The following is a 57,671-nucleotide window of genomic DNA, read 5'->3' as shown; positions in this document are numbered from 1 at the left end:
CGCAGGCCAGCGGATTCCCGCCGTAGGTCGAACCGTGAGATCCTACATGGAATGCCGACGCGATCTCCTGCGTCGTCAGCACGGCGCTGACCGGGAAGCCGCCGCCGAGCGCTTTGGCGCTGGTCAGAATGTCCGGCGTCACGCCGTAATGCATGTAAGCAAACAGATCGCCGGTACGCCCCATTCCGCTCTGCACTTCATCAAACACCAGCAGCGCCTGATGTTCGTCGCACAGTTCACGCAGGCCTTTCAGGAACTCTGGCGTCGCCGCCATTACACCGCCTTCGCCCTGAATCGGCTCAACCACAATCGCGCAGGTGTGGTCGTCCATTACCGCTTTTACGGCGTGGAGATCGTTAAACGGCACATGGATGATGTCGGCAGGTTTTGGGCCAAATCCATCGGAATACTTCGGCTGTCCGCCGACGGAAACCGTAAACAGCGAGCGGCCGTGGAAGGCGTTATGGAAAGCAATAATTTTGGTTTTGTACGGGCTATGACGCGTAGACGCGTAGTAACGCGCCAGCTTGAACGCAGTTTCGTTAGCTTCGGTACCTGAGTTCATGAAAAGAACGCGCTCGGCAAACGTGGCGTCGATAATTTTGCGCCCCAGACGCAGCGCGGGTTCATTAGTGAACACGTTGCTGGTGTGCCACAGGGTTTCGCCCTGCGTTTTTAACGCCTCGACCAGAGCAGGATGGCAATGCCCCAGCGCCGTCACCGCAATACCACCCGCAAAATCAACGTACTCTTTGCCCTGCTGATCCCACACGCGGCTGCCTTTCCCTTTTACCGGGATAAACTCAGCCGGTGCATAAATCGGCAGGATAACTTCATCGAAAGTTGCGCGTGTAATTGCAGATTGTTCAGTTGCCATGTCATGCCCATCCATTTTATGTCACATTAACAGTGAAAATATAATCACAAAATATGCATAAAAAATCACAACAAAGCAATAACCAATCAACGATGGAGGAAATTAGCCAGCAGTTGATGGCCCTGTTCGCTCAGGATGCTTTCCGGATGGAACTGCACGCCTTCGAGATCCCATTCGCGGTGACGAATGCCCATGATCTCCTGGGTGTCGCTCCAGGCGGTCACGTCAAAGCAATCGGGTAGCGTGGGCGGGTCAATTATCAGCGAATGATAGCGCGTCACCGTGAGGGGATTGTTCAGACCGCGAAATACGCCGGTTCCGGTATGCGTCACCGGAGAGGTTTTGCCGTGCATCACTTTTGCGGCACGAACGATTGTCGCGCCAAAGACCTGGCCGATCGCCTGATGCCCCAAGCAGACGCCCAGAATTGGCAGTTTGCCAGCAAAATCGCGGATAACATCGAGCGAAATACCCGATTCAGACGGGGTACAAGGCCCTGGCGAAATGACAATTTTCTGCGGTGCCAGCGCGTTGATATCTGCCAGCGTCACCTCATCATTACGTCGGACCACCACCTCAGCACCCAGTTCACAAAAGTACTGGTACAGGTTCCAGGTAAATGAATCGTAATTATCAATCAGCAGAATCATGGCGGCTCCAAAAATTAGCCGCCCTATTCTACTCAGTTTCCCGCGCTTCGCTCACTACTTTGGCAAAGATGGTCGTCAGGTCGGTTAAATCGCCCATGGCCCCGCTCTGATTAGCTGCAGACCAGAAATCGGGTTCGATGTCTTTCCAGCTCAGCTGATACCCCGCGTGGATGGCCAGTTGCTCGAAAAAGACACGTTGCGCGATCCCGTTACCAATCCGGAACGGATGCAGGACGTTGATCTCGCAATAGTAATGGCTGAGACGGGCGATAAACTCCCTTTTCTCAAGTCCGACAAGATAGCCCTCTTCCTCAAGATCTTGCATCAGACCATTGCCTTCTTTTTCGATATACGCGAAATGACAGAATCGCGTATCACCCTGATAAATATCGACTTCACGGATATCACCCGCCCAGTCGAAAATATCCTGATAAAGATGGCGATGAATGGCGCACAGGTGCGGCAAACCGGGTGCGGGCGGCCCAAGGGGTAGAGTTGCGGCGCGTAAGGCCGTGAGTTCATACGAGGCCTGCGCAAGGCGCTCCGCCTGACGGATATTGAGCTTATTGCGCATCACGTTCAGGCCGGGATAGAGGTACGGATCGCGATCGTCACCGATTTTATCGCTCATAGTGCCTCCTGAGTTCCTCAAGACGGCTTTGAGCGTCTGCTGCATTTAGCGTGACGAGCGGGCTATCGACACCTTCCAGACGCCGACTGGCCTGAAAGTTTACGTTGCGCTGCTGTTCCCAGAGACGGGATTTTTGCCTGTCGGTGAGTTTTTTCACTTAACGCCTCCCTGATATGTCCGTTTGCCACAAGTATAAGCAGCAAAACGCGCTTTCGCAGGGAGACGCAAAATGATGCGGGCGAGAACCGCCCGCAGAGAAAAGGGTTACGGCAGAACTTTTGCGGACAGAATAACGACCGGTTTTGTCGGTACATTCTGGTAAGGACCGACGTCGTGCGTCTGGACCTGAGAGATTTTATCGGCCACATCCATGCCTTTTACCACTTTACCGAATACCGCATAACCGAAGTCGCGCTGGCCGTGATCGAGGAAAGCGTTGTCCGCAACGTTCAGGAAGAACTGGCTGGTGGCGCTGTCTTTGTCCGCAGTACGGGCCATCGAAATGGTGCCACGCGTGTTACGCAGACCATTGTCGGCTTCGTTTTTGATTGGCGCATTCGGCTGCTTTTGCTGCATCTGCTCGTTAAATCCGCCACCCTGGAGCATGAACCCCGGGATCACACGGTGAAACGTGGTGTTGTTATAGAAACCATTGTTCACGTAATCGAGGAAGTTTTTCACCGATACAGGAGCTTTCTGGCTATTCAGTTCCAGCTCAATATTCCCGGCAGACGTTGTCAGCAAAACATGGGGGTCGCCTTTCGCTGCCAGAACAGCAGGAGAAACAGCAGAGAGGGCAAACACAGCCGCGACAGCCGCCAGAGTTGATTTGAGCATGAGAATTCCTTAACAAAGCGCAGTAAAAAAGGCAAGTGGCTTGATTCTAAAGAGCAGTATGGATGGAGGCCAGCCTTTTACCTAATTTTACGAATTTGAAACAGTTGTAACCGTAAAAAGAGTGGAAACCGGCTTACATCAAAGTGACTCAGATCACATTGACAGTTGCAATGCAGATCTTAATTTTCATAAAACATTTGTATGGATCACTTTAATGATTAAAATCCCTGCGCACACGGCGCGGTCAACGCGTTTTACTTTTCATTACCTGCATTAATTCGTGTCGCAGGCAGGCGGAAAACGCCTCTGCAGCGTGAAGTACCCGGGTAAATTCACAGGCCAGACATGACTAACAGCAATCGCATTAAGCTCACATGGATTAGCTTCTTCTCGTACGCCCTGACCGGCGCACTGGTGATCGTCACCGGAATGGTGATGGGTGATATCGCCAACTATTTCCAGCTCCCTGTTTCCAGCATGAGTAACACCTTTACCTTCCTCAATGCCGGTATCCTGATCTCCATTTTCCTGAATGCCTGGCTGATGGAAATCGTGCCGCTGAAAACCCAGCTGCGTTTCGGCTTTGTCCTGATGGTCGCTGCCGTGGCGGGACTGATGGTCAGCCACAGTATCGCGCTGTTCTCCGCCTCAATGTTTGTGTTGGGCCTGGTCAGCGGGATCACTATGTCCATCGGTACGTTCCTGATTACCCACATGTATGAAGGCCGTCAGCGCGGCGCACGCCTGCTATTCACCGACTCCTTCTTCAGTATGGCGGGGATGATTTTCCCCATGGTGGCCGCCGTTCTGCTGGCGCGCAGCATCGAGTGGTACTGGGTTTACGCCTGTATCGGGCTGGTCTACGTGGCTATTTTTGTGCTGACCTTCGGCTGTGAATTCCCGGTCCTGGGTAAAAAGGCGGAGCAGAGCACGCAGCCTGTCGCAAAAGAGAAATGGGGGATCGGCGTTCTGTTCCTGTCCGTTACGGCGCTGTGCTATATCCTCGGCCAGCTGGGCTTTATCTCCTGGGTTCCGGAATACGCAAAAGGCCTGGGCATGAGCCTGAACGACGCGGGCAAACTGGTGAGCGATTTCTGGATGTCATACATGTTCGGCATGTGGGCGTTTAGCTTCATCCTGCGCTTCTTCGATTTGCAGCGCATTTTGACCGTGCTGGCGGGTCTGGCAACCGTGCTGATGTATCTGTTTATCAACGGTGCGCCTGAGCATATGGCGTGGTTTATTCTGACGCTCGGTTTCTTCTCCAGCGCGATTTATACCTCAATCATCACCCTCGGCTCTCTGCAAACCAAAGTGGCCTCACCTAAACTTGTGAACTTTGTGCTGACCTGCGGGACCATCGGCACCATGCTGACCTTCGTGGTGACTGGCCCGATTGTGGCGCACAGCGGCCCGCTGGCGGCGCTGCAAACCTCTAATGGTCTGTATGCCGTGGTGTTTGTCATGTGTCTGATTCTGGGCTTTGTGACCCGCCACCGCCAGCACAACACGGTAGCGGCTTCGCACTAACCCTTACGCCCCTTTGCGCTCAGCGAAGGGGCTGTTTTTGACTAAAACTCACCTCTTCTCCCCCGCTATCCGTCTGAATCCAGGTTTGCGCCAGCTGCGTCGTCGCAATCACTCTCCCCTGACGAATCGACCAGCGCACCGGCACCTGGCAGCGCACCGCGTCAAAACCACTTTCCGCAGGTAATATGATCAGATTCGCCGGGTTGCCGGTTTTGATACCGTAATCCGTCAGCCCAAACGTGCGCGCGCTGTTGTGGGTAATTAAATTCAGTCCGCTGTCGATCTGCTGATAACCCATCATCTGACAGACGTGTAGCCCCATGTGCAGCACTTGCAGCATGTTACCCGTCCCCAGCGGATACCACGGGTCGAAAACATCGTCATGACCGAAGCAGACGTTGATACCCGCTTCCTGTAACTCTTTCACGCGCGTAATCCCACGGCGTTTCGGGTAATCGTCAAAACGCCCCTGCAAATGAATGTTCACCAGTGGGTTAGCGACAAAGTTGATGCCGGACATTTTCAGCAAGCGGAACAGCCGCGAGGTGTATGCCCCATTGTAGGAGTGCATCGCGGTGGTGTGGCTGGCGGTGACGCGCGATCCAATCCCTGCCTCGTAGGCCAGCGTGGCAACTGTTTCGACAAATCGTGACTGCTCATCGTCAATTTCGTCGCAGTGAATATCCAGCGGGCGATCATATTTTTTCGCCAGTTCAAACGCGATGTGCAGCGACTGCACGCCGTATTCGCGGGTGAATTCAAAATGCGGGATGGCGCCGACCACGTCTGCGCCGAGCTGTAACGCTTCTTCAAGCAGCGCCGCACCGTTGGGATAGGAAAGAATCCCCTCCTGCGGGAAAGCAACGATTTGCAGCGTTATCCACGGTGCCACCTCCTGCTTCACTTCCAGCATCGCTTTTAGCGCCGTCAGCGTAGGGTCAGAAACGTCAACGTGAGTGCGAACAAACTGAATGCCGTTGGCCATTTGCCATTTCAACGTCTTCCACGCACGCGCTTTGACATCGTCATGGCTGAGCAACGCTTTACGTTCCGCCCAGCGTTCGATGCCCTCAAAAAGGGTTCCAGACTGGTTCCAGTTCGGCTCACCGGCCGTCTGAGTGGTATCGAGATGAATATGCGGTTCAATAAACGGTGGAATCGCCAGGCCGCCACGGGCGTTGAGGACTTCGTGGCTCTCATCGGGCGCATCACCCATCGGGGTTATTTCGCCAAAACGGCCATTCTCAATGGCGATTTGCCATAACCCATCTTGCTGCGGTAACCGAACGTTCTGAACCAGCCAAAGCGGTGATGTAGACATACCTTTCCCCTGAAAAACACTTCTGAAATTTGGGAGTACGAACTTTTGCAGATTAACCTCAAATTTTGTACACAAATTCAGCGCTTATTAAAAGCGAGTTATTTCCGCCACTTAGAAAAATCCTGACAAATCAGCGATCTACTCACTAAGGAGTAGTTGAAGGCGTATTTGATTTGCATCAATAAGCGCCTTTGCTGAATCGTTAAGGTAGGCAGTAATAGAAAAGAAATCGAGGCAAAAATGAGCAAAGTCAGACTCGCTATCATTGGTAACGGCATGGTCGGCCATCGCTTTATTGAGGATCTTCTCGATAAAGCGGACGCGACCCAGTTTGATATTACCGTCTTCTGTGAAGAACCCCGTAAGGCGTACGATCGTGTGCACCTGTCCTCCTACTTCTCCCACCACACTGCTGAAGAACTTTCTCTGGTCCGTGAAGGTTTCTACGAGAAGCATGGCGTTAACGTGTTGGTCGGCGAACGCGCCATCACCATTAACCGTCAGGAAAAAGTGATCCACTCCAGTGCCGGACGCACGGTTTTTTACGACAAGCTGATTATGGCGACTGGCTCATACCCATGGATCCCGCCGATCAAAGGCTCGGAAACACAGGATTGCTTCGTATATCGTACCATCGAAGACCTGAAAGCGATCGAATCCTGCGCGCGCCGCAGTAAACGTGGTGCGGTAGTCGGTGGCGGTCTGCTCGGCCTCGAAGCGGCAGGCGCACTGAAAAACTTAGGCGTCGAAACCCACGTCATCGAATTTGCCCCGATGCTGATGGCTGAACAACTCGACCACATGGGTGGCGACCAGCTCCGCCGTAAAATCGAAAGCATGGGTGTGAAAGTTCACACCAGCAAAAACACCAAAGAGATCGTTCAGGAAGGCACCGAAGCGCGCAAAACCATGCGCTTTGCCGATGGCAGCGAGCTGGAAGTGGACTTTATCGTCTTCTCTACCGGTATTCGCCCGCGCGATAAAATGGCGACCCAGTGCGGTCTGGCCGTGGCGCAGCGCGGCGGCATCATGATTAACGATGCGTGCCAGACGTCCGATCCGGATATCTACGCGATCGGCGAATGTGCAAGCTGGAACAACCGCGTGTACGGTCTGGTCGCCCCTGGCTACAAAATGGCGCAGGTCGCCGTTGACCATATCCTGGGTAACGAAAACGCCTTCGTCGGCGCAGACATGAGCGCCAAGCTGAAACTGCTCGGCGTGGACGTGGGCGGTATCGGCGACGCGCATGGCCGCACCCCGAACTCCCGCAGCTACGTTTATCTCGATGAAAGCAAAGAAGTCTACAAACGTCTGATCGTCAGCCCGGATAATAAAACCCTGCTGGGTGCGGTGCTGGTGGGCGACACCACCGATTTCGGCAATCTGCTGCAACTGGTTCTGAACGCCATCGAGCTGCCAGAAAACCCGGATGCGCTGATTCTGCCTGCGCATGCCTCCAACGGTAAGCCGTCAATCGGCGTGGATAAACTGCCGGACAGCGCGCAAATTTGTTCCTGCTTCGACGTCACCAAAGGCATGCTGATCTCCGCGATCAACAAAGGCTGCCACACCGTTGCGGCGCTGAAAGCCGAAACCAAAGCCGGTACCGGCTGCGGCGGTTGTATTCCGCTGGTCACTCAGGTGCTGAATGCCGAACTGGCGAAACAGGGCATCGAAGTGAACAACAACCTGTGTGAACACTTCTCGTATTCACGTCAGGAGATTTACCATCTCATCCGCGTTGAAGGCATTAAGACCTTTGACGAACTGCTGGAAAAACACGGTCAGGGTTATGGCTGTGAAGTATGTAAACCGACCGTCGGTTCGCTGCTGGCGTCTTGCTGGAACGAATATGTTCTGAAACCAGAACATACGCCGCTGCAGGATACCAACGACAACTTCCTGGCCAACATCCAGAAAGACGGCACCTACTCCGTGATCCCGCGTTCTGCCGGGGGGGAAATTACGCCGGAAGGACTGGTGGCTGTTGGCCGCGTGGCGCGTGAATTCAACCTGTACACCAAAATCACCGGTTCCCAGCGTATCGGCCTGTTTGGTGCGCAGAAAGATGACCTGCCGGAAATCTGGCGTCAACTTATCGAAGCGGGCTTCGAAACCGGTCACGCGTACGCCAAAGCGTTACGTATGGCGAAAACCTGCGTGGGCAGCACCTGGTGCCGCTACGGTGTTGGCGACAGCGTGGGCTTCGGCGTTGAGCTGGAAAACCGCTACAAAGGCATCCGTACGCCGCACAAAATGAAGTTTGGCGTCTCCGGCTGTACCCGTGAATGTGCGGAAGCCCAGGGCAAAGACGTCGGCATCATCGCGACCGAGAAAGGCTGGAACCTGTACGTTTGCGGTAACGGCGGGATGAAACCTCGTCACGCAGACCTGCTGGCAGCGGATCTGGATCGCGAAACCCTGCTGAACTACCTCGACCGCTTCATGATGTTCTACATCCGCACCGCCGATAAGCTGACGCGCACAGCGTCCTGGCTGGACAATCTGGAAGGCGGCATTGAGTACCTGAAATCGGTCATTATCGACGACAAACTGGGTCTGAACGATGCGCTGGAAGCCGAAATGGCCCGTCTGCGCGACGCCGTGATTTGCGAGTGGACTGAGACCGTGAATTCCCCGGCGGCGCAGGTGCGCTTCAAACACTTTATCAACAGCGCCCAGCGCGATCCGAACGTACAGATTGTTCCTGAGCGTGAGCAGCATCGTCCGGCGACACCATACGAGCGCATTCCGGTGACTCTGGTGGAGGAAAACGTATGAGCCAGTGGGTAAACATCTGCAAAGTTAACGACATCATCCCAGCGACCGGCGTTTGTGCCCTGCTGGGGACGGAACAGGTCGCCATTTTCCGCCCTCGTCATGACGAACAGGTCTTTGCGATCAGCAATATCGACCCGTTCTTTCAGGCAAGCGTACTGTCGCGCGGTTTGATCGCGGAGCATCAGGGCGAACTGTGGGTGGCGAGTCCACTGAAAAAACAGCGTTTCCGTTTAAGCGACGGACACTGCATGGAAGATGAAAGCCACTCTGTGAAGCACTATGACGTCCGCGTGAAAGACGGCAACGTACAGCTGAGGGGCTGATTGTTATCGGGGGCGCAATGCCCCCTTTTTTGTACTTTTCTCCCGTTCGGGAGCTTTTCAACTTTTTTGCACTAGCCCTTCGAGTTGCCTCTAGTTGGCAGCGCAGCGGGTGACGTGTACAAGGATAATCACATGTTTGCAGACACCATTAATAAGTGTGCGGCTAACGCTGCGCGCATTGCCCGCCTCAATCAAAATAACCCCATCGGCTTCTGGATCAGTTCCGCCATGGCAGGGGCCTATGTCGGCCTCGGTATTATTCTTATCTTCACGCTGGGGAATTTACTTGAGCCGTCTATTCGCCCATTAGTGATGGGCGCAACGTTTGGCATCGCGTTGACCCTGGTGATTATCGCCGGTTCAGAACTGTTCACCGGCCATACCATGTTCCTGGCGCTGGGCGTCAAAGCCGGCACCATCAGTCAGGGACAAATGTGGGCGATTCTGCCACAAACCTGGGTCGGCAACCTGCTGGGTTCCGTCTTCGTGGCGTTGCTGTACAGCTGGGGCGGCGGAAGCCTGCTGCCAGTAGATACCAGCATTGTGCATACCGTTGCACTCGCCAAAACCACACAGCCGGCCATGACGCTGTTCTTTAAGGGCGTGCTGTGTAACTGGTTGGTGTGCCTGGCAATCTGGATGGCAATCCGCACGGAAGGTGCCGCGAAATTCATCGCGATCTGGTGGTGTCTGCTGGCATTTATTGCCTCCGGCTACGAGCACTCCGTGGCAAACATGACGCTCTTCGCGCTCTCCTGGTTTGGCCATCACAGCGAGGCTTACACCCTTTCGGGCATCGGTCATAACCTGTTGTGGGTAACTCTGGGCAATACCCTTTCGGGTGCAGTGTTTATGGGCTTAGGATACTGGTATGCTACTCCTAAAGCGGAGCGTCCGACTCCCGTCACCATCGCAACTGCACAGGCGAAAGCCAATTCCTAAGAGGTAATGTCGTGGATCACCTGCCGATTTTCTGTCAATTACGTCATCGCGACTGCCTGTTAGTGGGCGGTGGCGATGTCGCTGAGCGTAAAGCGCGTTTGCTGTTAGAAGCAGGTGCACGACTTACCGTGAATGCTTTGGCCTTCGATCCGCAATTTAACGTATGGGCGCAGGAAGGCATGCTGACGCTGGTACAGGGCGAGTTTGACGAGTCCTTGCTCGATACGTGCTGGCTAACGATCGCCGCTACCGACGACGACGACGTGAACCAGCGCGTCAGCGATGCCTGCGAAATCCGTCGTATATTCTGCAACGTGGTCGATGCGCCAAAAGAAGCCAGCTTTATTATGCCGTCGATCATTGACCGTTCCCCGCTGATGGTCGCGGTCTCCTCGGGCGGCACGTCACCGGTGCTGGCGCGTTTATTGCGCGAAAAACTCGAAGCGATTTTACCCCAGCATTTGGGACAGGTAGCGCGCTATGCGGGCCAGCTTCGCGCCCGGGTGAAAACGACGTTTGCAACCATCGGCGAGCGCCGCCGTTTCTGGGAAAAATTCTTCGTCAATGACCGCCTGGCACAGTCGCTGGCGAATCAGGATCAACAGGCCGTAGAAGAGACGACCGAGCGCCTGCTGACTGAGCCGCTGAATCATCGCGGCGAAGTGGTGCTGGTGGGTGCAGGGCCAGGAGATGCCGGTCTTTTAACGCTGAAAGGATTACAGCAGATCCAGCAGGCGGATATCGTGGTGTATGACCGTCTGGTGTCTGATGACATCATGAATCTGGTCCGTCGTGACGCAGACCGCGTATTCGTGGGCAAACGCGCGGGTTATCACTGCGTTCCGCAGGAAGAAATTAACCAGATCCTGCTGCGTGAAGCGCTCAAAGGCAAACGCGTGGTGCGCCTGAAGGGCGGCGATCCGTTTATCTTTGGTCGCGGCGGTGAAGAGCTGGAAACGCTTTGCAACGCGGGTGTGCCGTTCTCAGTGGTGCCAGGAATCACTGCAGCTTCTGGCTGTTCTGCCTATTCCGGTATCCCCCTTACCCATCGTGATTATGCCCAAAGCGTGCGCCTGGTGACGGGTCATCTCAAAACGGGAAGTGAGCTGGACTGGCACAACCTGGCCGCTGAAAAGCAGACGCTGGTGTTCTACATGGGGCTGAATCAGGCGGCGACCATTCAGGAAAAACTGCTGGAACACGGTATGCAGCACGATATGCCGGTGGCGCTGGTCGAGAATGGCACGGCGATTACCCAGCGCGTCGTGAGCGGCGTGCTCACGCAGCTCGGCGAGCTGGCGAAGCAGGTTGAAAGCCCGGCGCTGATCGTCGTGGGTCGCGTGGTTGAGCTACGTGAAAAACTGAACTGGTTCTCAAATCACTAAACCCTGTCGCTACGATGACTAAGAGTCGCGGTGGTTATGATGCGGCAGCGGATCAGAAAGCGTTAATGCAGATATAAAAAAACCGGGAATTTCCCGGTTTTTTGTTTTTGGGTGAGTGCAGCTGGATGCCCTCGCCCACTGGAGAGGGTACAGGCGGTTACCGCTTTGCTTTTATCTATGGTTTTGCCACAAAGCCAATCGCCTGGTATACCGCTTTCAGCGTTTCAGCGGCACGCGCGCTGGCTTTGTCCGCGCCGTCTCGCATGACCTGATTCAGCAGCGCTTCGTCGTTGCGGAAACGGTTATAACGCTCCTGCAGTTCAGTCAGCATGCCGGAAACCGCATCCGCCACTTCGCCTTTGAGATGGCCATACATTTTGCCTTCAAAGTGCTGTTCAAGCTCAGGAATACTCTGCCCGGTGACGCCAGAGAGAATATCCAGCAGGTTTGAAACGCCCGCTTTGTTCTGCACATCGTAACGCACAACAGGCGGCTCGTCGGAATCTGTCACCGCGCGTTTCAGCTTTTTCACCACTGCTTTCGGATCTTCCAGCAGGCCGATAACGTTGTTGCGGTTATCGTCAGACTTGGACATCTTTTTGGTCGGCTCAAGCAGCGACATCACACGTGCGCCCGATTTCGGGATAAACGGCTCCGGCACTTTAAAGACATCGCCGTAGATCGCATTGAAGCGCTGCGCGATATCACGACTCAGTTCGAGGTGCTGTTTCTGGTCTTCGCCAACCGGTACCTGGTTGGTTTGATACAGCAGAATGTCAGCGGCCATCAGCACGGGATAGTCAAACAAACCGGCGTTGATGTTCTCGGAGTAGCGTGCGGATTTGTCTTTGAACTGGGTCATGCGGCTCAGTTCGCCGAAATAGGTGTAGCAGTTCAGCGCCCAACCTAGCTGTGCGTGCTCTGGAACGTGCGATTGGACGAAGATGGTGCTTTTTTCCGGATCGATACCGCATGCCAGATACAGTGCCAGCGTATCCAGCGTGGCTTTACGCAGTTTCTCAGGATCCTGGCGCGCGGTGATCGCATGCAAATCCACGATGCAGTAAATGCAGTGGTAATCATCCTGCATGCCGACCCACTGACGCAATGCACCCATGTAGTTGCCAATGGTCAATTCGCCTGAAGGCTGCGCGCCACTAAATACGATGGGCTTAGTCATTTTTCGATTCCTGATGTTCACTGTGCGAAAGCCCGAGTGCGGGCAGTAAATCTTTGAAGTGATCGAACACGGCGTCCGGTTCACTCAGCGTGATGGATTCACCGTAGTTATAGCCGTAGGTTAATCCCACAGACGGCGAACCTGCGGCTTTGGCGGCCAGAATATCATTACGCGAATCGCCGACAAAAAGCAGTTGTTCAGGCGTTAAGGATAATTTCCCTGCCACCAGCAATATCGGTTCCGGATGCGGCTTTTTATTCTGTACGTCATCACCGCCAACAATTACCGAGAAATATTTTGCGATGTCGAGGGCTTCCAGCAACGGAGCCACAAACGGCGTTGGCTTGTTGGTGACCAGCGCCAGCGGCATGCCATGGGCATGCAACGCGCTCAGCGTATCGACAACGTCCGGGAACAGAAAACTGCCCTCTTCCACGGTTTCTTCATAAAAACGGTTAAACAGTTTACGCAGAACGCGCAGTTGCTCATCCTGCGGGATATCAGCATGGTCAACGCCAGGTTTACCCTGTGCCGAACGCTGAATGGCACGCTCCTGACGGGACCACGTCAACGCACGTTCCATCAGCACATCAGCACCGTTTCCAATCCAGGTTATCACACGATCTTCACCCGCAACGGGCAACTCAAGCGCATACAGCGCCTGATCGACGGCGCTGGTTAAACCCGGCGCGCTATCGACCAGCGTGCCATCAAGGTCAAACGCGACGCCGCGTATTGCCTGTAATTTATTCATGACTTACCTTTGCCAGTTCACTGCGCATCTCATCAATGACTTTTTTGTAATCCGGTTGGTCAAAAATGGCAGAGCCTGCCACGAACATATCGGCACCCGCCGCTGCGATTTCGCCAATGTTATTGACCTTCACGCCGCCATCCACTTCAAGGCGAATGTCATAGCCAGACTCGTCGATGCGACGGCGCACTTCACGCAGCTTGTCCAGCGTTTGCGGAATAAAGGATTGCCCACCAAAGCCCGGATTGACGGACATCAGCAGAATCACGTCCAGCTTATCCATGACGTAATCCAGATAGCTCAGCGAGGTCGCTGGGTTAAACACCAGACCCGCCTTACAGCCATTCTCTTTGATGAGCTGCAACGTGCGATCGACATGCTCGGAGGCTTCAGGGTGGAAGGTGATAATGCTCGCGCCCGCTGCGGCAAAATCCGGCACGATGCGATCAACCGGTTTGACCATCAGGTGAACATCAATCGGGGCGGTGATTCCGTAGTTACGTAGCGCTTTGAGCACCATCGGGCCGATGGTCAGATTAGGGACGTAGTGGTTATCCATCACATCGAAATGCACCACATCCGCACCAGCGGCCAGCGCGTTGGCCGTGTCTTCACCCAGGCGGGCAAAATCGGCCGACAGAATTGAGGGAGCAATCAAAAACTGTTTCATCCGCATCTCCTTGAAATGTGTTTACCGGCGGGCGAAACGGCTCAGGGGCGATAAAGAGCCAGCAGTTCGTCCACCTTTTTACGTGTACCACCGTTACTGCTGATGCTGCGCCGCACCTGAACGACGTATCGGTGAGTCGCTAACTGATACCATTCGCGCGTCATTTCCGTATCGTGATTTGAAATCAGCACGGGAATACGCTTTTTCACCAGGCCCTCGGCGATCTCCGCCAGATGCACCTGCTCTTTCAAATTGAAACTGTTGGTGTGGTACGCCGTAAAATTGGCCGTCGCCGTCAGCGGCGCATACGGCGGATCGCAGTACACGACCGACTGGTGATCCGCGCGCGCCATGCTGTCGGCGTAGGACTCGCAGATAAAGAGTGCATTCTGTGCTTTCTCAGCAAAGTGATACAACTCAGCCTGCGGGAAATAAGGGCGTTTATAGCGGCCAAACGGGACGTTGAATTCACCACGCAGATTATACCGGCACAGGCCATTGTAGCCATGACGGTTAAGATACAAGAATAATAACGCCCGCCGGAAAGGATCGCGGCTTTGGTTAAATTCTACGCGAAGCTGATAGTAAACTTCAGACTGATTGGTCTCAGGCGTAAAGAGCTTACGCGCCTCGTCAACGTACTCGTCGGTACGATCTTTGACGATGTTATAGAGGCTAATCAGATCGCTGTTGATATCCGCCAGGATATAACGAGAGAAGTCGGTGTTGAGAAACACGGACCCGGCACCCACAAAGGGCTCGATAAGGCACTCGCCCTTCGGCAGGTGTTTTTTAATATCGTCAAGCAGGGGGAATTTTCCCCCTGCCCATTTTAGAAAAGCGCGATTTTTTTTCATGCTGACTAACTGATTACACCTTTTCCAGCTGTGGAAAAGCTCCGACAGCATTCTGCGCTTTAAACATTACTTCAAGTCGGCCTGAACCTGATGAATCGGTTTTGCCCATGGGTTTTTCGCCTGAACGTCAGCAGGTAACGTTGCCACAGCACGTTTCGCTTCGTCTTTAGAGGCGTAAACGCCGCTAACCAGCGTGTACCATGGCTGTCCGTTGCGAGTCGACTGATAAACCACATAGTTTTTCAGGTTCGATTTCTTCGCCCAGTTATTCAGATTGTCGTAGTTAGACGAACTGCTCAGCTGAAGCGTGTAATTATTAGACGGTGCGGCCTTCATTGCCCCAACGTTACCCGCAGACTTACCTGATGCAGTGCCAGGCGCTGTTGCCGTCGCTGCAGGAGTCGGTGTTGCTGCAGTCACTTTCGGTGCTGCTGTGGCAGCTGGTGTTTTCACCGGCGCGCTGGTAGCGGTTTCCGTTGGCTTAGGCTGGGCAACCGGTTTGGCTTCAGTCGCTTTAGCAACGGCCTGCGGTTTCGTTTCGCGCTTCGGCTCAATCACCGCTTTTTGACGCTCTGGACGCGAAGTGGCAGCCTGAGTTTGACGCGGTTTGGTTTCCGTTGCCGCGGTTTGCGGTTGAGCATTCCCGCCACGAATTGGCGCGACAGTTGCAGGTTCAGTTGGCAGCGTGGAATTAGCCACCACGTTATTCACCTGATCCGGGTTCTGCGTAAGCGCATTATTCAGATCGCCCTGAACTTCAACACGCTGCTGACCTTCAGGTGCCGCGCTTGCCTGGCCCTGAGTTGGCGTAGCCGAAACGGGTGGCAGGGAGACATCCTGCGGCGCATTCGTTGGATTGCCCGCGGTCTGTTCAGCAGAAGTGGTGCCTGGCGCAGGTTGCGCACCATTAGCCTGATCTGCTGCATCATTATTATTGCCCGAAAGATTGATGCTCTTTTCGGTTGAAGCGGTCTGCTCATTTGAGGGGGTAGACGGTGCTTTCAGCGCAGAACCGATGCCGATAATCAGCAGCAGCAGGACAAAAACGCCAAGGCCCATCATAACGTACTGACGTGAAGCGGGTTTCGCCGCTACTTTTTTACGTTTGCGCGGGCGACGCTCTAGAGGCTCTTCGTCCAGTGATTCATCATCAGACTCATAATCCTCTTCTTCCCGCTCATCGCGCGCAGGGCGACTACGTGACGGACGACGATCGTCTGCATCCAAATCAACATCATCAAAGTTGATTTGCGGCTCATTATCGCGTTCTGAAGATTGACGAGAACGACCAGTACGACGATCGCTGGGATCGGGTTTCAGCTCGTCTTCTGGTTTGAATTCATCCATTTAACACCCCACTCAAAGGTTCATGCTTACGACGTTGCATTTCACCTGAAGCTAAATAGCTACCTGTAACAGTAGCCTGACCTTTCTAGTTGTTACGCCTGCTGGCAATCAGCAATAGCGCCAAGAACCACATCATGCGGCACTCCGCCGCGCACTTCACTCTTCCCTATTGCCAGCGGGAGCACTAAGCGCATCTCGCCAGCCAAAACTTTTTTATCGCGCATCATGTGGGGTAAATACGCGTGCGAAGACATCTCGCGCGGCCCCGTTACCGGTAAGCCCGCACGCTCAAGCAACGTGATGATGCGTTGAGTCTCTTCTTGCTTAAACTGACCCAGACGTTCAGAGGTACGCGCGGCCATAACCATGCCCGCTGCAACCGCTTCGCCATGAAGCCAATTGCCATAACCCATCTCCGCCTCAATCGCGTGACCGAACGTGTGCCCCAGATTCAGTAAAGCACGTAAGCCCGTTTCACGCTCGTCTGCTGCAACGACTTCGGCTTTCAGCTCACAACAACGGCGGATGCAGTAAGCAAGCGCTTTACCGTCAAGGTTAAGCAACGCATCCATGTTGTCTTCCAGCCAGCTAAAGAATTCGCCGTCCAGAATAATGCCGTATTTGATCACTTCAGCCAGGCCTGATGCCAATTCGCGCTGGGGCAACGTATTCAGACAGTCGAGATCCACCACCACAGATGCGGGCTGATAGAACGCGCCAATCATGTTTTTGCCAAGCGGATGGTTAACAGCCGTTTTGCCGCCAACCGAAGAATCGACCTGTGATAAAAGCGTGGTAGGAATTTGAATAAAACGAACACCACGTTGATAACTTGCCGCAGCAAAACCCGTTAGATCGCCAACAACACCACCGCCCAGGGCAAGTAGTGTCGTATCGCGACCATGCGGTTTTTGCAGTAGTGCGGTAAAGACGGTCTCAAGTACCGCCAGGCTTTTATACTGCTCGCCATCAGGCAAAATCACACTGTCAACGTTCACACCTGCCTGTTCAAGCAGATGACGAATTTTGTCGAGATAAAGCGGAGCCAGCGTCTCGTTGGTGACAAGCATAGCTTGATCACCCGCTTTCAGTGGTAAGAAGGAAGCTGGGTCGTTAAACAAACCAGCCGCGATGGTGATAGGGTAACTACGTTCCCCGAGAGTAACTGTAATCCTCTCCATGACGCGACATCCACCTTAAATGCTATTACCCGTGGGCGAGTGTATATAAAGCCAGAATCAGTTGCTTTCCAGCATATGAATAATCTGGTTTGCAACGACTTTTGCGCTCTGATCGTCAGTACGAATCGTTACATCAGCAATTTCTTCGTACAGTGGATTGCGTTCACCAGCCAGGGCTTCAAGAACTTCACGCGGAGGCGTTTCAACCTGCAGTAACGGGCGCTTTTTATCACGCTGCGTACGTGCGAGTTGTTTCTCGATAGTCGTCTCAAGATAAACCACAACGCCGCGGGCCGAGAGACGGTTACGCGTTTCACGAGATTTTACAGAGCCGCCGCCAGTCGCCAGCACAATGCCCTGTTTTTCCGTAAGTTCATTGATAACTTTTTCTTCACGGTCACGGAAACCTTCTTCGCCTTCTACATCGAAGACCCAGCCCACATCAGCTCCGGTTCGTTTCTCAATCTCGTGATCAGAATCGTAAAATTCCATATTGAGTTGTTGAGCTAACTGGCGCCCAATAGTGCTTTTGCCGGCACCCATAGGCCCAACCAGAAAGATATTGCGTTTCTCTGCCATTTTTTCGGTACTACTAAGACTATTCGTTAATGGTAATTCCAGCTTCGCGAGTACTCAACGTAGCAGGACATGAACTGAAACCTCATATGCGATAGTGCGAGAGTCAGACTAAAAATTATCTCAGTAGTCCTGCTTGTTTGGCAACTGATTAAATCACCATGCCAAATGCTTAGAGCAACAAGAGGTAAGAATAAGAGAAGCTGAATCTCAAATCGGTACTCCTTGTATGCTAATTCATGCCTCACGTCAAACATCTGCAACAAACTGGGTGCAAAATCCTCGCGGAGATCGTTTCGATTACTGAATATCAATCAAACGTGGCGTAATAAACACCACCAGCTCGCGGCGCTCGTTATCTTTGCCGTCATGGCGGAAAAACTGGCCCAACAGGGGAACATGCCCGAGACCCGGTACGCTATCGCTTGCCGTTTTATTCTTTTGAGAGAAAATACCGCCCAGTGCCAGCGTTTCTCCACTTTTCACTTCGACCTGCGTTTCGATCTCCTGCTTATCAATCGCCAGCGTTTCACCGTCAGCCTGCTGTAAAACTTGCCCCGGCATATTTTCGCTGATACGCAGTTTTAAACGCACCCGACCGTTTGGAAGCACCACTGGCGTCACTTCCATGCCCAAAACCGCCTCTTTAAATTCTACCGATGTCGCCCCGCTCTCCCCGCTGGAAACCTGGTAAGGGATTTCGCTGCCCTGTTTAATGCTGGCGGGCTGCATGTGCGACGCCAACAGGCGCGGACTGGCAATGATCTCCAGCTGTTGCTTTTGCTCGAGGGCGGAAAGCTCCAGATCCAAAAGTCTGCCGTCGATTCGACCGATGTTGAATCCAACATGTGTCGTGGCATTGGCGACTGAAAGATCGGCCCCCATCGTGGTGACTTGCCCCGGTGCCCCAGCACCTTGCGCCTCTGCAAGATTCCATTTCACGCCAAGCTCACGCAGGCTTTTTTCATTTATCGTGACGATATGCGCTTCCAGCTGCACCTGAGCAATAGGCAGATCCATCTCTTTCACCCACTGCTGAAAATTATCCAGCACTGCGGGAATATCGCGCACCAGCAATCGATTTGTGCGTTTGTCTACTGACAAACTCCCTTTTGGGCTCAGCTGTTTCTCGGCAGATTTCTGTAATTCGGTACCGTCGGCATAGGCCAGAGAATAGCCGCGCGAGACAAGCGGGACATCCAGTTTCAGCCTGGTTTTCTCCTCTTCATTACGCGCCTGCTGCTCACGTTGCCACGCCGCGGTGTTCACATAAAAAATACCGCGCTCCTCGCGCAACACCAGCCCAGCGCTGTTGACTACGGTTTGCAGCGCCTGCCGCCAGGGCACGCGCGTTAAATGCAGCGACAGCGTACCGGTGACATCGGGCGAAACGATGAGGTTGCGGCTCTCCAGCTCGACCAACGACTGCAGAACTTGAACAACCGGTACGTCATCAACGACCAGGGTCACTGGTTTTTGAGTGCTGCTCCAGGCCGACATGCTGAACAGCGCTAGCAGGGTGACTATCCTTGTTATTTTCATCTTTCGTTCCTTCTCGTTTCCATCGCCATTCCTTCGGGTCACAACCATCACCGACCTCGACGACCATTTCAGTTTCATTTATCGCCATAACTCGCCAGCCTGATGGCAGGTGATCGTCCTGATGGGCACGATGCCAGCGATCCTGCTCATCTTTCATAATGCCCACAACACCTGCACTGCTGATGAGTCCCTGGTAGTGCCATTTGTCGAGTTTCCCGATGTCACAGCGATCCACGGGCGGGCGAAACGGATCGCGCATCCCAGTGAGGAAAACCAGTGAACACAGGACCAAACCGCGCAGCTCAGTTCGCATGTAGACTCTCCACCTGAACAATAAGCTTTAGTCGTGATTCTCCGGGTTCGACGGAAAAGGCCGTCACCCCCATTCCACGCTGCGCGATTGCGTCAAACAGAACGGGAATCTGCATCCAGTCTGCATCCAACGAGAGCTCACCTCCTTTCGCGCTCGGCAGCCAACGCACTAACCGCACACCATGCGTTTGAAAATCCAGAGGCGAGAAAGCCTGCCGCGCAGAACTATCAGGTTGTCCTTCAGCAAGGCCTCGGTGAGCCTCGCTCGCCCAAAGCGCTTTCACCACGGTGGCGATGTGCTCTCGCTTCATTTCAAGCTGTGAGACGTGCCGTATTGCCGGGCGCGCGAGCATGAGATACGCCGTCAAAAGCACGCTGCCCGAAATCAGACCCCAGCTCAGAATGCGCGTGCTTGAACCAAACACATACCAGCGTTCAAATAAGCTGTGCACAGGTCACTCCTGACGCTGGAGCGTGAAGCTGTACATCCATCGCCCCTGATTATCCTGCTGCAACTCACCTGCAGGCCCAAGCGTAAAACCAGCAAAGTGCTTCAATGAGTCAGTGAGTTTCTGAAGAGATAAAAGCGTCGTGGCATAGCCTTTCAATATCAGGCTGGACTGTTGAAATGACATTTGCGTGAGCCATGCCTGCTCCGGCAATGCCAGCGCCAGCGACACGAGCGTCGGCTGCCAGGCTTGCGTTTTACTCAGCAAAATAGCCGCTTGTTGAGTGAGTTGCTGTTGCTCATGTTGCGCTCGCCACCGCGAGCGATGGGCCTCCAGCGTATGTTGAATCGCCCTATCGCTCGCGAGATACACCTCCAGCGCGTGCGAACGTATCGCAAAGCGCGAACGCAGACTTGTCATCGCAGCGAGGGAAAGCAGTAACGAGCCGGCAAAGAGCAACGTCCAGAAACGCCAGCAACGCTGTTGTCGCCATTGCCGCCACGGCAAAAAGTTAGTCGTTTTCATTCAACGATATCCCCCATCGCAAGGGCCAGAGCGACGGTAAAGTCCGCCCCAAATTCGGGTAATGACGGCAAATTGCGTGAGACTAAAATAAAAGGATCGAGATTATCGGCGGCGAAAAGAGCCATATCTTCAGGCTTAAGCGCCAGGATCGCCGACAGATCGGCCACCGTTCCCGCCTCAGTCAGCGGCTTACGGCCCCACTGGTGACGCGTTGCCCATAGCCAGTGATGGTCGTCGCGCCACACCGCGCAGTGGGCAGGAGGCGCAAGAAGCAGCAGCAAATTCACCAGCGCACCCGCATCCGGCGTAATCGCTGCGACATGCAGACGAAGCGTTTTTGCCAGCGTTAACAATGCCGCGACCTCTTTGTTTTGTGCAGCGGTCACATGAAAAGAGCGGGTCAGTGTGTCCTGAACATAATCGAAGCACAGCGCATCGGGCGCCATCTCCAGCTCGCGTGACATGGCGGAAGCAATCCACGAGGCTTGCTCACTTTCACGTAGGTTCAGCGCCGGACAAGGAAGCGCTTTTTGCAACGTTCGTGCGGCAGGGAACGCGAGGAAAATCCGGTGATGCTGCGGTAAGACCTTGCTCCATGCACGAAGCGCTGCAACCAATTGTTCTGGCTCAATAATTTGTCCATCGCGAATAATTCCCGGATGCAGCGGAATTTGCCACCAACGGCGCAGATTCCATCCGGTTCGCTCCTTTGTCAGACAGACGGCTAAAACCCTATCTTGTTGAATGTGAACACCTGTTCGCCACGTTTTGAAAGCCATGCTTCACGATCTCCTTATCGCCCGTCCGTTTGACGGCTATATCAATGATTCAGGCTTGCCTTTATACTACCGGCCGATTGTTTAGAAACTGCCCAAGTGAAACTAAATGGGAAATCTCCAGTGAAGTTCGTAAAGTATTTATTGATCCTTGCAGTCTGTTGCATTCTGCTGGGAGCAGGCTCGATTTATGGTTTGTACAAATATATTGAGCCGCAACTGCCTGATGTCGCCACGCTTCGCGATGTGCGCCTCCAAATCCCGATGCAGGTCTATAGCGCCGACGGTGAATTGATCGCTCAATATGGCGAAAAGCGCCGTATTCCGCTGACCTTAAACGAAATTCCTCCGGTGATGGTGAAAGCCTTTATCGCCACGGAAGACAGCCGTTTTTATGAACACCATGGCGTCGATCCGGTGGGGATTTTCCGTGCCGCAAGCGTGGCATTGTTCTCCGGTCACGCTTCGCAGGGCGCGAGTACGATTACGCAGCAGCTGGCGCGTAACTTCTTCCTGAGCCCAGAAAAAACGCTGACGCGTAAGATCAAGGAAGTGTTCCTTGCTATTCGTATCGAGCAATTGCTGAGCAAAGACGAAATCCTCGAGCTTTATCTCAACAAGATCTATCTGGGCTATCGCGCGTACGGCGTGGGCGCGGCGGCACAGGTTTATTTCGGTAAGCCTGTCCAGGATCTGACCTTAAGCGAAATGGCGACCATTGCGGGTCTGCCTAAAGCACCGTCGACGTTTAACCCGCTCTATTCACTCGATCGTGCTACTGCGCGCCGTAACGTGGTGCTGTCACGCATGCTAAGCGAAGGCTATATCAGCCAGACGCAGTACGATCAGGCGCGAAACGCTGTGATTGACGCCAACTATCACGCGCCAAAAATCGCCTTCTCGGCCCCGTATCTCACGGAAATGGTTCGCCAGGAGATGGTGAGTCGCTACGGTGAGCAGGCGTATGAAGATGGCTACCGCATCTACACGACTATCACGCGTAAAGTTCAGCAGGCGGCGCAGCAGGCGGTACGTAACAATGTGATGGATTACGATATGCGTCACGGCTACCGTGGCCCGTCGAATGTGCTGTGGAAAGTGGGCGAAAGCGCATGGGACAGCAAAAAAATCACGGATTCTCTGAAGGCACTGCCGACTTACGGCCCGCTGCTTCCAGCTGTCGTCACGGCAGCCGATCCGCAGGAAGCGACCGCAACGCTGGCAGACGGGACCTCGGTTTCTTTGCGCATGGACGGGATTCGCTGGGCTCGCCCGTATCGCTCTGATACATCGCAAGGCCCAACGCCGCGTAAAGTCACGGATGTGGTCCAAACCGGGCAGCAAATCTGGGTTCGTAAAGTGAACGACGCCTGGTGGCTGGCGCAGGTTCCGGATGTGAACTCAGCGTTAGTCTCTATCAACCCGCAGAATGGCGCGGTGATGGCACTGGTCGGCGGTTTTGATTTTAATCAGAGCAAATTTAACCGCGCCACGCAGGCTCTGCGTCAGGTCGGCTCTAACATCAAGCCATTCCTGTATACCGCGGCGATGGATAAAGGGCTGACGCTCGCCAGCATCCTCAACGATGTGCCGATCTCTCGCTGGGATGCGGGCGCAGGTTCCGACTGGCAGCCGAAAAACTCCCCGCCGGAATATTCCGGTCCAATCCGTTTACGTCAGGGTCTGGGGCAGTCTAAAAACGTGGTCATGGTTCGCGCGATGCGTGCCATGGGCGTCGATTACGCAGCGGAATATCTGCAACGTTTCGGCTTCCCTGCACAAAATATCGTGCATACCGAATCGCTGGCTCTGGGTTCCGCATCCTTTACGCCATTGCAGGTGGCGCGCGGTTACTCGGTGATGGCGAACGGCGGCTTCCTGGTTGATCCGTACTTCATCAGTAAAATTGAAAACGATCAGGGCGGCGTGATTTTTGAAGCGAAACCAAAAATCGCCTGTCCTGAATGTGATATTCCGGTAATTTACGGCGACACGCCGAAATCGAACGTCCTGGAAAATAAAGACATGGAAGATGTCGCCCTGTCGCAGGAGCAACAGAATTCCACCGTTCCGCAACCGCAGCTGGAGCAGGCAAACCAGGCGCTGGTCGCGCAAAGCGGTGCGCAGGAATACGCTCCGCATGTGATTAACACGCCGCTCTCCTTCCTGATTAAGAGCGCCCTGAATACCAATATCTTTGGTGAACCGGGCTGGCAAGGCACAGGCTGGCGTGCGGGCCGTGATTTACAGCGGCGCGACATCGGCGGTAAAACCGGGACGACCAACAGTTCTAAAGACGCCTGGTTCTCCGGTTTCGGCCCTGGCGTAGTGACGTCCGTGTGGATCGGCTTTGACGATCACCGTCGCGATTTGGGCCGTACGTCGGCATCGGGTGCGATTAAAGATCAGATTTCCGGTTACGAAGGCGGCGCGAAAAGCGCACAGCCAGCCTGGGATGCTTATATGAAAGCGGTTCTGGAAGGCGTACCTGAACAGCCGCTCACGCCGCCGCCAGGTATTGTGACAGTCAATATCGACCGTAGCACCGGTCAGTTAGCCAACGGCGGAAACAGCCGTGAAGAGTTCTTCATCGAAGGCACGCAGCCGACAACGCAGGCGGTGCATGAGGTAGGGACTGAGCTGATTGATAACGGCGAGACGCACGAGCTGTTCTGACGAAGCGCACTCGCTGAAACTCAAAGCAAAACGGTAGCCCTTGGGTTACCGTTTTTTTATGCGGGCTTTCACCTGATGCGAGCGAAACAAGGCAAACCGTCGAAGGCCTACAGCCGCCCATGCCCCTTGAGCCATTCACGCACCAGGAACAGCGCACTCACGTTGCGGGCCTCATGGAAATCAGGCTCTTCCAACAAATCCATCAAATGTGCCAGCGGCCAACGAACCTGCGGTAACGGCTCTGGCTCATCACCTTCCAGCTTTTCGGGATAGAGATCTTCAGCAAGCACAATATTCATTTTGCTGGAGAAATAGGACGGTGCCATAGACAGCTTTTTCAGGAAGGTGAGTTCGTTTGCACCGAAACCGACTTCTTCTTTCAGCTCACGGTTCGCCGCTTCAAAAACGGATTCACCCGGATCGATCAACCCTTTAGAGAACCCCAGCTCGTAAGATTCCGTGCCCACCGCATATTCACGAATCAGGATAAGATGGTCATCAACAATCGGAACGATCATCACCGCTTCGCGCGTTGATGGGCGCATACGTTCATAAACACGACGCACGCCGTTGCTGAATTCCAGATCCACGCTCTCCACATTAAACAGCCGCGATTTGGCGATTGTTTCAACATTCAGAATAATGGGTTTTTGTAAGGGTTTGCTCATCTTGACGGGTCTTTGCTGGGTAAACTGAGTGCATTGTGCGATATGACGCACGGTTTCGGCAATGTCATTTGCCCTAAATTTACATTTTTGCAACTTATCCTAAATCAATTATTATTTCAAATTAAAAGTCAAGAGGTTGAAATAACTCCAGGAATTTGCTGATATTCCGCTTTGGTTGCCTTTGCTATCATTTTTGGTCACTGGGATGCGCTTCAGATTGCTCAAGTTCGACTCCATACTTGCCGATAGCCAACCACAGAGACGCATTCACGGTAATAGGTGCGACTGACTACACCTGAAATAAGTAAGATGGGGAAAGCATGAGCACCATTTTGATATTTTTCGCTGCTATGCTGGCCTGCGTATTCATTGCAGGATGGTTACTCAGACGCCGGGCGCAACGTCGTTTACGACTGCCTTTTTTAAACGCCTTCGCCGGTGCGACTACCCGTACGCTGGCCCCCGATGAACGCAGCGCCATTGAAAATTATCTCGATACGCTGAACCGCATCCTTCAGACGCCAGGGCCGACAGGAGCCACTGCTGCGCCTGTCACTCTGAATCTTAACGCACACAGCGACACCGTGCTGTGCGTGACGCGCTCGATCACGCGCTATGGCATCACCACCGACGATCCCAATAAATGGCGATACTATCTCGACTCCGTGGAAGTGCATTTGCCGCCGTTTTGGGAGCAATACATTAATGATGAAAATAGCGTCGAGCTGATCCATACCGATTCCATTCCGCTGGTTATCGCTCTGAATGGTCATACCCTGAGTGAATATGTTCAGGAAGCACCGCGCTTTGCGCTCGAACGAGCGAGCTCCACGCAAGCCTCCATCCGTGGCGAAGAGACCGAACAGATTGAACTGCTCAATATCCGCCAGGAAACGCACGAAGAGCACGCGCTGAGCCGCCCGGACGGCATCCGTGAAGCGATTTTGATTGTCGCCGCCTTCCTGCTGTTTTTCCTGTGCCTGATGACGCCCGACGTCTTTGCCCCGTGGCTTGCGGGGGGGGCCGTTCTGTTGATCGCCGCAGGGCTGTGGGGGCTATTTGCTTCTCCGGCTAAAACAGCCTTGCGTGAAATCCACTGTTTACGCGGTACGCCAAAACGCTGGGGTTTGTTCGGTGAGAACGATCAGGAACAGATCAATAATATTTCGCTCGGCATTATCGATCTTATTTACCCGCGTCACTGGCAGCCGTGGATTGCCCAGGATTTAGGGCAAAAAACCGATATTGATATCTATCTCGATCGCCAGGTGGTCCGCCAGGGGCGTTTTTTATCGCTGCATGATGAGGTGAAAAACTTCCCGCTCCAGCACTGGCTGCGCAGCACTATTATTGCCGGAGGCGCGGCGCTCGTCCTGGCGTTACTGATTTTCCTGGTTCCCCTTGATATGCCGATTAAATTCACCGTGTCGTGGATCAAAGGCGCACAAACCATTGAGGCCACCAGTGTTAATCAGCTGGAAGAGGCTGGCGTTCGCGTGGGAGATACCCTCAAGCTGAAAGGTACTGGCATGTGTAATATTCACGCGCCGGGAACCTGGAATACGCGCCAGAATTCGCCGTTCACCCCGTTCGATTGCTCGCAGATCATCTGGAATGACGCACCGCCGCTACCGTTGCCGGAATCCGATACCGTCAGTAAAGCGACGGCATTGACGCAGGCGCTGAACCGCCAGTTGCATCCAAAACCCGACGAGAATTCACGTGTGAGCCAGTCTCTGCGCTCTGCCATTCAAAAATCTGGAATGGTATTGCTGGATGATTTTGGCGACATCGTGATGAAAACGCAGGACTTATGTTCAGCAGAAGATGAATGCGTGCGCCTCAAAAATGCGCTCGTGAACCTCGGGAACAGCAAAGACTGGGAAGCGCTGGTCAAACGCGCCGAAGCAGGACGGCTGGACGGCGTGAACGTGCTGTTACGTCCGGTTAGCGCGGAGTCCCTGGAAAATCTGGTCGCCACGTCAACCGCGCCGTTTGTGATGCGTGAAACCTCCCGTGCGGCTCAGGCGCTTAATAGCCCGGCGCCAGGCGGTTTTGTGATTGCCAGCGATGAGGGTAGCGACCTGGTTGATCAGCCGTATCCGCCTGTGGCGCTCTATGATTATCCAGCCCAGGAACAGTGGGGCGAGTTCCAGCGCCTGGCGCAAATGTTGATGCAAACGCCATTTAGCGCAGAGGGTATTGTTACCGGAATCTTTACCGACGCGAACGGCACGCGCCACATTGATCTGCATCGCATGCCGGACAGCGCCGGGCTGTGGCGTTACATCGGTACGACGCTGCTCATGATGGCCATGTTGATTTGCATCATCTGGAACGGTTTTGCGGCCCTGCGTCGCTATCAGCGCTCACGTACTCGTCTGGCCGAGATCCAGCAGTATTACGATAATTGCCTCAATCCTAAGCTTATCTCCGCGCCTGAGAGCCTGATCGGATAACGCCTCTGCGCGACAAGTTGTGCTAACCTGTCGCGCACGTTTCTTCTGGCTGGAGAGTTCCCCCTCATGCATCTTGATATCGCCTGGCAGGACGTTGATACCGTTCTGCTGGATATGGACGGCACGCTGCTTGATCTCGCATTTGACACCCATTTCTGGCAAAAGCTGGTGCCCGAAACTTACGGCGCGCAGCAGGGCATCACTCCGTCAGAAGCGCAGGATTACATTCGTCAGCAGTATCACGCCGTGCAACATACGCTAAACTGGTACTGCCTGGATTACTGGAGCGACCGTCTTGGTCTGGATATTTGTGCCATGACCACCGCTCAGGGGCCGCACGCCGTTTTGCGTGAAGATACGGTGCCGTTTCTGGATGCTCTGAAGGCGAGCGGCAAACGACGTATTTTGCTGACCAATGCGCATCCGCATAATCTGGCCGTGAAGCTTGAACATACTGGATTAGCGTCACACCTTGATTTATTACTTTCTACCCACACATTTGGGTATCCGAAAGAGGATCAGCGTTTATGGCAGGCCGTCACCGTGAAAACCGGTTTGCAGCCAGACAGAACCTTGTTCATTGATGACAGTGAACCGATTCTGGATGCAGCAGCAAAATTTGGTATTCGTTATTGCCTGGGCGTGACCAATCCCGATTCTGGACAAGCTGAAAAAAGCTATCAGCGGCATCCGGCGTTGAACGATTACCGTCGAATGATCCCCTCACTCAGCCTGAAGGAGAAGCCATGAAAGAAAAACCCTCTGACGGGGTAAGGCTCGACAAATGGCTGTGGGCGGCCCGTTTTTATAAAACGCGCGCCCTCGCCCGCGAAATGGTTGACGGTGGCAAAGTGCATTACAACGGGCAGCGCAGCAAGCCGAGTAAGCTTGTTGAACTGAACGCCACTCTGACATTACGTCAGGGAAACGATGAAAAAACGGTCGTGATCAAATCCATTACCGAGCAGCGTCGTCCGGCGACCGAAGCGACCGCAATGTATGAAGAAACGACAGAAAGCGTCGAGAAGCGCGAGAAAGTGGCGCTGGCGCGCAAGATGAATGCGCTGACCATGCCGCACCCGGACAGACGACCGGACAAAAAAGAACGTCGCGATCTGATGAAATTTAAGCACGGCGAAATTGAATAATCGTCGTTTGATGAGAGAAAATTATGGCCCAACACGACCAATTACACCGCTATCTGTTTGAGCAATTTGCCGTTCGCGGTGAGCTGGTAACCGTCTCCGAAACCTGGAAACAGATTCTGGAGAACCACAATTATCCGCAGCCTGTTAAAAGAGTGCTGGGCGAACTGCTGGTGGCGACAAGCCTGCTGACCGCAACGCTGAAATTTGCTGGCGATATCACCGTGCAGTTACAAGGTGACGGCCCAATGAACATGGCGGTCATTAACGGTAATAACCAGCAGCAGATGCGCGGTGTGGCGCGCGTGCAGGGCGAGGTGCCAGAAGGCGCTGACCTGAAAACGCTGGTTGGCAACGGTTTCCTCGTGATTACCATTACGCCAGACGAAGGCGAGCGCTATCAGGGCGTGGTAGGTCTTGAAGGCGATACGCTGGCAGAGTGCCTGGAAGATTACTTCCTGCGTTCTGAGCAGTTGCCAACACGCCTGTTTATCCGCACCGGCGAAGTTGAAGGTCAACTGGCAGCGGGCGGCATGCTGCTGCAGGTTCTGCCTGCGCAAAATGCCCAGGGCAATGATTTTGAGCATCTGGCGACGCTGACCGAAACCATCAAAACCGAAGAGCTCTTCACTCTGCCTGCGAATGAAGTGCTGTGGCGTCTGTACCACGAAGAAGAAGTCACGCTTTACGATCCGCAGGACGTTGAGTTCAAATGTACCTGTTCTCGTGAACGCTGTGCGGGTGCGCTGAGAACGTTGCCGGACGAAGAGATCGACAGCATCATAGCTGAAGATGGTGAAATCGACATGAACTGCGACTACTGTGGTTCGCACTACGTCTTCAACGCCATGGACATCGCCGAGATCCGAAATAACGCTTCTCCGGCCGATCCACAGGTCCATTAATCATTGTCAGAACGGCTCCCAAAGGAGCCGTTTTTTTCGCTAATAATCGTAGTCTACCTTTACGCGTTTCCCGAGAATCGTGATATCCGCCCAGGGCTTAACCGCCGTACCGACTTTGCCTTGCTCAAACGCACGATCAAATTCAGCCCGTGATAACGTTTCTGGCATCTTCCAGGACTCTCCCGCGAGAGACCAGTCTTTATCGTGACGGGTAAACACCAGAATCGCCCGATCAACGAACTGATAGACAACCGCCTCCGCTTGACCGTCACCGTTCAGATCCTGTGAAACCAGCAGACAAGCGCCCTTTTCAGTGGTGCAGGTCTCGAAACGGTATGTGTATTTCATCATCGCCTGCCATAGCCTATTGTCCGGCGGCGGCGTTCCAGGCGCGAGTTGTACAACGTTCGCCAGTATCGCCGCGGTCAATCCCTCTGCTTTCTCTTTTTGCCCTGCCAGCATTCGATTCACATCCCGCCGACGTTTCGCATCTGACGTGAACTGCGGATCGTTTTGCAGCGCGACCAGCGCCTCGCGGCCTTTGCGTCCGGTTTGACTTAACATGTGCAGACTCACCTGATCGGCGGTGATCCTGCCGTCATGATAACGTGCCATATGACTTGCTACACTGATGCGCCACAGATCGAGAATCGGTGTGTGAATCAGGATCAAAAACGCCAGCGAGAACAGGCCCACGGCCGGAGTAACGTAACGCTGCACCGTCAGCGGATTGCGCCATGGATTGATCACGCTGATGCAAAAACCGACCGCCCAAACCAGCGCCACGATGGTGGTCAACACCGCGTATAACCGCTCCGGTGTCCAGCCGTATTGCCCGATACGCAGCCACAAGGCCCAGCTCGCTAACAGGGGATAAAACGGCGAGACCAGTAACGCCACCCGAACAAGCCAGCGCAGTGGGAACGGGTAAGGAAGCAGAATACGCTGCGGGCTCCAGACGACGGTGGCCAGTATCAGCAGCAACATGCTCAGGCTCAGCAGCAGCCCCGCCACCGACGTTCGCGCAGAAATCGCGTCTAAACCCACAAACGGCAGCACGACGATAAACAGTAGCGAAAGCAGCGCCACCAGCGGCAGCAGGCCGGTGGCAATCAATGTTAAGAGATTTTGCAACGCCTGGATTAATCGCACCTGCATTCTTGCGAGAATGGCCGCGCAGGCCGAAACCACGCCAATCGCAATCGCGATAAACCAGTCGGTATCAAAAAAGAGCGTGTTAAAGAAACGGATTCCGACCAGCTTGAACAACTCGGCCCACAGAAACAGCACCAGCCAGAACAGCCCGTTAGAGAGAAAAATGAGCGCCAGCGTTAAGGCGTTATGCCAGCTTCGGGTATGAAAATCGGTGTAGAAATCCTTCCCGGAAGTCGGTTGAAGCTTTCGTTGCAGCCATGGCAGCATCAGAAAGCTCATCAGCAGAAGGTTGAAGCCAAACAACACCAGCGCGTCCCGGATACCCCACCGCTCAAGCCCGTGAATATTCCATTTTAGCCATGCGCCCATGCCTGCGACTGCCAACACGATCGCGGCCAGTGCCAGCCATAAACTACGCTGTTTGAACGAGGTGACCGACAGTGCAAGTGTGGTCGAGAGCACCACGGTAGCGGGCACGACGCACACCAGCCAAAAACTGTCGGCGGGAAGACCAGCGTAACCGATGTACCACGTCACTAAATAGCAGATAAAACCCTGTATCGCCCCGACCAGCACAATGCCTGCGCGCGTTGCAGGAGATAAGCTTGCAGTATTTTCCATTTCGCAGTCCCTGATTGGTAAGCGCACTTTATGCTTTCATCATAATCTCGCGGACGACTCACAACACTCTTCTCTTCCGGCCTTTTTCTAAGAGACGTAGATCGATTATCAAGATGTAACTCTTACGTAACTTTCTTACATGTATGCGATTACATTCACATTACTCTGGTTAAATACACCAGCGTTTAACCTTTTCGGAACATTTTCCACAACTAAAATTCGATTCCTGCGATAATCCGCCCTGCTTCGTGACAGGAGTCACAGCGTTTTCCGTTAGTAAGGGTTTTCTCGAAATACGTAAATCTATGAGCCCCGTCGCGGTCAACAACCTCAGAAAAACCCTACAATTTTAGGCAGTACAAATTGGCTAAGGAGCAGTGATATGCGTGTTAACGATTTAACCCCGCAAGATCTCAAGGCTTATGGTATTAACGACGTCCAGGAACTCGTTTACAACCCCGATTACGATACGCTGTATCAGGAAGAGCTCAATCCAGCACTGGAAGGATACGAGCGAGGTGTGTTGACGAATACTGGTGCTATCGCCGTGGACACGGGTATTTTTACCGGCCGTTCGCCAAAAGATAAGTATATTGTCCGTGACGACACCACCCGGGATACGCTGTGGTGGGCAGATAAAGGCAAAGGGAAGAACGACAACAAACCGCTCTCCCAGGAAACCTGGCAGCATCTGAAAGGTCTCGTCACTCAACAACTCTCCGGCAAGCGCCTGTTTATTATCGACGCCTTCTGTGGCGCGAATGCCGACACCCGCCTTTCCGTTCGCTTTATCACTGAAGTTGCCTGGCAGGCACACTTCGTGAAGAACATGTTTATTCGCCCAACCGATGACGAATTACAGGATTACGAACCTGATTTCATCGTGATGAACGGCGCGAAATGCACGAACCCGCAGTGGAAAGAGCAGGGCCTGAATTCGGAAAACTTTATCGCATTCAACCTGACGGAGCGCATCCAGCTGATTGGCGGCACCTGGTACGGTGGCGAGATGAAGAAAGGGATGTTCTCGGTCATGAACTACCTGCTGCCGCTGCAGGGGATTGCCTCCATGCACTGCTCGGCGAACGTCGGCGAAGAGGGCGACGTGGCGGTGTTCTTTGGTCTGTCTGGCACCGGTAAAACGACCCTTTCCACCGACCCGAAACGTCGCCTGATTGGCGATGATGAGCACGGTTGGGATGATGACGGCGTGTTCAACTTTGAAGGCGGCTGCTACGCGAAAACCATTCGTCTGTCTGCCGAGGCCGAGCCAGACATTTTCCACGCCATCCGTCGTGATGCGCTGCTGGAAAACGTCACCGTCCGTGCAGACGGCACGGTCGATTTTGATGATGCCTCTAAAACGGAAAACACCCGCGTCTCTTATCCGATCTATCACATCGACAATATCGTGAAGCCGGTGTCAAAAGCGGGCCACGCTTCGAAGGTGATTTTCCTGACCGCTGACGCCTTTGGCGTTCTGCCGCCGGTGTCTCGCCTGACGGCCAGCCAGACGCAGTATCATTTCCTGTCCGGCTTTACCGCGAAATTGGCGGGCACCGAGCGTGGTGTCACAGAGCCTACACCGACCTTCTCTGCCTGCTTTGGCGCAGCGTTCCTGTCGCTGCACCCAACGCAGTACGCAGAAGTGCTGGTGAAACGCATGCAGGCAGCGGGCGCGCAGGCTTATCTGGTGAATACTGGCTGGAACGGGACGGGCAAACGTATTTCGATTAAGGATACGCGCGCCATTATCGACGCCATTATTGATGGTTCACTGGATGATGCGGAAACGTTCACTCTGCCCATGTTTGATCTGGCGATCCCGACCAAGCTGCCTGGCGTGGATACCCATATCCTCGACCCACGTAACACCTACGGTTCACCTGAGCAATGGCAAGAGAAGGCCGAAGCGCTGGCGAAGCTGTTTATTGAGAACTTCGAGAAGTACACCGATACGCCAGCAGGCGCGGCATTGGTGAGTGCAGGTCCAAGGTAAAAACAAAAAGGCAACGAAAGTTGCCTTTTTTAATGTTTTCTCCCTCTCCGTGTGGAGAGGGCAGCAGACCGCTGAGACCGTATTTTTTCGGGTGGTGGCTGCTACCACCCATTTTTTAACTTTCTTTCACCTGTCCACGTGTTACCGGAACCGGCAACCAGGCGCGAATGCTCAAACCACCCCGCTCGCTGGTGCCAATCTCAAGCAAACCGTTATGGTTATCGATAATACGCTGCACAATCGCCAGACCTAAACCAGTCCCGCTGGTGCTACGCGCACTGTCACCACGCACAAACGGCTGGAACAGATGCTTACGCTGCTCAGGTTTAATCCCCGGTCCGTCATCATCCACCTGGAACCACGCGCGATTCAGCTCAGAACCACTGCTGACTTTTATCCAGCCGTTTCCGTAACGCGCTGCGTTCACCACCATATTCGCTACCGCGCGTTTGATGGATAACGGATGCATGCGTACCTGAATTTCGCCAGGCTGCAGGTCGGTGTCGATTTCACGCTCGTAGCCGCTTTCCGCCGCCACCACTTCACCCAGCACACCGTTGAGATCCGCCATTTCCATTGGCATTTCCTGGCCGGTCCGCAGGTAGTCGATGAACTGCTCGATGATGGCGTTACACTCTTCGATGTCTTTATTAATGGACTCCGCGAGATAACCGTCCTCTTCGCCCATCATTTCAGTCGCCAGACGAATTCGCGTTAACGGAGTACGCAGATCGTGACTCACCCCAGCCATTAATAACGTACGGTCATCCGCCAGCTGTTTAACGCCCGCCGCCATATGGTTAAATGCGCGCGTCACAGAACGGACTTCCGATGCGCCATATTCGCGCAGCGGTGGCGGAATAATGCCTTTACCGACCTGCAACGCGGCATGTTCCAGATCGACAAGGGGTCGGTTTTGTATTCGGATAAACAGCCACGCGCCGCCTATCGCCATTAGCATGATCGCCAGCGTGTAACGGAAGAGCGGCGAGAAATCGCCCTGATGAATTTCGGTGAGCGGCACGCGCACCCAGATATTGGGCGACAGCCAGGTTTTCAGCCAGACAACCGGCGAGCTTTTGTTGACCTCGACGCGCACTTCCGTCGGGCCACCCAGCTGCTGCGCCATCTGCTGGCTTAAGAATTCGTAGTGTTGCGCCCAGCGAAGACCTGCGTCTTCCGCCGCCTCGTTAGAGTACAGCGAAATCCCCAGCTCGCGGTAAATCTCACGGCGAAACGCAGGTGGAACCACCAACTGCGTGCCGTCCTCCAGCTGCAGTTTATCGGTCATCAGCATACGAACTTCGTAGGCCAGGACCTTATTGAACTGCTGGAGGCTCGGCAGAATCGCAAAGTTCAGCACGACCAGATAGGTCGTCACCAGGCTGACGAACAGCAAGGTGACAATCAATAGCAGCGTGCGGGCAAACGAACTTCGCGGTGAGAAGCGCATTCGCCTCATGCTTTAGAACCGTCCGGCACAAAGACGTAGCCCAGACCCCAAACGGTCTGAATATAACGAGGATGCGCGGGATCTTCTTCTACCATGCGGCGCAGGCGAGAAATTTGCACGTCGATGGAGCGTTCCATGGCGGAGTATTCGCGGCCACGCGCCAGGTTCATCAGCTTGTCACGAGAAAGCGGTTCACGCGGGTGGCTGACCAGCGCTTTCAGGACGGCGAATTCCCCGCTTGTCAGCGGCATAGGCTCATCTTCACGGAACATTTCGCGCGTACCGAGATTCAGCTTGAACTTACCGAACGCGATCACAGCCTCTTCCTGAGACGGTGCGCCAGGCAATTCGTTAGCCTGACGACGCAGCACTGCGCGAATACGCGCCAGCAGTTCACGCGGATTAAATGGTTTTGGAATGTAATCGTCAGCGCCAATCTCCAGGCCCACGATACGGTCAACCTCTTCCCCTTTCGCCGTCACCATAATGATCGGCATCGGGTTGCTTTGACTGCGCAGACGACGGCAAATCGACAGACCATCTTCGCCAGGCAGCATCAGATCGAGCACCATCAGATGGAACGATTCACGGGTCAGCAGGCGATCCATTTGCTCGGCGTTCGCCACGCTACGAACCTGGAAGCCCTGCTCGGTCAGATAACGCTCAAGCAGCGCACGCAGGCGCATGTCGTCATCCACGACCAGAATCTTATAATTCTCTTGCATATGTGTACTCCCAAAGGTCCGGATAGTATTTCAGTACGTATTCTAAAAAAGTGCGCGTTTACCACCAGCTAATTCTGGTATAAATTCTAGTCGAAATTGTTACAAAGCATATTTAACAGCAGCTTATCTGCACATTTCATCACATAAATCATAATGCGTCCTGTCTGTTAAGCTATGTGGTACGTAATGTGCGCATTGTTTGCAACCGAGTCGAGTCGTATAGGTCATACCATGAAAACGCCGCTGATCACCCGTGAAGGGTACGAAAAACTGAAAAAAGAGATGGATTACCTGTGGCGTGAAGAGCGCCCGGAGGTGACCAAAAAGGTGACATGGGCGGCGAGCCTCGGCGATCGCAGTGAGAACGCTGATTACCAGTATAATAAGAAACGGCTGCGTGAAATTGACCGCCGGGTGCGCTATCTCACCAAATGCCTTGAGTACCTGCGGATCGTGGATTATTCCCCTCAGCAGGAAGGAAAAGTCTTCTTTGGTGCCTGGGTTGAAATCGAAAATGACGACGGCGATACCAAGCGTTTTCGCATTGTCGGCTACGATGAAATTTTTGGTCGTAAGGATTACATCTCTATCGACTCGCCGATGGCCCGCGCGCTGCTGAAAAAGGAAGTCGGTGATTTAGCGATAGTGCAAACTCCGTCGGGCGAAGCGAGTTGGTACGTGAATGAAATTGAGTACGTAAAATAGTCCGAGAGCGCCCTCCACGACTGGCATTTTACCGTGTCAGTCCGTATAACTATCCCCCTAAATTTCGATCCTAAAGATGAAATAGCCATGATGAAAGATTCGCTCTGCCGCATTATTGCGGGTGATATTCAGGCCAGGGCCGAACAGGTAGAAGCTGCCGTTCGCCTGCTTGACGAAGGGAACACCGTGCCGTTTATCGCACGTTATCGTAAGGAAATCACCGGCGGTCTGGATGACACGCAGTTACGTAATCTGGAAACCCGTCTGGGCTACCTGCGCGAGCTGGAAGACCGTCGTCAGGCCATTCTCAAGTCCATTGGCGAACAGGGCAAACTGACCGAGGCGCTGGCGGGTGCCATCAACGGTACGATGAGCAAAACCGAGCTTGAAGACCTCTATCTGCCGTATAAACCGAAACGCCGTACTCGCGGACAGATCGCGATTGAAGCGGGCCTTGAGCCGCTGGCCGATCTGCTGTGGAACACCCCGTCGCACGATCCTGAAACGGAAGCCGCGAAATTCATCGACGCTGACAAAGGCGTAGCGGACACCAAAGCCGCCCTCGATGGCGCCCGTTATATTCTGATGGAACGCTTCGCCGAAGACGCGGCGCTACTGTCAAAAGTGCGTGATTATCTGTGGAAGAACGCGCATATCGTCGCGAAAGTTGTCAGCGGCAAAGAAGAGGACGGCGCGAAGTTCCGCGACTACTTCGATCATCACGAACCGATTTCTACCGCGCCATCGCACCGTGCGCTGGCGATGTTCCGTGGCCGTAACGAAGGCATCCTGCAGCTTTCTCTCAATGCCGATCCGCAGTTTGATGAGCCGCCGAAAGAGAGCTATTGCGAGCAGATCATTACCGACCATCTTGGCCTGCGCCTGAATAACGCGCCTGCTGATAGCTGGCGTAAAGGCGTGGTGAGCTGGACGTGGCGTATCAAAGTGCTGATGCACCTTGAAACCGAACTGATGGGCACCGTGCGCGAACGCGCTGAAGACGAAGCCATCAATGTCTTTGCCCGTAACCTGCATGACCTGCTGATGGCCGCCCCGGCGGGCCTGCGCGCCACGATGGGTCTCGATCCCGGCCTGCGTACCGGCGTGAAAGTGGCTGTCGTTGACGCCACCGGCAAACTGGTCGCCACCGACACGATTTATCCGCACACCGGTCAGGCCGCAAAAGCCGCCGTTGCCGTGGCGGCACTTTGCGAAAAACATAACGTCGAGCTGGTGGCGATTGGTAACGGTACTGCATCGCGTGAAACCGAGCGTTTCTTCCTGGACGTGCAGGAGCAGTTCCCAAAGGTTACTGCCCAGAAAGTCATTGTGAGTGAAGCAGGTGCATCGGTGTATTCCGCGTCCGAACTGGCGGCGCTCGAATTCCCGGATCTGGACGTTTCCATTCGCGGCGCTGTCTCTATTGCCCGCCGTTTACAGGATCCGCTGGCCGAGTTGGTGAAGATCGACCCGAAATCTATCGGTGTGGGTCAGTACCAGCACGACGTCAGCCAGACTCAGCTGGCGCGTAGGCTGGATGCGGTCGTGGAAGACTGCGTGAACGCCGTTGGCGTGGATCTGAACACCGCGTCCGTCGCGCTGCTCACCCGTGTGGCTGGGCTAACGCGCATGATGGCGCAAAATATCGTCTCGTGGCGTGATGAGAACGGACAGTTCCAGAATCGTCAGCAGTTACTCAAAGTCAGCCGTCTCGGGCCAAAAGCCTTTGAACAGTGCGCGGGCTTCCTGCGTATCAACCACGGCGATAACCCGCTGGACGCCTCGACGGTTCACCCGGAAACGTATCCTGTGGTGGAACGTATTTTGGCCGTCACGCAGCAAGCGCTGAAAGATCTGATGGGCAACAGCGCGGAACTGCGCAACCTGAAGGCCGTCGATTTCACCGATGAGCAATTCGGTATCCCGACCGTCACAGACATCATCAAAGAGCTGGAAAAGCCAGGCCGCGACCCGCGTCCTGAGTTTAAAACGGCGAAATTTGCTGAAGGTGTGGAGACGATGAAAGACCTGCTGCCTGGCATGGTGCTGGAAGGCGCAGTCACGAACGTCACCAACTTTGGCGCGTTTGTCGATATCGGCGTGCATCAGGACGGTCTGGTCCATATTTCGTCACTGGCAGATAAATTTGTTCAGGATCCGCATACCGTGGTGAAAGCGGGCGACATCGTGAAGGTGAAAGTGCTCGAAGTGGATATGCCCCGCAAGCGTATCGCGCTGACGATGCGTCTGGACGAGCAGCCAGGCGAAACCAACGCACGTCGTGGTAACGGCGGCGGCGCACGCGAGCAGGTACGCCCGGCGGCAAAACCGGCGCAACCGCGCGGTCGCGAAGCACAGCCTGCAGGCAACAGCGCCATGATGGATGCGCTGGCTGCGGCGATGGGGAAAAAACGTTAATTCTGCCTCTCACCCTCCTCCTGAAAAGGCGGAGGGTTATTTATTCAGTGTGGAACCGATTGCATATCCGTATTTAAACCAGCAAGTATCACTTCGTTAACAAATAAGTCATTTCCCTCTCACCTGCAAAATCATTAAATATTGAGCAAGGTCAAACTGTCCGCTAATTAATAGCCATAACAACATTACGTCACATTTTAAATATTGCTGGTAGAAACCATTCTCATTATCATTGCATCTGTTGATTATTTAACCTTCGGTGAAAGTGGTGTCTATGCAATTCACACCAGACAGTGCCTGGAAAATTACCGGTTTTTCCCGTGAAATTAGCCCGGCGTATCGTCAGAAACTGCTGTCATTAGGCATGTTGCCTGGTTCGTCCTTTCAGGTCGTTCGCATTGCGCCGTTGGGCGATCCTGTTCATATCGAAACCCGACGCGTCAATCTGGTACTGCGCAAAAAAGACCTCGCCTTATTAGAAGTCGAAGCCTTAACCCGATAAATCGCCAGTCGTTATTCCGAGTCTACAACAATGAAAAAATTAACCATTGGCTTAATTGGTAATCCTAATTCCGGCAAGACCACGTTATTTAATCAGTTTACAGGCGCTCGTCAGCGCGTGGGAAACTGGGCAGGCGTCACGGTCGAACGTAAAGAAGGTCATTTTTCAACGACAGATAATCTTGTCACGCTCGTTGATCTGCCCGGCACCTATTCATTAACCACGATTTCGTCTCAGACCTCGCTTGATGAACAAATTGCCTGCCACTACATTCTGAGCGGCGATGCGGATTTGCTGATTAACGTCGTCGACGCGTCCAATCTCGAACGTAATCTTTACCTGACGCTGCAGTTGCTTGAGCTGGGCATTCCGTGCATCGTTGCGCTAAACATGCTCGATCTGGCGGAAAAACAACAAATTCGCATCGACATCGACGCGCTTTCCGCCCGCCTCGGCTGCCCGGTTGTGCCGCTGGTATCGACCCGCGCACGGGGTATTGATGCCTTAAAGCTGGCCGTCGATCGTCACTCGCAAAATACCGATCTCGAGCTGGTGCATTACGCCAAACCGCTCTTGCAAGAAGCCGAGCATCTGGCGCAGGAAATGGCGCAGACGATGCCGGAAAAACAGCGCCGCTGGCTCGGCCTGCAAATGCTGGAAGGCGATATTTATAGCCGTCGCTACGCGGGGGATGCGGCGCAGAAGCTGGATATTTCCCTGGCGCGGCTCACTGAAAAACTTGACGATCCGGCGCTGCATATCGCCGATGCGCGCTATCAAAGTATTGCCGCGATTTGTGAAGTGGTCAGTAACACGCTGACGGCGGAACCCAGCCGTTTCACCGCAGCGGTCGATAGAATCATTCTGAACCGTTTTCTCGGTCTGCCGGTATTTCTGCTGGTGATGTATTTGATGTTCCTGCTGGCCATTAACATTGGCGGGGCGTTACAGCCGCTGTTTGATGTGGGGTCCGTAGCTATCTTTATTCACGGTCTGCAATGGGTGGGCTACACGTTACATTTCCCGGAATGGCTGACCATTTTCCTGGCTCAGGGGATTGGCGGCGGGGTGAACACTGTTCTGCCGTTGGTGCCGCAAATTGGCATGATGTATCTGTTCCTCTCTTTCCTTGAGGATTCGGGTTACATGGCCCGCGCGGCGTTCGTCATGGATCGTCTGATGCAAGCGCTGGGTTTACCGGGTAAATCCTTCGTTCCGCTGATTGTCGGCTTTGGCTGTAACGTGCCGTCGGTGATGGGCGCGCGTACGCTCGATGCACCTCGCGAACGCTTGATGACCATCATGATGGCACCGTTTATGTCTTGCGGTGCGCGCCTGGCCATCTTTGCCGTGTTTGCCGCTGCGTTCTTCGGCCAGCAAGGCGCGCTGGCGGTCTTCTCTCTTTATGTGCTCGGCATCGTCATGGCGATCCTCACGGGCCTGATGCTTAAACACACCATCATGCGCGGCGAAGCCTCACCGTTTGTGATGGAGCTACCGGTCTATCACGTTCCGCACGTGAAAAGCCTGCTGATCCAAACCTGGCAGCGCCTGAAAGGCTTTGTTTTACGTGCCGGGAAAGTGATCGTCATTGTCAGCATTTTCCTCAGCGCACTGAACAGCTTTACGCTCGAAGGTAAAGCGGCGGCTAACATCAACGATTCCGCGCTGGCCTCCGTCAGCCGTGTGATTACGCCACTGTTCAAGCCGATTGGCGTCCACGAAGACAACTGGCAAGCAACCGTGGGGTTGTTCACCGGTGCGATGGCGAAAGAGGTGGTCGTCGGTACGCTGAACACGCTCTACACGGCCGAAAACATTCAGGAACAGGAGTTCAATCCAGCGGAATTCCATCTCGGAGATGAGCTGCTCGGGGCGGTGGATGAAACCTGGCAAAGCCTGAAAGGCACCTTCAGCCTGAGCGTACTGGCCAACCCTATCGAAGCCAGCAAAGGCGACGGCGAAATGGCAACAGGCGCGATGGGCGTGATGAGCGAGAAATTTGGCAGCGCGTCGGCGGCTTACAGCTACCTGATTTTTGTGTTGCTCTACATTCCATGTATCTCAGTGATGGGTGCGATCGCGCGCGAATCCAGCCGCGGCTGGATGGGCTTCTCGGTTCTGTGGGGGCTGAACATTGCCTACTCGCTCTCTACCGTTTTCTATCAAGCGACCAATTTTAGCCAGCATCCGCGCTACAGTCTGGTGTGCATTCTGGCAGTGGTGCTGTTTAACGTGGTCCTGCTTGGCCTGCTGCGCCGGGCGCGTAGTCGCGTTGACGTGAACCTGCTGGCCACCAATAAGACAGTCGCGAATTGTTGTAACAGCCCGGCTGGCGACTGCCACTAAGAGGTCAATATGGCATCCATGATTGAGGTGAGAGATTTACTGGCGCTGCAGGGACGAATGGAGGCAAAACAGTTGAGCCTCTCTTTGCACACGCCACAGCCGTTGATCGATGCCATGCTCGAAAGAATGGAAGCAATGGGGAGAGCCCAACGTATTCAAGAGGATGCCGACGGTTGTCTCACGGGGAGTTGCAAGAGTTGCCCGGAAGGTAAGGCCTGCCTGAAGGAGTGGTGGGCACTGCGATAAGCAAACATGCAGGGGGCATTTCGCCCCCGGCGTGTTGTCATTATTTATAAACGTCAGCTGTGGCGTGAACAGATTTCTCGTTCTTGTTCGCGCTGGTAATCACGTAGTAAGTGCCGCCCAGCTCATCCGCCTTTTTCGACAGCTCTTTTTTGGCATCCATCGGAGCCGTGGTATCTGAAGTCGTGATATCACCGATCTTCGTCAAATTCATGCCTGCCACTTTATCTTTCTCCAGCTCTTGCGCTGCGAATACACTGCAAGACAAAGACCCAATAACCAAAGAGGCAACAATACCTGAAACAAGCTTCATAGCTATCACTCCCATAAATTGTAGTTTTGATTATCGTCGGCTGAATCGCCGCAACGACATTTGAAGTATTGTTGCGGCACATGACTTTTGCCAGGTTGAGGATAAAAATCAGTTGAAACGTTGACTTAACGCAACCAGCGCGGCACAAAATTCACCGGGATGCGAGATAAACGGCGCATGTGCGGCTTTAGCAATTACCTGTGATTCGCTCTGTGGCCACAGCGCATCCAGCAGCGGGACCACTTTGCGTGGTACCAGCCCATCAAGATAGCCATAAATCCGCAGGTGTGGCACATCAAGCGTTGCCAGCGGTTCGCGCAGATCGACCGTTTTCAGGATCTCAAGCCCGCCGTTGAGCACGTCAACGTCCGGCATCGGCAACGACAGCACAGTGCTTTTCAGCATCCGCGCATCCTGACGTGCGGTTTCAGTACCCATCGTTTGCAGCGCCAGAAAACGCTCCACCGTACGCTGAAAATCTTCGCTTAGCTGTTGCTGAAAATTGGCTAACACGTCTGGCCTGATGCCCGGCCATTCTTCACGCGCGCTAAAACAGGGCGACGAAGCCACGGTGACCAGCGCCTGAACACGCTCCGAATGCTGCAATGCAATCTGGCTTGCCACCAGCCCGCCGAGACTCCAGCCGAGCCAGACGGCTTTTTGCGGCGCGTGTTCCAGAACCTGCAGCGCCATCTCATCAAGCGTCATGGCACCAAAATCACGGCTGCGCCCAAAGCCAGGCAGATCAATCAGGTGCAGCGTGAAATGCGAGGCCAATTCCTCCTGAATGCAATGCCACACTTCGGCGTTCAGTCCCCATCCGTGCAGCAGCACAAGATGACAATTTCCTGTGCCGACGGTCTGCCACCAAAGATTCTTCATCGGTTATGGTTCTCTTTTTTAACAAGGAAGTTGCTCATGCTAACAGTGCCTGGCTTGTGCTGGCTATGCCGAATGCCGCTCATGATGAGCCGTTGGGGCATATGTTCGGTCTGTACGCGATCGTTCAACACCCGTCACCCTTGTTGCCCGCAATGCGGTTTACCGGCGATGAGCATGAAGATGCCTTGCGGGAGATGCCTGCAACACCCGCCGCCGTGGTGCGCGCTGGTGGCGGTCGATGATTATGTTCAGCCGTTGAGCGGCCTGATCCACAAACTGAAGTTTACGGGTCAGAGCCAACTGGCCTGGCCGCTTGCCCGTCTGTTAGTGCTTGCGGTTTTACACGCCAGGCGATCGCGGGCGTTGCCGAAAGTCGATCTCATTATCAACGTACCGCTACATTCCCGTCGCCACTGGCGTCGCGGGTATAATCAAAGCGATTTATTGTGCCGTCCGCTCGCGTGTTGGCTCGGCTGTGCTTACTTCTCTGGCGCGTTGAAGCGCGTGCACGCCACGGCAGTCCAACACCAGCTCAACGCGCGACTGCGCAAAAGAAACCTTAAAAATGCCTTTCACCTTGAATTGTCGGTGAAAGGTCGCCATATCGCGATTGTGGATGATGTCGTCACTACGGGCAGCACCGTGGCCGAACTTTCCCGACTGCTTTTGCAAAGCGGCGCGGCGTCGGTTCAGGTATGGTGTTTGTGTCGTACCTTGTAGCCCTTTTCCGATGGGCGTATAATAATACCCAAGTATTTTAGTCAACTATTAGGCCAAAGCTATGATCCGTATTTCCGATTCTGCACAAGCGCACTTTGCCAAACTGCTGGCAAATCAGGAAGAAGGGACGCAGATCCGCGTGTTTGTGATCAATCCAGGCACTCCGAATGCAGAATGCGGTGTTTCTTATTGTCCTCCGGACGCTGTGGAAGCATCTGACACTGCCCTTAAATTTGAGCTGCTCACCGCCTATGTCGATGAGTTGAGCGCACCGTATCTTGACGATGCGGAAATCGATTTTGTTACCGACCAGCTCGGTTCTCAGCTGACGCTGAAAGCGCCAAACGCCAAAATGCGTAAAGTGTCTGACGATGCGCCGCTGATGGAACGTGTGGAATATCTGCTGCAATCGCAGATTAACCCACAGCTGGCGGGCCACGGTGGTCGTGTAACGCTGATGGAAATCACCGAAGACGGCTTAGCGATCCTGCAGTTTGGCGGCGGCTGTAACGGCTGTTCCATGGTCGACGTGACCCTCAAAGAAGGCATCGAGAAGCAGATGCTGAATGAGTTCCCGGAGCTGAAAGGCGTTCGCGACCTCACCGAACACCAGCGCGGCGAGCACTCCTACTACTAAGCTCCCGTCTGTCTCAGCCCGGCAATCTCCCCCCTGCCGGGCCGCATTTCCCCTTCCCGCTATAACATGACCTGTGTCTCATAATTCAAATTTTGCCCCCCAGGGTGATTCTCAATCGATAGATGTTACCCGTATCATTCTCCCAAGCACTAAGCACCCTCATAACAGCCGACTAAACTTAATGGTTTCGCAGGCAATCAGTATTAGTGCCGTAACCACTCTGTTCCCAGTTGGGACAATCGGAAAGTGTCGTTGAAACAATGACGTTACCCATAACAAATCATAGGCCAGGTCAATCATGCCATTAGTTATCGTCGCTATCGGTGTTGTCTTATTACTGCTCTTGATGATCCGTTTCAAACTGAACGGGTTCATCGCTCTGGTTCTGGTGGCACTCGCAGTCGGTTTGATGCAAGGGATGCCGCTGGTAAAAGTTATTAGCTCGATCAAAGCAGGTGTGGGCGGAACGCTCGGCAGCCTGGCGCTGATTATGGGCTTCGGCGCCATGCTCGGCAAAATGCTGGCAGACTGCGGCGGCGCGCAGCGTATTGCCACCACGTTGATTGCCAAATTCGGCAAACAGCACATCCAGTGGGCCGTGGTATTAACTGGCTTCACGGTGGGATTTGCGTTGTTCTACGAAGTGGGCTTCGTGCTGATGCTGCCGCTGGTCTTCACCATCGCGGCTGCCGCTAACATTCCGCTGCTGTATGTTGGTGTGCCGATGGCCGCTGCGCTGTCTGTCACCCACGGCTTCCTGCCCCCTCACCCGGGTCCAACCGCGATCGCGACCATTTTCCATGCAGATATGGGTAAAACCCTGCTGTTCGGTACGATTCTGGCGATCCCAACCGTTATTCTGGCCGGCCCGGTATTTGCTCGCTGCCTGAAAGGCATCGACAAGCCGATTCCTGAAGGCCTGTACAGCGCGAAAACCTTCACTGAAGAAGAGATGCCAAGCTTTGGCGTCAGCGTCTGGACCTCGCTGGTACCGGTTGTTCTGATGGCGATGCGTGCGGTTGCCGAGATGATTCTGCCAAAAGGCCATCCATTCCTGTCCGTTGCGGAATTCCTGGGTGACCCGGTCATGGCGACGCTGATTGCGGTGCTGATTGCCCTGTTTACCTTTGGTCTGAATCGTGGCCGCAATATGGATCAGATCAACGAAACGCTGACCTCTTCCATCAAAATCATTGCCATGATGCTGTTGATCATCGGCGGTGGCGGTGCGTTCAAACAGGTTCTGGTCGACAGCGGCGTGGACAAATACATCGCCTCCATGATGCATTCCACCAATATTTCTCCGCTGCTGATGGCCTGGTCGATTGCTGCGGTTCTGCGTATCGCGCTGGGTTCTGCGACCGTGGCGGCGATTACTGCAGGCGGCATCGCGGCTCCGCTGATTGCGACAACCGGCGTAAGCCCAGAGCTGATGGTTATCGCGGTCGGTTCCGGTAGCGTGATTTTCTCCCACGTGAACGATCCAGGCTTCTGGCTGTTCAAGGAATACTTCAACCTGACTATCGGCGAGACCATCAAGTCCTGGTCAGTGCTGGAAACCATTATCTCGGTATGCGGCCTGATCGGGGTTCTGCTGCTGAACATGGTGATTTAAAAGAAAAAACCCGCCGATTGGCGGGTTTTTTTATTTCTTTTTGACGACGGTCTTTCTGCGTTTATCCAAATCTTTAATCAGCTTGTTCACCCCTTCATCGGCAAACATCTTTTCAAGCGTTGTGGACAGTTTGCGCCGCCAGTTTTTGTACTGATAACTGGTGCCCGGAATGTTCACCGGCTCCGCCATGCCTAGCCAGTCTTCCGGCTGAAGCCCAAGCAACGCACTGTTGCTGTCGGCGATGTAACGCTGCATTCCACGATTTAACGTCGCGGTCATCGACATCAACGAGGCCTTATGCCCGGTACGCTTTGGCAAACAGCCATGCTTACGCAACGCATCCAGTAGACCCTGTTTTGCCAGTTCGCGATCCTGATACAGACCGCGCAGCACCACGTCGTCAGGATACAGGCCTAGCGTTTTGCCAAGCGTGAGATCGCCGCTTTCCCAATAGCCTCGCAGCGTAGGAAGATCATGCGTTGTCGCGACAGCCATTGATTGTTCAGGGTACGCTTGCGGCGAACGGAACGTCTTCTCATGATCACTCTCGAAATACAGTACTTTGTAGGAATAGACGCCACTGTCGCGTAATTTGCTGACGATTTCAACCGGCACGGTGCCAAGATCCTCGCCAATCACCATGCAGTGGTGACGCTTGCTTTCGAGCGCGAGGATGGACAGCAAATCATCCACCGGATATTGCACATATGCGCCATGGTCAGCCGTTTCGCCGTAGGGGATCCACCATAAACGCAGCACCGACATCACATGGTCGATACGCAATGCCCCGCAGTTTTGCATATTGGCGCGCAGCAGATCGATAAACGGTTCGTAAGCCCGCGCGACCATCACATGCGGGTCCATCGGCGGCAACCCCCAGTTTTGCCCAAGTGGCCCCAGAATATCCGGCGGCGCGCCAACCGACGCTTTCAGGCAGTACAGCTCGCGGTCACACCAGGTTTCCGCCCCGCCTTCCGCCACGCCGACGGCCAGATCGCGATACAGGCCAATCGGCATATTGTCGCCCTGACTTTGCTGCCAGCAGGCCGCAAACTGACTGTAGGCCAGCCATTGCAGCCACAGGAAAAAGTCCACCTCATCAGCGTGCTTTTTGCAGAACGCTTTCACTTCTGGAGAATCGACGGACTGATACGCCTCTGGCCACACCGGCCAGCCCCAGCGCATTTCGTCCTCTTTCACCTGATACGCATGCAGCGCATCAAACGCCGCTTGCCAGTAGAGGCTTTCACCTTCCTGGGCGATAAACTGACGAAAGGCCGCCATCTGGTCGTCATCGCGCGTTGAGAAGCCTTTCCACGCCAGACGCAGCGCCGCCATTTTGAGCGACGTGACGGTTGAATAATCAACCCAATCCGCGTCACGCGCCTGCTTCAACATCTGCTGCGTGGTGCTGAGTTTCCACCACGCCTGCGCGTCTTTGCTCTTTTTGAAATCATCCAGCGCGTTAACGTCAATATAAATCACGTTCATCCAGCGACGGGACGACGGGCTGTACGGGCTGGCGCTTTCCGGGTTGGCCGGATAAAGCGCGTGAATCGGGTTCAGGCCGATAAACGCGCCGCCGCGTTTACCTACTTCTCCCAGCATCTTTTTCAGATCGCCAAAATCGCCGATGCCCCAGTTATCGTCCGAACGCAAGGTATAAAGCTGCACGCAAGCGCCCCACAGCTTTTTACCTTCGAGCAACGCCTGCGGTTCATAGCAGCGTTTCGGCGCGACAATCACCCGACACGCGAAGCGTTGGCTGTCCTGAGTGAGCGTCAGGGTGTGGTAGCCCTCCGGCAATTTTGCCGGAAGAGTCAGCGTTTTACCGCCCGTGGCGTGGCCGTTATGCTGGTGACCGTCTTCAGTAGTCAGATCCCAGCTAAATTCTCCTTTGCCTTCAATCGGTAACGGCATTTTTTTGCCATGGGTATACACCATGACGACAGGAACCGGGCTTACCGCCGCTTTCGCGACGGGTTTTGCCTTGTGCATGGCATCCAGCAAACGTCTTTTGGTTTCAGCGCCAATTGACTGTGGTTTGCCGTGAGCATTGATATAACTGGGGCTGATCCCCGCCGCCAGCGCGGCATTATCCAGACGTTTGCTATCCATCGCGCTTCCTTAGCGTTTTGCCTGCCAGATACGGGCCTGATAATCACGGATTGAGCGGTCAGAACTGAACATCCCGCAGCGCGCGGTGTTCAGAATGCACGCACGGGTCCAGGCGTCCTGGTCGCGGTACAGCACATCAACCTGCTTTTGCGCGTCAACGTAAGCGGTAAAATCGGCCATCACCAGATACGGGTCACCGCCCTGTTTGCCGATGCTGTGCAGCATCTGGTCAAACGCGTGCTTGTCGCCATCGCTGTATTTACCGCTTTCCAGCTCTTTGAGTACCGCATCCAGCGCTTTGTCTTTTTTACGCCATTTCAGCGGATCGTAGCCTTTAGCTTTGAGCGCCTTCACCTGCTCTACGGTATGACCGAAGATAAAGATATTTTCTTCGCCCACCTGTTCGGCGATTTCGACGTTCGCACCGTCCAGCGTGCCCACGGTCAATGCCCCGTTCAGCGCCAGCTTCATGTTGCCGGTACCAGACGCTTCTTTGCCCGCAGTAGAAATCTGCTCGGAGACATCCGCCGCCGGAATCAGCAGTTCAGCGGCAGAGACGCAATAATCCGGCAGGAACACCACTTTGAGCTTATCGCCCACGGCAGGATCGTTGTTGACTGCTTCTGCCACTTTATTGATGGCGAGGATAATGTTTTTCGCCAGGTAGTAACCCGGTGCGGCTTTCGCGCCAAACAGGAACACGCGTGGCACGCGATCGGCGCTCGGGTTCTCACGAATCTCTTTGTACAGCGCCAGAATGTGCAGCAGGTTCAGGTGCTGGCGTTTGTATTCATGCAGACGTTTAATCTGGATGTCAAAAATGGCATGGGGATTGATTTCAACACCCGTGCGCACTTTAACAAACTCTGCCAGACGGACTTTGTTATCCAACTTAATCGCGCGGTATTTCGCACGGAATTTTGCGTCGTCGGCCTGTTTTTCCAGATTGATGAGCTGGTCGAGATCGTTGGCCCACTCTTTTTTCAGCGTTTTATCCAGCAGCGCGGCGAGCGCCGGGTTGCACTGTTTGATCCAGCGACGCGGCGTGATGCCGTTAGTCACATTATGGAATTTGTTTGGCCACAGCTGGTGATATTCCGGGAACAGATCTTTGACCACCAGATCGGAGTGCAGCGCCGCCACACCGTTCACCGCAAAGCCGCTGACCACGCACATATTAGCCATACGGACTTGTTTGTCGTGCACCACGGCCAGCTTCGCCCAGACGTCTTTGTCGCCCGGCCAGGTTTTATTCACCAGCACTTTAAACTGGTCGTTGATCTGATTGATTATCTGCATGTGACGCGGCAGTAGCGCTTTCACCAGCTTCTCATCCCAGCACTCCAGCGCCTCTGGCATCAGGGTATGGTTGGTGTACGCGAAGGTACGGCTGGTGATCGCCCATGCAGCGTCCCAGCTCAGCTGGTGCTCATCGATCAGCACACGCAGCAACTCAGGAATCGCAATTGTCGGGTGCGTGTCGTTCAACTGAATCACTTCGTAATCCGGCAGTTCTGCCAGCTTGCGCCCTTCCAGATGATGGCGACGCAAAATGTCGGCTACGGAGCAGGCGCACTGGAAATACTGCTGCATCAGGCGCAGCTTTTTGCCGGCCAGATGGTTGTCGTTCGGGTAGAGCACTTTGGTCAGTTTTTCTGCGTCGATACCCTGCTGCTCAGCGCGCAGGAAATCGCCGTCGTTAAATTTGGTCAGGTTAAACGGATGCGCGTGCTTCGCCTGCCACAGACGCAGCGGCTGCGCAACGCCATTGCGGTAGCCCAGAACCGGCAGATCCCAGGCTTCGCCGGTAATGACAAAATCCGGTACCCAATGGCCCTGCTTCGAGACTTTTCCGCCGATCCCCACCTGCACGTCGAGCTGCGCATTGTGGCGGAACCACGGATAGGTACCGCGATGCCAGTCGTCCGGCGCTTCAACCTGATGGCCATCCGCAAAAGACTGGCGGAATAAGCCGTACTGATAGTTCAGGCCATAGCCGGTCGCGGATTGCCCCACGGTTGCCATGGAATCCAGGAAACACGCTGCCAGACGCCCCAGACCGCCATTACCAAGACCGGGATCGGTCTCTTCTTCCAGCAGATCCGTCAGATGGATATTGTGCTCATTGAGCACCTCGCTTACCTCCTGATACCAGCCAAGGTTCAGCAGGTTATTCCCGGTCAAACGACCAATCAGGAACTCCATGGAGATGTAGTTGACGTGACGCTGGTTTTTCACCGGCTTCGCTACGGGCTGCGCGCTGAGCAATTCAGCCAGCGCACCGCTCACCGCCTGCCACCACTGATGAGGTGTCATGTCTTCTGCCGCGTGCAAACCAAAACGCTGCCACTGACGCGTCAGGGCTGCCTGAAAGTGATCTTTATTGAAGGTAGGCTGTGACATAGGGAATCGGCATCCTGTAGATAAAGTAAAGATATTGGCGCTAGTGTGCCTGGCTCATGTTATCTCTTCCTCCTCCTGACGGGGATTAGACAGGGAGGAGTAGCAGGGATGAGCGCTAAAGTGTGATCAAGGCCACTCTTGAGCATAGAACGAGTGTGACCATTCGGCGTCAGGATAAATCGGAAGAGTGTCAAAAAAATGAAATGCAGTTTCGGATGAAATTAAATGAACCAGAAATAAATGTTTACGTGAAATAATATTTATGACTTTTGTAATTATTCAGGCGCGTTATTTTATTACCGCTCCGGCACAGAAAATTTATTACGTTGACGCGTATCAGGCAGACTGAAACCGATTTCAGTTTAACCGCACTAAATGCATACAAGCCAGCATCCACGCGGTTTATAGGGCATATCGAAAAGTTCCCACCTCGATTGAAATAAAATTGTGACAGAGTGCAAATTAAGGCACAGAAAAGTCGGACATAACTTGCAATAGTTCTCTTTCTGGCCGACCTTATATCTATTAATTACGAAGCCCAAAAAAAATCGATTTCCTCGTTTCCCCACAGTGAAGTGAAAACTTATGTTGATTCCGTCCAAATTAAGTCGCCCGGTTCGTCTTGACCATACCGTGGTCCGCGAACGTCTGTTGGCGAAACTTTCCGGCGCGAATAATTTCCGACTGGCGCTGATAACGAGCCCTGCGGGCTATGGAAAAACGACGCTCATTTCTCAGTGGGCCTCCGGCAAAAGCGATTTAGGGTGGTACTCTCTGGATGAGGGGGATAACCAGACAGAGCGTTTCGCCAGCTATTTGATTGCTGCCATTCAGCAGGCCACAAACGGGCACTGCGTCACCAGCGAAATCATGGTGCAAAAGCGCCAGTACGCGAGTCTTTCGTCGCTTTTCGCACAGCTTTTTATCGAACTTGCCGAATGGCATCGCCCGCTTTATCTGGTGATTGATGATTATCATCTGATCACCAACCCGGTCATCCATGAATCCATGCGCTTCTTCCTGCGCCATCAGCCGGAAAACCTGACGCTGGTCGTGCTGTCGCGTAACTTGCCGCAGTTGGGTATCGCCAACCTGCGCGTGCGCGATCAATTGCTGGAAGTGGGCAGTCAACAGCTTTCCTTTAACCATCAGGAAGCCAAACAGTTTTTCGACTGCCGACTCAGCTCGCCTATTGAAGCCGCAGAAAGCAGCCGCCTGTGCGATGACGTTGCGGGCTGGGCGACCGCGTTACAGTTGATCGCCCTCTCAGCGCGACAAAATAACAGCCCGACGCATCAGTCAGCGCGTCGTCTGTCAGGCATCAACGCCAGCCATTTATCCGATTATTTGGTCGATGAAGTTCTGGACAGCGTCGATCCCGCCACCCGCCAGTTCTTGCTGAAAAGCTCGCTGCTGCGCTCGATGAACGATGCGCTCATTGTGCGCGTCACCGGCGAAGACAACGGGCAAATGCGCCTCGAAGAAATTGAACGTCAGGGCCTGTTCCTGCAACGCATGGACGACTCGGGCGAATGGTTCAGCTTCCACCCGCTGTTTGGCAGCTTCCTGCGCCAACGCTGTCAGTGGGAACTCGCAACAGAATTACCTGAAGTTCACCGCTCAGCCGCAGAAAGCTGGATGGCGCAAGGCTTCCCGAGCGAAGCCATTCATCATGCTCTGGCTGCGGGCGACGCCAATATGCTGCGCGATATTTTGCTCAACCATGCGTGGGGCCTGTTTAATCATAGCGAGCTGACGCTGCTTGAAGAGTCATTGCGCGCGTTGCCGTGGGAAAGCCTGCTGGAAAATCCGCGTCTGGTGCTTTTGCAGGCCTGGCTGATGCAAAGCCAGCACCGCTACAGCGAAGTGAACATGCTGCTGGCGCGCGCCGAACAAGAGATGAAGGGCGAAATGGATGCGACGCTGCACGGTGAATTTAACGCCTTGCGTGCACAGGTCGCGATTAACGACGGCGACCCGGAAGAAGCCGAACGCCTGGCGATGATCGCACTGGATGAACTGCCGCTGGCCAATTTCTACAGCCGGATCGTCGCCACATCGGTACACGGCGAAGTGCTGCACTGTAAAGGCGATCTCAGCCTGTCGCTGGCGCTGATGCAACAAACGGAACAGATGGCCCGCCGCCATGATATCTGGCATTACGCACTGTGGAGCATGATCCAGCAAAGCGAAATTTTATTCGCGCAGGGGTTCCTGCAAGCCGCCTGGGAGACGCAGGAAAAAGCGTTCCAGCTGATTCACGATCAGCACCTGGAACAGCTGCCGATGCACGAGTTCCTGTTACGTATTCGCGCTCAGCTTCTGTGGGCGTGGTCGCGTCTGGATGAGGCCGAAAGTTCCGCCCGTCACGGTGTCGAAGTGCTTTCCGCGTTTCAGCCGCAGCAGCAGTTGCAATGCCTGGCGCTGCTGGTGCAGTGCTCACTGGCACGTGGCGATCTGGATAACGCCCGCAATCATCTTAATCGTCTGGAAAACTTGCTCGGCAATGGTCAGTACCACAGCGACTGGGTGTCTAACGCGGATAAAGTGCGGGTGATTTACTGGCAAATGATCGGCGATAAAAAATCTGCCGCCAACTGGCTGCGCCAGACGCCAAAACCAGAGTTTGCCAACAACCACTTCCTGCAAAGCCAATGGCGCAATATTGCCCGTGTGCAGATCCTGTTAGGGGACTTTGACCCGGCAGAAATCGTGCTGGAAGAGTTGAACGAAAATGCCCGCAGTCTGCGTCTGATGAGCGATCTCAACCGCAACCTGCTGCTGCTTAATCAGCTTTACTGGCAGGCAGGACGTAAAAATGACGCGCAGCGTGTGTTGCTGGAGGCGTTGCAATTGGCGAATCGTACCGGGTTTATCAGCCACTTTGTGATTGAAGGCGAAGTTATGGCGCAGCAGTTGCGTCAGCTTATTCAGCTTAATACCTTGCCGGAACTGGACCAACACCGCGCCCAGCGTATTTTGCGTGAGATAAATCAGCATCACCGACATAAATTCGCGCACTTTGATGAGAACTTTGTCGAACGTCTGCTGACGCATCCGGAAGTGCCGGAACTGATTCGCACCAGCCCGCTGACGCAGCGTGAATGGCAGGTCCTGGGGCTGATTTATTCTGGTTACAGCAATGAGCAAATTGCGGGTGAGCTGGCCGTCGCGGCGACTACCATCAAAACGCACATTCGCAATTTATATCAGAAACTGGGCGTGGCGCATCGCCAGGACGCCGTGCAGCATGCGCAACAGCTGCTGAAAATGATGGGGTATGGGGTTTAAGAATTGCAGGGCTTGATGCCCTCACCCCAGCCCTCTCACACAGGGAGAGGGAGCAAATACCAAAAACGGCGACTCAGTTGCCGTTTTGCTTTTCTGGTGCGGTTTGATGTTCTCATTCCAGCCCTCTCACACAGAGAAAGGGAGCAAATACCAAAACGGCAACTGAGTTGCCGTTCTGTTTTTACTTCAGCACAGTTCTAGCTGCACGTTGTTATCGTTGATCACCTGCAATACGCCCGCTGGTGGCATCACATCGGTATACACCGCATTCACCATGCTGATACTGCCCATGTTCACCATCGCGTTACGCCCAAACTTGGAGTGATCCACCACCAGCATAACGTGGCGGGAATTGTCGATAATCGCGCGTTTGGTGCGGACTTCGTGATAATCAAACTCCAGCAATGAACCATCGCTGTCGATACCGCTGATCCCCAGAATGCCGAAATCGAGGCGAAACTGAGAGATAAAGTCGAGCGTCGCCTCACCGATAATTCCGCCGTCACGGCTACGCAATTCGCCACCCGCCAGAATGATGCGGAAATCGTCCTTGACCATCAACGTGGTGGCCACGTTCAGGTTGTTGGTCACGATGCGCAGATTTTCATGGTTGAGCAGCGCATGCGCCACCGCCTCTGGCGTGGTCCCGATATCAATAAACAGCGTCGCACCGTTAGGAATTTGGCTCGCTACTTTATGGGCAATACGTTCTTTCTCGGCCGTTTGCGTCGCTTTACGATCGTGCCAGGACGTGTTCACCGAGCTGGACGGCAAGGCCGCGCCGCCATGATGGCGCAAAATGCGGTTCTGGTCGGCCAGATCGTTTAAATCGCGGCGAATGGTCTGCGGGCTAACGGCAAATTGCTCAACCAACTCTTCAGTGCTGACGTATCCCTGTTTTTTAACCAGTTCGATAATGGCGTCATGTCGCTGTGTCTGTTTCATGAAATATCCCTGGAATTATGTTCGTTTTCGCGCATTCAGCGTATCGGCAAAGGCCATCGCCAGCCCAACGGCCAGCCCGGTGACATGTGCGCCGTTCGCGATAGACATACCAAACAGATCAAACCATCCGGCAATTAGCCATACTAATGCAAAGGTTATCAAACCACGCTGCATATAAATGCCACTTTCCGGGTCGCGCTCACCGCGAAGCCAGGCATATCCCATCAAGGCGTACACCACGCCCGACAAACCGCCAAACCACGGGCCGCTAAATTTGTGCTGCACATAACCGCTGAGTAGTGCACTAATAATGGTGATCACAATCAGCTTGCCGCTGCCGAGACGTTTCTCAACCGCCCCGCCGAGATACCACCACCACAGCAGGTTAAAGAGAATATGCAGAACCGAGAAATGCATCAGCGCGTGGGTAAAGTAACGCCAGACATCGTATTGCACCGCCGGACCGTACGGCCACGCCAGGGCGATCATCACACGTTGATCGCCGACCACGTTCATGATGATAAACACCAGAATGCAGGCCGCCATCAGCAACAGCGTAAACGGCCCTGCGCGTTCGCGCACGGTGGCAAAGAAAGGGAAGCGCTGGTAGTGCAATCCACTGTCCATATGGCCGTTGGTCCAGCTCGCAGCCAGATAACGCGGGTCGCCGGGATTCTCGAGGAAACGCGCCAGCTCAGCATTCACCCGTTCGGCCTGGCTTTCATCCGCCAGCCAGACGTCAGTTTGCGTATGCTGCTGGAGAGTCAGAACGACGCCCTGCGTCGCCATGTAATCGACAAACGCCTGAGCGACGCGCGGATTGGTAAAAGAGGTAATCATCAACATGGGCGGCAGTCGCTTAGTTCCACACAAAGGGGGACAGTATAGAGGTTTTAGCCCCCAAACGCGTGCTCAACTTCCGCCGGGAAATGGCGATGCCACGCGTCAAAGCCGCCATCAACGCTGTAGACCGCATCGTAACCCTGCTGGAGCAGATACTGCGCCGCGCCTTTGCTGCTGTTGCCGTGATAGCACATCACCATCACCGGCGTTTCAAAATCGTTATCGCGCATAAACGTGCCCAGAGTGTCGTTCGTCAGGTGGAACGCACCCGGCGTGTGTCCCATCGCGTAGCTTTGCGGATCGCGGATATCCACCAACACCGCCTTTCCCTGATGCATTTTCTGATGGGCTTCTTCGACATTAATGCATTCAAATTGATCCATGGTTTTCTCTTTTCATTATTCAGGTTGGTGCGACGTTTCCCTCTCTTTCAGAGAGAAAAATTACCCCAGGGTGAGGAAATCTGCCCCCTCTCCCCGTGGGAGAGGGCTGGGGCGAGGGTATCAGGCCGCACTATTTTACCGCGTAGTGTACGTCCTGGCGGCGGCTAAACGCCATTATGTTATCTCTATCACTCAAAATTGTTTTTTTGATGTTACCAAAAACGCGTTCCTTTGCTATTATGAGCGATATCGAACATTTATGAGCTTTAACGAAAGTGCATGAGGGTGACATGGAAACCAAAGATCTGATTGTGATAGGCGGCGGCATCAACGGTGCCGGCATCGCGGCAGATGCCGCAGGACGCGGTTTATCTGTATTGATGCTGGAAGCCAACGATCTCGCCTGTGCGACATCGTCCGCCAGCTCCAAACTGATCCACGGCGGCCTGCGCTACCTGGAACACTACGAATTTCGTCTGGTCAGCGAAGCGCTGGCCGAGCGCGAAGTTTTACTGAAAATGGCTCCGCATCTGGCGATTCCGATGCGTTTCCGCCTGCCTCATCGCCCGCATTTGCGTCCCGCGTGGATGATTCGTATCGGTCTGTTTATGTACGATCATCTGGGTAAACGCACCAGCCTTCCCGCGTCTACCGGTTTGCGTTTTGGCGCAGATTCGGTGCTGAAACCAGAAATCGTGCGCGGTTTCGAATATTCTGACTGCTGGGTGGACGATGCCCGCCTCGTTCTGGCAAATGCGCAGATGGTGGTGAAGAAAGAGGGCGAAGTGAAAACCCGCACGCGAGCGACCGCCGCACGCCGTGAAAACGGCCTGTGGATTGTGGACGCCGAAGACATTGATACCGGCGAGAAATTCAGCTGGCAGGCGCGCGGTCTGGTCAACGCTACCGGCCCGTGGGTGAAACAGTTCTTTGACGACGGCATGCATCTGCCCTCCCCGTACGGGATTCGCCTGATTAAAGGCAGCCACATCGTCGTTCCACGTGCGCATACCCAGAAACAGGCTTACATCCTGCAAAACGAAGATAAGCGCATCGTGTTTGTTATTCCGTGGATGGATGATTTCTCGATCATTGGTACCACTGACGTGGAGTACAACGGCGATCCGAAAAACGTCGAGATCGACGAGAACGAAATTGGCTATTTGTTGAAGGTGTATAACACGCACTTCAAGAAACAGTTGGGGCGCGATGACGTGGTCTGGACTTACTCTGGCGTGCGTCCGCTGTGCGATGATGAGTCAGATTCACCGCAGGCTATCACCCGCGACTACACGCTGGATATTCACGACGTGAATGGTCAAGCACCGCTGCTGTCAGTATTTGGCGGGAAACTGACGACCTACCGTAAGCTGGCTGAACATGCGCTGGAAAAACTGACGCCGTACTATAAAAATATCGGTCCGGCCTGGACGAAAGGCGCCACGCTGCCTGGCGGTGATATCGGCAGTAACCGTGATGATTACGCTGCAAAACTGCGCCGCCGCTATCCGTTCATCACCGAATCGATGGCCCGCCACTTCGCACGCACCTATGGCAGCAACACCGAGCTGATCCTCGGTGAAGCACAAAGCATTGCCGATCTGGGCGAGCATTTTGGGCATGAACTGTATGAAGCGGAACTGCGGTATCTGGTTGAGCACGAATGGGTGCGTCGCCTTGACGATGCAATCTGGCGTCGTACGAAAGAAGGGATGTGGCTGGACGCCGAGCAGCAGTCTCGCGTAGCGCAATGGCTGGCGCAAAATGCGGGAAAGCGTGAGTTGTCGTTAGCGTCCTGAGTCCGTGCGGTCTGTTGCCCTCACCCCAACCCTCTCCCACAGGGAGAGGGTGCAAAGACTAAAAACGGTCACGATTGTGACCGTTTTGCTTTTAAAGTGTGCAGTCTGATGCCCTCACCCCGGCCCTCTCCCACTGTACGGTCCGGGGACATCATGAACACTTGTTCGGGGACATGGTAGACACTTACAACTAAGGCATACGAACCCCTTTTCCGGAGTCGCTTATGCCGTGGGATGCGAGAGATACCAT

49 protein-coding genes and 1 pseudogene (1 of these 50 running past the window's edge) are annotated in these 57,671 nt (G+C 54.1%); 21 read left to right on the top strand and 29 right to left on the bottom strand.

Annotated features, from left to right (window positions below; all coding sequences use genetic code 11):
• The 5 genes from argD to ppiA all read right to left on the bottom strand — a co-directional run.
• On the bottom strand, nt 1-877 hold the 5' portion of the coding sequence (gene argD, locus AC07RN_RS17965) for a bifunctional acetylornithine/succinyldiaminopimelate transaminase (protein ID WP_478336978.1). Its footprint begins 344 nt before the window's first position; the window shows 877 of its 1,221 coding nt (coding positions 1-877); it begins with the start codon at nt 875-877; the stop codon falls past the left edge of the window.
• Nucleotides 878-963: 86 nt separating this feature from the next.
• Nucleotides 964-1,527, bottom strand: a complete 564-nt coding sequence (gene pabA / locus AC07RN_RS17960; protein ID WP_015960749.1) for an aminodeoxychorismate synthase component 2 — start codon at nt 1,525-1,527, stop codon at nt 964-966.
• Between the two features lie 28 nt (nt 1,528-1,555).
• Entirely contained in the window at nt 1,556-2,158 is a 603-nt protein-coding gene (locus AC07RN_RS17955; RefSeq protein WP_478336977.1) for a putative adenosine monophosphate-protein transferase Fic, read from the bottom strand.
• A complete protein-coding gene (locus tag AC07RN_RS17950; protein ID WP_407438627.1) occupies nt 2,148-2,315 on the bottom strand; it encodes a YhfG family protein in 168 nt (55 codons plus the stop codon). Before AC07RN_RS17950 ends, AC07RN_RS17955 begins: the two co-directional genes overlap by 11 nt.
• Nucleotides 2,316-2,422: 107 nt before the next feature.
• Complete coding sequence (ppiA, locus tag AC07RN_RS17945; protein ID WP_015960751.1) at nt 2,423-2,995, bottom strand: peptidylprolyl isomerase A; 573 nt, start codon at nt 2,993-2,995, stop codon at nt 2,423-2,425.
• A gap of 345 nt (nt 2,996-3,340) precedes the next feature.
• On the opposite strand from ppiA, the gene tsgA reads away from it, so the two are divergent.
• Nucleotides 3,341-4,525 carry an MFS transporter TsgA gene (tsgA, locus tag AC07RN_RS17940; RefSeq protein WP_478336976.1) on the top strand — a complete coding sequence of 395 codons (1,185 nt, stop codon included), beginning with the start codon at nt 3,341-3,343 and terminating at the stop codon, nt 4,523-4,525.
• Between the two features lie 3 nt (nt 4,526-4,528).
• Here tsgA and AC07RN_RS17935 read toward each other — a convergent pair.
• A pseudogene (locus tag AC07RN_RS17935) lies at nt 4,529-5,846 on the bottom strand (cytosine deaminase).
• Between the two features lie 240 nt (nt 5,847-6,086).
• Between AC07RN_RS17935 and nirB the strand changes: the two are divergent.
• The 4 genes from nirB to cysG all read left to right on the top strand — a co-directional run bounded on the left by nirB (nt 6,087) and on the right by cysG (nt 11,280).
• Nucleotides 6,087-8,630: a nitrite reductase large subunit NirB gene (gene nirB / locus AC07RN_RS17930; protein WP_015960754.1), complete on the top strand. Its 2,544-nt coding sequence runs from the start codon at nt 6,087-6,089 to the stop codon at nt 8,628-8,630.
• Nucleotides 8,627-8,953: a nitrite reductase small subunit NirD gene (nirD, locus tag AC07RN_RS17925; protein ID WP_015960755.1), complete on the top strand. Its 327-nt coding sequence runs from the start codon at nt 8,627-8,629 to the stop codon at nt 8,951-8,953. Before nirB ends, nirD begins: the two co-directional genes overlap by 4 nt.
• Before the next feature lie 132 nt (nt 8,954-9,085).
• Nucleotides 9,086-9,895, top strand: a complete 810-nt coding sequence (nirC, locus tag AC07RN_RS17920) for a nitrite transporter NirC (protein ID WP_015960756.1) — start codon at nt 9,086-9,088, stop codon at nt 9,893-9,895.
• Between the two features lie 11 nt (nt 9,896-9,906).
• Nucleotides 9,907-11,280: a siroheme synthase CysG gene (gene cysG / locus AC07RN_RS17915; RefSeq protein ID WP_015960757.1), complete on the top strand. Its 1,374-nt coding sequence runs from the start codon at nt 9,907-9,909 to the stop codon at nt 11,278-11,280.
• Nucleotides 11,281-11,455: 175 nt separating this feature from the next.
• Here cysG and trpS read toward each other — a convergent pair whose 3' ends face one another.
• From trpS to AC07RN_RS17855, 12 genes are all read right to left on the bottom strand, one after another.
• On the bottom strand, nt 11,456-12,460 hold the full coding sequence (gene trpS / locus AC07RN_RS17910; protein WP_015960758.1) for a tryptophan--tRNA ligase: 1,005 nt from the start codon (nt 12,458-12,460) through the stop codon (nt 11,456-11,458).
• Complete coding sequence (gene gph, locus AC07RN_RS17905; protein WP_015960759.1) at nt 12,453-13,214, bottom strand: phosphoglycolate phosphatase; 762 nt, start codon at nt 13,212-13,214, stop codon at nt 12,453-12,455. Before gph ends, trpS begins: the two co-directional genes overlap by 8 nt.
• The gene (gene rpe / locus AC07RN_RS17900) at nt 13,207-13,884 is read right to left on the bottom strand and encodes a ribulose-phosphate 3-epimerase (RefSeq protein ID WP_015960760.1); all 678 of its coding nucleotides are present in this window, start codon (nt 13,882-13,884) and stop codon (nt 13,207-13,209) included. Before rpe ends, gph begins: the two co-directional genes overlap by 8 nt.
• A gap of 41 nt (nt 13,885-13,925) precedes the next feature.
• Nucleotides 13,926-14,741, bottom strand: coding sequence for an adenine-specific DNA-methyltransferase (dam, locus tag AC07RN_RS17895; protein ID WP_235134194.1), 816 nt, complete (start codon nt 14,739-14,741; stop codon nt 13,926-13,928).
• 66 nt (nt 14,742-14,807) lie between these two features.
• Nucleotides 14,808-16,088 carry a cell division protein DamX gene (gene damX / locus AC07RN_RS17890; protein WP_015960762.1) on the bottom strand — a complete coding sequence of 427 codons (1,281 nt, stop codon included), beginning with the start codon at nt 16,086-16,088 and terminating at the stop codon, nt 14,808-14,810.
• Between the two features lie 92 nt (nt 16,089-16,180).
• Entirely contained in the window at nt 16,181-17,269 is a 1,089-nt protein-coding gene (gene aroB, locus AC07RN_RS17885) for a 3-dehydroquinate synthase (RefSeq protein WP_015960763.1), read from the bottom strand.
• A gap of 57 nt (nt 17,270-17,326) precedes the next feature.
• Nucleotides 17,327-17,848 (bottom strand): shikimate kinase AroK, encoded by a 522-nt coding sequence (gene aroK, locus AC07RN_RS17880; protein ID WP_015960764.1) that lies wholly within the window; start codon nt 17,846-17,848, stop codon nt 17,327-17,329.
• A 297-nt stretch (nt 17,849-18,145) separates the two neighbouring features.
• A complete protein-coding gene (gene hofQ / locus AC07RN_RS17875; protein WP_478336975.1) occupies nt 18,146-19,387 on the bottom strand; it encodes a DNA uptake porin HofQ in 1,242 nt (413 codons plus the stop codon).
• On the bottom strand, nt 19,299-19,700 hold the full coding sequence (locus AC07RN_RS17870; RefSeq protein ID WP_478336974.1) for a HofP DNA utilization family protein: 402 nt from the start codon (nt 19,698-19,700) through the stop codon (nt 19,299-19,301). The genes hofQ and AC07RN_RS17870 overlap by 89 nt, the downstream gene beginning before the upstream one ends.
• Nucleotides 19,690-20,151, bottom strand: coding sequence for a HofO family protein (locus AC07RN_RS17865; protein WP_478336973.1), 462 nt, complete (start codon nt 20,149-20,151; stop codon nt 19,690-19,692). The genes AC07RN_RS17870 and AC07RN_RS17865 overlap by 11 nt, the downstream gene beginning before the upstream one ends.
• Nucleotides 20,152-20,154: 3 nt before the next feature.
• Complete coding sequence (locus AC07RN_RS17860) at nt 20,155-20,673, bottom strand: PilN domain-containing protein (protein ID WP_478336972.1); 519 nt, start codon at nt 20,671-20,673, stop codon at nt 20,155-20,157.
• Nucleotides 20,670-21,452 carry a DNA utilization protein HofM gene (locus AC07RN_RS17855; protein ID WP_478336971.1) on the bottom strand — a complete coding sequence of 261 codons (783 nt, stop codon included), beginning with the start codon at nt 21,450-21,452 and terminating at the stop codon, nt 20,670-20,672. The genes AC07RN_RS17860 and AC07RN_RS17855 overlap by 4 nt, the downstream gene beginning before the upstream one ends.
• 120 nt (nt 21,453-21,572) lie before the next feature.
• On the opposite strand from AC07RN_RS17855, the gene mrcA reads away from it, so the two are divergent.
• Nucleotides 21,573-24,125, top strand: a complete 2,553-nt coding sequence (gene mrcA, locus AC07RN_RS17850; RefSeq protein ID WP_449554995.1) for a peptidoglycan glycosyltransferase/peptidoglycan DD-transpeptidase MrcA — start codon at nt 21,573-21,575, stop codon at nt 24,123-24,125.
• Nucleotides 24,126-24,232: 107 nt separating this feature from the next.
• On the opposite strand, the gene nudE is transcribed toward mrcA, so the two are convergent.
• Complete coding sequence (gene nudE / locus AC07RN_RS17845) at nt 24,233-24,793, bottom strand: ADP compounds hydrolase NudE (RefSeq protein WP_449554994.1); 561 nt, start codon at nt 24,791-24,793, stop codon at nt 24,233-24,235.
• Between the two features lie 320 nt (nt 24,794-25,113).
• On the opposite strand from nudE, the gene AC07RN_RS17840 reads away from it, so the two are divergent.
• The 4 genes from AC07RN_RS17840 to hslO all read left to right on the top strand — a co-directional run bounded on the left by AC07RN_RS17840 (nt 25,114) and on the right by hslO (nt 29,302).
• Nucleotides 25,114-27,252, top strand: coding sequence for an intracellular growth attenuator family protein (locus AC07RN_RS17840; protein ID WP_478336970.1), 2,139 nt, complete (start codon nt 25,114-25,116; stop codon nt 27,250-27,252).
• A gap of 66 nt (nt 27,253-27,318) precedes the next feature.
• A complete protein-coding gene (yrfG, locus tag AC07RN_RS17835) occupies nt 27,319-28,002 on the top strand; it encodes a GMP/IMP nucleotidase (RefSeq protein ID WP_478336969.1) in 684 nt (227 codons plus the stop codon).
• Nucleotides 27,999-28,400, top strand: a complete 402-nt coding sequence (hslR, locus tag AC07RN_RS17830) for a ribosome-associated heat shock protein Hsp15 (RefSeq protein ID WP_015960774.1) — start codon at nt 27,999-28,001, stop codon at nt 28,398-28,400. Before yrfG ends, hslR begins: the two co-directional genes overlap by 4 nt.
• Before the next feature lie 23 nt (nt 28,401-28,423).
• The gene (gene hslO / locus AC07RN_RS17825; protein WP_478336968.1) at nt 28,424-29,302 is read left to right on the top strand and encodes an Hsp33 family molecular chaperone HslO; all 879 of its coding nucleotides are present in this window, start codon (nt 28,424-28,426) and stop codon (nt 29,300-29,302) included.
• Nucleotides 29,303-29,341: 39 nt separating this feature from the next.
• Here hslO and AC07RN_RS17820 read toward each other — a convergent pair whose 3' ends face one another.
• Nucleotides 29,342-31,078 carry a DUF4153 domain-containing protein gene (locus tag AC07RN_RS17820; protein WP_478336967.1) on the bottom strand — a complete coding sequence of 579 codons (1,737 nt, stop codon included), beginning with the start codon at nt 31,076-31,078 and terminating at the stop codon, nt 29,342-29,344.
• 382 nt (nt 31,079-31,460) lie between these two features.
• Here AC07RN_RS17820 and pckA point away from each other — a divergent pair, with 382 nt between their 5' ends.
• Nucleotides 31,461-33,077, top strand: coding sequence for a phosphoenolpyruvate carboxykinase (ATP) (gene pckA, locus AC07RN_RS17815; RefSeq protein WP_478336966.1), 1,617 nt, complete (start codon nt 31,461-31,463; stop codon nt 33,075-33,077).
• 115 nt (nt 33,078-33,192) lie between these two features.
• On the opposite strand, the gene envZ is transcribed toward pckA, so the two are convergent.
• Entirely contained in the window at nt 33,193-34,539 is a 1,347-nt protein-coding gene (envZ, locus tag AC07RN_RS17810; protein ID WP_015960778.1) for a two-component system sensor histidine kinase EnvZ, read from the bottom strand.
• On the bottom strand, nt 34,536-35,255 hold the full coding sequence (ompR, locus tag AC07RN_RS17805) for an osmolarity response regulator transcription factor OmpR (protein ID WP_001157751.1): 720 nt from the start codon (nt 35,253-35,255) through the stop codon (nt 34,536-34,538). The genes envZ and ompR overlap by 4 nt, the downstream gene beginning before the upstream one ends.
• Before the next feature lie 231 nt (nt 35,256-35,486).
• Here ompR and greB point away from each other — a divergent pair, with 231 nt between their 5' ends.
• The 5 genes from greB (at nt 35,487) to feoC (ending at nt 41,475) form a co-directional block, all read left to right on the top strand.
• Nucleotides 35,487-35,960, top strand: coding sequence for a transcription elongation factor GreB (greB, locus tag AC07RN_RS17800; RefSeq protein ID WP_015960779.1), 474 nt, complete (start codon nt 35,487-35,489; stop codon nt 35,958-35,960).
• A gap of 87 nt (nt 35,961-36,047) precedes the next feature.
• Entirely contained in the window at nt 36,048-38,378 is a 2,331-nt protein-coding gene (locus AC07RN_RS17795) for a Tex family protein (RefSeq protein WP_478336965.1), read from the top strand.
• A 274-nt stretch (nt 38,379-38,652) separates the two neighbouring features.
• Nucleotides 38,653-38,880, top strand: a complete 228-nt coding sequence (gene feoA / locus AC07RN_RS17790) for a ferrous iron transporter A (RefSeq protein WP_015960781.1) — start codon at nt 38,653-38,655, stop codon at nt 38,878-38,880.
• A 30-nt stretch (nt 38,881-38,910) separates the two neighbouring features.
• Nucleotides 38,911-41,229: a Fe(2+) transporter permease subunit FeoB gene (feoB, locus tag AC07RN_RS17785; protein ID WP_478336964.1), complete on the top strand. Its 2,319-nt coding sequence runs from the start codon at nt 38,911-38,913 to the stop codon at nt 41,227-41,229.
• 9 nt (nt 41,230-41,238) lie between these two features.
• On the top strand, nt 41,239-41,475 hold the full coding sequence (feoC, locus tag AC07RN_RS17780; RefSeq protein WP_015960783.1) for a [Fe-S]-dependent transcriptional repressor FeoC: 237 nt from the start codon (nt 41,239-41,241) through the stop codon (nt 41,473-41,475).
• A gap of 40 nt (nt 41,476-41,515) precedes the next feature.
• Here feoC and AC07RN_RS17775 read toward each other — a convergent pair whose 3' ends face one another.
• Together AC07RN_RS17775 and bioH are read right to left on the bottom strand one after the other, a co-directional pair.
• A complete protein-coding gene (locus AC07RN_RS17775; protein WP_478336963.1) occupies nt 41,516-41,785 on the bottom strand; it encodes a YdgH/BhsA/McbA-like domain containing protein in 270 nt (89 codons plus the stop codon).
• 108 nt (nt 41,786-41,893) lie between these two features.
• A complete protein-coding gene (bioH, locus tag AC07RN_RS17770; protein WP_478336962.1) occupies nt 41,894-42,667 on the bottom strand; it encodes a pimeloyl-ACP methyl ester esterase BioH in 774 nt (257 codons plus the stop codon).
• Nucleotides 42,668-42,703: 36 nt separating this feature from the next.
• Between bioH and gntX the strand changes: the two genes are divergently transcribed.
• The 3 genes from gntX (at nt 42,704) to gntT (ending at nt 45,639) form a co-directional block, all read left to right on the top strand.
• Complete coding sequence (gene gntX, locus AC07RN_RS17765) at nt 42,704-43,387, top strand: DNA utilization protein GntX (RefSeq protein ID WP_478336961.1); 684 nt, start codon at nt 42,704-42,706, stop codon at nt 43,385-43,387.
• 61 nt (nt 43,388-43,448) lie between these two features.
• Nucleotides 43,449-44,024, top strand: coding sequence for a Fe-S biogenesis protein NfuA (nfuA, locus tag AC07RN_RS17760; protein WP_015960787.1), 576 nt, complete (start codon nt 43,449-43,451; stop codon nt 44,022-44,024).
• 298 nt (nt 44,025-44,322) lie between these two features.
• Nucleotides 44,323-45,639: a gluconate transporter gene (gene gntT / locus AC07RN_RS17755; protein WP_015960788.1), complete on the top strand. Its 1,317-nt coding sequence runs from the start codon at nt 44,323-44,325 to the stop codon at nt 45,637-45,639.
• Nucleotides 45,640-45,669: 30 nt separating this feature from the next.
• On the opposite strand, the gene malQ is transcribed toward gntT, so the two are convergent.
• The gene (gene malQ / locus AC07RN_RS17750; RefSeq protein WP_478336960.1) at nt 45,670-47,757 is read right to left on the bottom strand and encodes a 4-alpha-glucanotransferase; all 2,088 of its coding nucleotides are present in this window, start codon (nt 47,755-47,757) and stop codon (nt 45,670-45,672) included.
• Between the two features lie 9 nt (nt 47,758-47,766).
• Nucleotides 47,767-50,160 (bottom strand): maltodextrin phosphorylase, encoded by a 2,394-nt coding sequence (gene malP / locus AC07RN_RS17745; RefSeq protein WP_478336959.1) that lies wholly within the window; start codon nt 50,158-50,160, stop codon nt 47,767-47,769.
• Between the two features lie 585 nt (nt 50,161-50,745).
• Between malP and malT the strand changes: the two genes are divergently transcribed.
• The gene (malT, locus tag AC07RN_RS17740) at nt 50,746-53,451 is read left to right on the top strand and encodes an HTH-type transcriptional regulator MalT (protein WP_478336958.1); all 2,706 of its coding nucleotides are present in this window, start codon (nt 50,746-50,748) and stop codon (nt 53,449-53,451) included.
• Nucleotides 53,452-53,637: 186 nt separating this feature from the next.
• Here malT and AC07RN_RS17735 read toward each other — a convergent pair whose 3' ends face one another.
• The 3 genes from AC07RN_RS17735 to glpE are packed head-to-tail and all read right to left on the bottom strand — an operon-like array spanning nt 53,638 to nt 55,622.
• On the bottom strand, nt 53,638-54,396 hold the full coding sequence (locus AC07RN_RS17735; protein ID WP_235134213.1) for a DeoR/GlpR family transcriptional regulator: 759 nt from the start codon (nt 54,394-54,396) through the stop codon (nt 53,638-53,640).
• Between the two features lie 15 nt (nt 54,397-54,411).
• Nucleotides 54,412-55,242 carry a rhomboid family intramembrane serine protease GlpG gene (gene glpG / locus AC07RN_RS17730; protein ID WP_235134214.1) on the bottom strand — a complete coding sequence of 277 codons (831 nt, stop codon included), beginning with the start codon at nt 55,240-55,242 and terminating at the stop codon, nt 54,412-54,414.
• Nucleotides 55,243-55,289: 47 nt separating this feature from the next.
• Complete coding sequence (gene glpE, locus AC07RN_RS17725) at nt 55,290-55,622, bottom strand: thiosulfate sulfurtransferase GlpE (RefSeq protein ID WP_015960794.1); 333 nt, start codon at nt 55,620-55,622, stop codon at nt 55,290-55,292.
• 290 nt (nt 55,623-55,912) lie between these two features.
• Between glpE and glpD the strand changes: the two genes are divergently transcribed.
• Nucleotides 55,913-57,421, top strand: a complete 1,509-nt coding sequence (gene glpD, locus AC07RN_RS17720) for a glycerol-3-phosphate dehydrogenase (protein WP_449554983.1) — start codon at nt 55,913-55,915, stop codon at nt 57,419-57,421.
• Nucleotides 57,422-57,671: the final 250 nt, after the last annotated feature.

It is taken from the genome of Lelliottia sp. GFLA7, assembly GCF_056490165.1.
This window is presented reverse-complemented; position numbering and strand designations above follow the sequence as displayed.

Coding starts and splice junctions, on each gene's coding strand:
- pabA (WP_015960749.1), bottom strand. CDS start 1,527: ATGATTCTGCTGATTGATAATTACGATTCATTTACCTGGAACCTGTAC.
- AC07RN_RS17735 (WP_235134213.1), bottom strand. CDS start 54,396: ATGAAACAGACACAGCGACATGACGCCATTATCGAACTGGTTAAAAAA.
- AC07RN_RS17870 (WP_478336974.1), bottom strand. CDS start 19,700: ATGCGAACTGAGCTGCGCGGTTTGGTCCTGTGTTCACTGGTTTTCCTC.
- aroB (WP_015960763.1), bottom strand. CDS start 17,269: ATGGAGAGGATTACAGTTACTCTCGGGGAACGTAGTTACCCTATCACC.
- glpD (WP_449554983.1), top strand. CDS start 55,913: ATGGAAACCAAAGATCTGATTGTGATAGGCGGCGGCATCAACGGTGCC.
- AC07RN_RS17860 (WP_478336972.1), bottom strand. CDS start 20,673: ATGAAAACGACTAACTTTTTGCCGTGGCGGCAATGGCGACAACAGCGT.
- rpe (WP_015960760.1), bottom strand. CDS start 13,884: ATGAAACAGTTTTTGATTGCTCCCTCAATTCTGTCGGCCGATTTTGCC.
- hslO (WP_478336968.1), top strand. CDS start 28,424: ATGGCCCAACACGACCAATTACACCGCTATCTGTTTGAGCAATTTGCC.
- nirC (WP_015960756.1), top strand. CDS start 9,086: ATGTTTGCAGACACCATTAATAAGTGTGCGGCTAACGCTGCGCGCATT.
- ppiA (WP_015960751.1), bottom strand. CDS start 2,995: ATGCTCAAATCAACTCTGGCGGCTGTCGCGGCTGTGTTTGCCCTCTCT.
- bioH (WP_478336962.1), bottom strand. CDS start 42,667: ATGAAGAATCTTTGGTGGCAGACCGTCGGCACAGGAAATTGTCATCTT.
- AC07RN_RS17955 (WP_478336977.1), bottom strand. CDS start 2,158: ATGAGCGATAAAATCGGTGACGATCGCGATCCGTACCTCTATCCCGGC.
- malQ (WP_478336960.1), bottom strand. CDS start 47,757: ATGGATAGCAAACGTCTGGATAATGCCGCGCTGGCGGCGGGGATCAGC.
- greB (WP_015960779.1), top strand. CDS start 35,487: ATGAAAACGCCGCTGATCACCCGTGAAGGGTACGAAAAACTGAAAAAA.
- glpG (WP_235134214.1), bottom strand. CDS start 55,242: ATGTTGATGATTACCTCTTTTACCAATCCGCGCGTCGCTCAGGCGTTT.
- AC07RN_RS17820 (WP_478336967.1), bottom strand. CDS start 31,078: ATGGAAAATACTGCAAGCTTATCTCCTGCAACGCGCGCAGGCATTGTG.
- AC07RN_RS17855 (WP_478336971.1), bottom strand. CDS start 21,452: ATGGCTTTCAAAACGTGGCGAACAGGTGTTCACATTCAACAAGATAGG.
- ompR (WP_001157751.1), bottom strand. CDS start 35,255: ATGCAAGAGAATTATAAGATTCTGGTCGTGGATGACGACATGCGCCTG.
- gntT (WP_015960788.1), top strand. CDS start 44,323: ATGCCATTAGTTATCGTCGCTATCGGTGTTGTCTTATTACTGCTCTTG.
- nudE (WP_449554994.1), bottom strand. CDS start 24,793: ATGAGCAAACCCTTACAAAAACCCATTATTCTGAATGTTGAAACAATC.
- AC07RN_RS17775 (WP_478336963.1), bottom strand. CDS start 41,785: ATGAAGCTTGTTTCAGGTATTGTTGCCTCTTTGGTTATTGGGTCTTTG.
- AC07RN_RS17840 (WP_478336970.1), top strand. CDS start 25,114: ATGAGCACCATTTTGATATTTTTCGCTGCTATGCTGGCCTGCGTATTC.
- feoC (WP_015960783.1), top strand. CDS start 41,239: ATGGCATCCATGATTGAGGTGAGAGATTTACTGGCGCTGCAGGGACGA.
- trpS (WP_015960758.1), bottom strand. CDS start 12,460: ATGACTAAGCCCATCGTATTTAGTGGCGCGCAGCCTTCAGGCGAATTG.
- gph (WP_015960759.1), bottom strand. CDS start 13,214: ATGAATAAATTACAGGCAATACGCGGCGTCGCGTTTGACCTTGATGGC.
- aroK (WP_015960764.1), bottom strand. CDS start 17,848: ATGGCAGAGAAACGCAATATCTTTCTGGTTGGGCCTATGGGTGCCGGC.
- dam (WP_235134194.1), bottom strand. CDS start 14,741: ATGAAAAAAAATCGCGCTTTTCTAAAATGGGCAGGGGGAAAATTCCCC.
- gntX (WP_478336961.1), top strand. CDS start 42,704: ATGCTAACAGTGCCTGGCTTGTGCTGGCTATGCCGAATGCCGCTCATG.
- hslR (WP_015960774.1), top strand. CDS start 27,999: ATGAAAGAAAAACCCTCTGACGGGGTAAGGCTCGACAAATGGCTGTGG.
- tsgA (WP_478336976.1), top strand. CDS start 3,341: ATGACTAACAGCAATCGCATTAAGCTCACATGGATTAGCTTCTTCTCG.
- glpE (WP_015960794.1), bottom strand. CDS start 55,622: ATGGATCAATTTGAATGCATTAATGTCGAAGAAGCCCATCAGAAAATG.
- feoB (WP_478336964.1), top strand. CDS start 38,911: ATGAAAAAATTAACCATTGGCTTAATTGGTAATCCTAATTCCGGCAAG.
- malT (WP_478336958.1), top strand. CDS start 50,746: ATGTTGATTCCGTCCAAATTAAGTCGCCCGGTTCGTCTTGACCATACC.
- damX (WP_015960762.1), bottom strand. CDS start 16,088: ATGGATGAATTCAAACCAGAAGACGAGCTGAAACCCGATCCCAGCGAT.
- nirB (WP_015960754.1), top strand. CDS start 6,087: ATGAGCAAAGTCAGACTCGCTATCATTGGTAACGGCATGGTCGGCCAT.
- nirD (WP_015960755.1), top strand. CDS start 8,627: ATGAGCCAGTGGGTAAACATCTGCAAAGTTAACGACATCATCCCAGCG.
- pckA (WP_478336966.1), top strand. CDS start 31,461: ATGCGTGTTAACGATTTAACCCCGCAAGATCTCAAGGCTTATGGTATT.
- nfuA (WP_015960787.1), top strand. CDS start 43,449: ATGATCCGTATTTCCGATTCTGCACAAGCGCACTTTGCCAAACTGCTG.
- malP (WP_478336959.1), bottom strand. CDS start 50,160: ATGTCACAGCCTACCTTCAATAAAGATCACTTTCAGGCAGCCCTGACG.
- AC07RN_RS17795 (WP_478336965.1), top strand. CDS start 36,048: ATGATGAAAGATTCGCTCTGCCGCATTATTGCGGGTGATATTCAGGCC.
- feoA (WP_015960781.1), top strand. CDS start 38,653: ATGCAATTCACACCAGACAGTGCCTGGAAAATTACCGGTTTTTCCCGT.
- hofQ (WP_478336975.1), bottom strand. CDS start 19,387: ATGAAAATAACAAGGATAGTCACCCTGCTAGCGCTGTTCAGCATGTCG.
- envZ (WP_015960778.1), bottom strand. CDS start 34,539: ATGAGGCGAATGCGCTTCTCACCGCGAAGTTCGTTTGCCCGCACGCTG.
- yrfG (WP_478336969.1), top strand. CDS start 27,319: ATGCATCTTGATATCGCCTGGCAGGACGTTGATACCGTTCTGCTGGAT.